Raw genomic sequence first — 57,385 nt, 5'->3', positions numbered from 1 at the left:
CACGGGGTCCTTCTTGGGACGCCGGTGCTGCTTGGGGGGACGCTGACGGGACTGCTCACTCACAAGGTGCTCCGCGTTCGAAGGACTGATCCCTCTCAGCCTACGACCGGTGCGCCGACGCTCTCGCCACGGGCGATCCGCACACCGCGCGCCCAGTCGGCCGCGCGCATCGGCTTCTTGCCCTGCGGCTGCACCCAGACGAGCTCGACGGCGTGCGACCCGGTGCCGACATGGACATGGTTCTTGCCCGCGTCGAGTTCGCCGGGCGCGAGGTCCTTGCGGTCCGGCAGCAGACCGACCTGGACGAGCTTGAGCCGCTCCCCGCGGAAGACCGTCCAGGCGCCCGGCGCCGGTGTGCAGCCCCGGACGACCCGGTCCACACGGAGCGCGGGGGCGGACCAGTCGACGTGGGCGTCCTCGACGTTGATCTTCGGCGCGAGCGTGACGCCGTCGGCCGGCTGCGGTACGGCGTGCAGCGTGCCGTCCTCGATGCCGTCCATGGTCGCCGCGAGCAGTCCGGCGCCGGCGAACGCCAGCCGGGTCAGCAGGTCGCCGCTGGTGTCCGTGGGGCGGACGGGTTCCGTGACCACGCCGTAGACCGGGCCGGAGTCGAGCCCCTCCTCGATCAGGAACGTGGAGGCGCCCGTCATCTCGTCCCCGGCCAGGATCGCGTGCTGCACCGGGGCGGCGCCGCGCCAGGCCGGCAACAGCGAGAAGTGCAGATTCACCCAGCCCCGCGCCGGCACGTCCAGCGCCACCTTCGGCAGCAGCGCGCCGTAGGCGACGACCGGGCAGCAGTCGGGGGCGATCTCGCGCAGCCGGGCCAGGAACTCCTCGTCCCGCGGCTTCGCCGGCTTCAGCACCTCGATCCCGGCGTCGGCCGCGCGCTGGGCGACCGGGCTGGCGACCAGCCGCCGGCCGCGGCCCGCGGGCGCGTCGGGCCGGGTGACGACCGCGGCGACCTCGTGCCGGTCGGAGGCGATCAGAGCGTCCAGGGCGGGGACGGCGACCTCGGGTGTACCTGCGAAGACGAGCTTCATCGGTGGCTGACTGCCTCTCAGGTGGTGCGTGCGGTGACGAGCAGCACACCAGTCTATGAGCCCCGGCGGCAGGGGGCGTACGGGAGACCGTGCGCCCCGCGCACAGGCACATACGCCCCGAAGCGTGACCAGACCGGCCGCCGACGCGTTGGTCAAGAGAGATTGACCCTTTTAATCGCCGGTTCGAGAGGCTTGTCAATGGCCGACCACGCAACCCACGACGCCCAAGCCCGGGCCAGTCTGCACCTGTTGGTGCGGGACATCGAGCGGGTCCGCCGGCAGGTGGACGCGTTGCGCACGCTCACCGCCCAGCTGGGGAACGTCTACCGCCCACGCCGCTCCGGCCCCTCCACGGGGTTCGTCGTCTACGGCAGGGCCCCCGCCCCGACCGTCCGCCTCGCGCAGGAGCTGCGGGACAGCGTCGAAACGCTCGTGACCGCGGCCGTGGACTTCGACCGCTCCCTCGGCTTCTCCTGGGACGCGGTCGGCTCGGCGCTCGGGGTCACGAAGCAGGCGGTGCACCGCCGGTACGGGTCACGGCGGCAGGCCGCTTCTGGGGCGTCCGCCGCTTCCGCCGCTTCCGCCGCGGAGGCGGAGGCGTCCGCCGCGACCCGCACGCTCCCGCCGCCCGGTCTGGCCGCGGTGCCGGCGGCGCGCTCGATGCCACCCCAGCCGACGGAGTCCCGCCCGGGCGCGTTCCCGGGCCCCCGCAACGGCTGACGCGCCCTCGAGCGGGCGGGCCCCACCGGGCCCCACGCTCCCGAGCATCCCCGGGCCCGCTGACGCCCCCTGGACCGGACCCCGTCCCGGAGTCGCTTCCGGCCGGGGCCGGTTCCGGCACGTACCGGACACGGCGGCTCGGCGCCCGTGTGCGGTACCGGGCGGACCCGGTCCTGGCCCGGTCAGGTGTGGTCGGTCTCCCGGCGCCGCGCGTCCGGCGGGGCCCGACGGGGTCCGGTTGCCTGCCTGGTCCTGGCCCGGTCCGGGTCCGGATCCGGCCAGGCGCGACGGCAGTCACTGACGTGCACCGATACGGGGCGGCCATCGGGCCCCACGGGCCGGGGACGCAGCAGGGGGGTGACCGGACGTAAAGCGACGCAACTCGCGCGACGCGCGGTGAGGACAGCAGTCCGGTCTCTCCCTCCGGAGACCCCAGCCCCCGCACCACCACCGGCGCAGCACGCCCCCGGGCATGCCGCGCCCGACGACCGGAACCACTCCGGGCACGCCTCACCCACCGGGGGACGCCGCACCCACCGACCGGCCCACCCCGGGGCACGCCCCACCGCCGACCGGGCCCGCCCGCCCCGGGGGACGCCGCACCAACCGACCGGGCCGGGCCGGCCGCCCGGAAAGCGCCGCCCCCGGCGCGAGTGTCAGCCGATGTCCGGGGGGTCGATGCGGAGGCGGACCTGGTCCGGGCCGCCCCGGGCCAGGCGGGTGGCCTGGGCCGACTTGAGCGCGGTGGCCAGGGCCGCGCCCTTGCCCGGGGGCACCCGGACGAGCGCCCGCTCCCACTGCTCCCCCGCCGGCGGCCGGCCCGCCCGTACCGGCAGGGCCACCGGCCCCAGTACCTCCGCCTCGTCCGGAAGCTCCGCGCCCGCCAGGAAGGCCGTCACGGTGGAGGCCCGCCCCGTAACCTCCGCCATCCGGGAGACCGGCGGGAAGCCGAGCTCGGCGCGCTCGGCGAGCTCCCGCAGGGCGTGCCCGACCGGGTCCCAGCGCACGAGCGCCTGGACGGGACGGAGCGTCGGTTCGGCGACGACGACCACGACGCCCCCTTCCGTCTGCGGCCGTACCAGCGCGCCCGCCGCGATCCAGCGGCGCAACGCTTCCTCGCCGGCCCGCAGGTCGGGCCGGCCGAGCATGGCCCAGCCGTCGAGGAGGAGGGCGGCCGCGTATCCGCCGTCGGCGACGGGCTCGGCGCCGGGCGTGGAGACGACGAGCGCGGGCCGGGAGGGCACGGAGTCGAGGATGTGGTCGCGCCCGGAGGTGCGTACGGGCACGGCGGGGAACGCGCGGCCGAGTTCCTCGGCGGTGCGCCGGGCGCCCACGATCTGGGCGCGCAGCCGGGCGGACCCGCAGGCGGCGCAGTGCCAGGCGGGTTCGTCGCGGCCGCACCAGCCGCACCGCAGGGCGTGTTCGTCGGGTGCTTCGAGCGGGCCGGCGCACTGGCGGCAGCGGGCGGGCGTGCGGCAGCGCTCGCAGGCGAGCCTGGGGGCGTAGCCGCGTCGCGGGACCTGTACGAGCACGGGGCCGTGCGCGAGCCCGTCCCGGACGGCCTGCCAGGCGATGCTGGGCAGGCGCGCGGCGCGGGCGGCCTCGTCGCGGGCCAGGTCGTGGTCGCCGACGGTCCGGACCAGGGGCGCGGCGTCGCGGACCTGGGCCCGGTCGGCGACGAGGGGCGCCGCCCAGCCGCTCTCGACGAGCTGGGCGGCCTCGACGGTGCAGCTGGTGCTGCCGAGCAGGAACGCGCATCTGTCATGGGTGGCCCGCAGTTCGAGGACCTCGCGGACGTGCGGAAAGGGCGCGTTGTCGTCGCTGTGGCTGGAGTCCCCGTCGTCCCAGACGACGACGAGCCCCGGGTCCCGCACGGGTGCGAACATCGCGGCCCGCGTCCCGACCACCGCGCGGACGGAACCGCGGCGCACGGCGAGCCACTGGCGGTACCGCTTCTCGGGCCCGGACTCGGCGGTCAGCAGGGCGTGGTGTCCGTCGCCGAGCAGCGCGGTGAGCGCGGCGTCGACTCGGGCGGCGCGCCGCCCGTCGGGGACGACTACGACCGCGCCCCGCCCAGAGGCGAGGGTGGCGGCGACGGCGCGGGCCAGTTCGTCGGGCCAGTGCGGTCCGGGCAGCGCGGTCCACACGGCACGCGGCGCGCCGCCGGCCGCGAGCGATTCGATGAAGGCCGGGCCCCGCCCGTACCGCTCCCAGGTGCCGGGGTCGGGCGCCGGGGGCGGCGGCAGGGGCTCGGGCGAGGGTTTGGCCTCGGCGCGGCCGTTCCTGGGCGGGACGGCGAGCTGGAGCACGTCGGCGAGGCTGCCCGCGTAGCGGTCGGCGACGGCGCGGGCGAGGCCGAGGATCTCGGGGCTGAGCACCGGTTCCGGAGAGACGACGTAGGCGAGCGCGGCGAGCGCGCCCGAGTAGTCGGACTCGGCGCGGCGCTCGATGAGGAAGCCGTCGACGAGTCCGCCGCCCTCGCGGCGCCCGTCGCGGACCCGGTGCCCCCCGGCTCCGAAGCGCACCCGCACCCGCACCCCGGGGCGGGCGTCGGCGTCGAGCTCCTCGGGGACGGCGTAGTCGAAGAACTGGTCGAGGTGGAGGACGCCCTTGTTGACCATGACCCGCGCGACGGGCAGCTCCTTGGCGAGCGCGGCCCCGCGCCAGGTGCGCGGCTTGGCCTTGGGCACTTTCGCCCTGCGGACGCTCTCGCGGATGAGCGCAAGCTGCTCCGGCCCGTCACCTGCGGGCTCCGGGGGCTGCCGCTCTTCGCTGCTCACAGAAAGATCCTGCCAGAGACCACTGACAGCGTGGCCCGCCGGTCCTGCCCACCGGCACCAGGGCCCCGGACCGATCCCGGTCCGGGGTCCTGAGCGATGTGTGTGCCGTGCGGACCAGGGTCTTTCGTTGAAATCAGGCCGGACCCCGCGAGCCCGGCAAGATCCGAACGAGAGGCCCTAGCTGCCCGCCGCCGCGCGCAGCGCGTCGACGCGGTCGGTGCGCTCCCAGGTGAAGTCGGGGAGCTCCCGGCCGAAGTGGCCGTACGCCGCGGTCTGGGCGTAGATCGGGCGCAGCAGGTCGAGGTCGCGGATGATCGCGGCCGGGCGCAGGTCGAAGACCTGGGCGATGGCCTGCTCGATCTTCTCGACGTCGACGGTCGCGGTGCCGAAGGTCTCGACGAACAGACCCACCGGCTCGGCCTTGCCGATCGCGTACGCGACCTGGACCTCGCAGCGCGCGGCGAGACCGGCGGCCACCACGTTCTTGGCGACCCAGCGCATCGCGTACGCGGCGGAGCGGTCGACCTTGGACGGGTCCTTGCCGGAGAACGCGCCGCCGCCGTGGCGGGCCATGCCGCCGTACGTGTCGATGATGATCTTGCGGCCGGTCAGACCGGCGTCGCCCATGGGGCCGCCGATCTCGAAACGGCCGGTCGGGTTCACCAGGAGGCGGTAGCCGTCGGTGTCCAGCTTGATGCCGTCCTCGACGAGCTGCTTGAGCACGTGCTCGACGACGAACTCGCGGATGTCGGGCGCGAGCAGCGAGTCGAGGTCGATGTCCGAGGCGTGCTGCGAGGAGACGACGACCGTGTCGAGGCGGACGGCCTTGTCGCCGTCGTACTCGATGGTGACCTGCGTCTTGCCGTCCGGGCGCAGGTAGGGGATGGTCCCGTTCTTGCGGACCTCGGACAGCCGGCGGGAGAGCCGGTGCGCGAGGTTGATCGGCAGCGGCATCAGCTCGGGCGTCTCGTCGCACGCGTACCCGAACATCAGGCCCTGGTCGCCGGCGCCCTGCTTGTCGAGTTCGTCCTCGTCGCCCTCGACACGCTTCTCGTAGGCGGTGTCGACGCCCTGCGCGATGTCCGGCGACTGGGCGCCGATGGAGACGGAGACGCCGCAGGAGGCGCCGTCGAAGCCCTTCTTCGAGGAGTCGTAGCCGATCTCGAGGATCTTGTTCCGCACGAGCGTCGGAATGTCGGCGTACGCCTTGGTGGTCACTTCACCGGCGACGTGCACCAGGCCGGTGGTGATCAAGGTCTCCACGGCTACCCGGGACGTCGGGTCCTCCCGCAGAAGGGCGTCGAGAATGGTGTCGCTGATCTGATCGGCGATCTTGTCGGGGTGACCCTCGGTCACGGACTCCGAGGTGAAGAGACGGCGGGACACATCGCTCCCTGGGGGTTGCAGCGGCTGCTGGCTGATCGTTTGCGGACCGGCAGGGGGCTGCGCCCCGCGACGTTCCGCGACCAGTTTATCGGTCGGACTCCGGCAGCGGACAACCCGTCTCGCAGGCTGGGAGTCCGCTGACCTGGGATCAAGGCCGTGGTCGGTACGACGATAGCGGCTGAGGCCGGGCGACCCGTCATATTTCGCGAGTTTCCCACGGTCGGGCCGTCGCCCGCGCCGCCTCCTGCTCCGGGCGAGCTTCTCAGAGCAGACGCGGCGTGACCAGATCCCAGACGATGTCGGCGAGCGCTTCCTTGGGGCCGCGCGGCACCTGGGTCTCGCCGCCGTCGGCGGCCAGCACGACGGCCTCGTTCTCCGCGGAGCCGAAGGTCCTGCGCTCCCCCACCTCGTTGACGACGAGCAGGTCGCAGCCCTTGCGGCGCAGTTTGGCGCGGCCGCCTGCGAGCACGTCGTCGGTCTCCGCGGCGAAGCCGACGATCACCTGGCCGGCGCGGGCCCGTTCCGCCGAGATCTCGGCGAGGATGTCGGGATTGCGGACCAGGGTGACGTCGGGGGCCTCGACGCCGTCCTTCTTCTTGATCTTGCCGGTGGCGTACTCGGCGGGGCGGAAGTCCGCGACGGCGGCCGCCATGACGACGGCGTCGGCGTCCGCGACGGCCTTGAGCACGGCCTCACGGAGCTGTACGGCGGTGCCGACGTGGACGACGTCGACGCCTGCCGGGTCCGGCATCCCGGTGTTCGCCTCGACGAGGGTGACGCGGGCACCGCGGGCGGCCGCCGTGCGCGCCAGTGCGTAGCCCTGCTTGCCGGAGGAGCGGTTGCCCAGGTAGCGGACCGGGTCGAGAGGCTCGCGGGTGCCGCCCGCGCTGACGACGACATGGCGGCCGGCCAGGTCGGGGGCGAGGACGCCGCAGGCGAGGACGCGCCGGCAGATCTCGAAGATCTCGTCCGGGTCCGGCAGCCGGCCCTTGCCGGTGTCGACGCCGGTGAGCCGGCCGACGGCGGGTTCGACCACGACGGCGCCGCGGCGGCGCAGGGTGGCGACGTTCTCCTGGGTGGCGGGGTGCTCCCACATCTCGGTGTGCATCGCCGGGGCGAAGACGACCGGGCAGCGGGCGGTGAGCAGGGTGTTGGTCAGCAGGTCGTCAGCGAGGCCGTGGGCGGCCTTGGCGAGCAGGTCGGCGGTGGCGGGGGCGACGACGACGAGGTCGGCGTGCTGGCCGATGCGTACGTGCGGGACCTCGTGGACGTCCGACCAGACCTCGGTGGAGACGGGGTGGCCGGAGAGGGCCGACCAGGTCGGCGCGCCGACGAAGTTCAGGGCCGACGCGGTCGGCACGACCCGGACGTCATGGCCGGACTCGGTCAGTCTGCGCAGCAGTTCGCACGCCTTGTAGGCGGCGATGCCGCCGCTGACCCCGAGAACGACCTTCGGCCTGTCCGCCGCCCGGCCCACTGCCTGATCCACTGCGTCTCCCCGCACTCGGCCATCCCTTCACGACACATCACTTCATGACACACCACAGGCCCGGCAGCTGCTGCGCCGGGCCTGTGGTGAAGGACTTCTCGCGACTACTGGGCCGGGCCCTCGATGGCCTCGGAGGTCAGCAGACCGGCGTTGATCTCACGCAGGGCGATCGAGAGCGGCTTCTCGTGGACGTGGGTGTCCACGAGGGGCCCGACGTACTCGAGCAGGCCCTCACCGAGCTGCGAGTAGTACGCGTTGATCTGACGCGCGCGCTTGGCGGCGTAGATCACGAGGCTGTACTTCGAGTCGGTCGCCTCGAGCAGCTCGTCGATCGGAGGGTTGATGATGCCCTCGGGCGCGGTGATGGAAGAGGACACGCTATGCCTTCCGAAGAATTGCAGAAAGATCGGACAAAAGATCAAACAACTGCCATCAAGGCTAGCAGCTCACGCGCCACGTCCTCGACGGAGGTGTTGACCAGGGTGGTGTCGAACTCGGACTCGGCCGCCAGCTCGACCCTGGCGACCGTCAGCCGGCGCTCGATGACCTCGGGGGACTCGGTGCCGCGGCCGGTGAGGCGGCGGACCAGCTCCTCCCAGCTCGGCGGGGCGAGGAAGACCAGCTGTGACTCCGGCATGGACTCCTTGACCTGCCGGGCGCCCTGGAGGTCGATCTCCAGCAGTACGGGCTCGCCCGCCTCGATGCGGTCGAGGACCGCGCGGCGGGGCGTGCCGTAGCGATTGCCCGCGAACTCGGCCCACTCCAGCAGCTCGTCGCCCGCGACCAGCTTGTCGAACTCCTCGTCGCTGACGAAGAAATACTGGACACCGTGCTTCTCGCCGGGCCGCGGCTTCCGGGTGGTCGCCGACACCGAGAGCCAGACGTCGGGGTGGACCTTGCGCATATGAGCGACGACCGTGCTCTTGCCGACCCCTGAGGGGCCGGAGAGCACGGTCAGCCGCGGACGTACCTCTGCTGCCATGCAGCGATTATCCAGGTTCTCGGGAGTGCCCGGGAACGTCAGGCGGCGCCACCGCCGAACTCGCGCTCCAGGGAGGCGATCTGGTTGGAGCCGAGACCTCGCACCCGGCGGCTCTCTGAGATGCCGAGCCTCTCCATGATCTGCTTGGCGCGGACCTTGCCCACGCCCGGGAGGGACTCGAGGAGGGCGGAGACCTTCATCTTGCCGATGACGTCGTTCTCCTGGCCCTGCTTGATGACCTCGTGGAGCGAGGCGCCGGAGTGCTTGAGTCGATTCTTGACCTCGGCCCGCTCCCGGCGAGCCGCGGCGGCCTTTTCGAGCGCGGCTGCGCGCTGTTCAGGGGTAAGGGGCGGAAGAGCCACGCCTACGTCACCTCGGATGTCGAACTGTCGGATACGGACCGGTGAGGAACCTAGTCGCCCCACACCAGGCGAGCAACGAGCAACGCAGTGCGTCTGCCCTGCACGTTCTCTCTTCGACGGAGACTAGCGGCCATCACCGCTCCAGTCAGCGAGAACAGACGAAAAGTCCTGGTCAGCATCGACCGACCAGGACATTCCGGGCAAACCGACCGAGTTTTGCGTGAAGAAAATGTCAAGACCCCCTCCGATGAGGTCCCGCCACCCCTCGCCGGGCCGACCCGCACCCCTTCCCGGCAGCCGCTACGCGTCCGCGACGGCCGCGCGGACCTCGTCGGCGAACCGCTCCGCCGCCGACCGCAGCCCCGCCGCGTCCGGTCCGTGCTTCAGGACGCCGCGGCTCACGCTCGGCACCACGTTGCGCACCGCCGCGCCGAAGACCCGCGGGAGGTCGGCCGGCGTCGCACCCTGTGCCCCGATGCCGGGGGCGAGCAGCGGTCCGTTGATGGCGAGGTCCGCCCCGGTGTCGCCGAGCGTCGCGCCCACGACCGCGCCGACAGAGCCGAGGGGCTGCGCGCCGGCGTTCTCCGCGGCCATGTGGTCGAGCATCACCTGCGCCAGCGACCTGCCGCCGGCCGCGGTGGCGCGCTGGACCTCCGCGCCCTCCGGGTTGGAGGTCAGGGCGAGGACGAAGACGCCGCAGCCGCTCAGCACGGCCTGGTCCAGCGCGGGCCGCAGCGAGCCGAAGCCCAGGTACGGGGAGACCGTGACCGCGTCGGAGAAGAGCGGCGAGTCCTTGCGCAGATACGTCTCCGCGTAGGCGCCCATGGTCGAGCCGATGTCGCCACGCTTGGCGTCCATCAGCACCAGGGCGCCGGCCGCGCGGGCCTCTTCCACGGCCTTCTCCAGCACGGCGATGCCGCGCGAGCCGAAGCGCTCGAAGAACGCGGACTGCGGCTTGAGCACGGCGACCCGGTCGGCCAGCGCCTCGACGGTCGTGCGGGTGAACCGCTCGAGGCCGGCCACGTCGTCGTTCAGGCCCCACGCGGTGAGCAGCGAGGCGTGCGGGTCGATGCCGACGCACAGCGGGCCACGGGTGTCCATGGCGTGGCGCAGCCGTGCGCCGAAGGTCTCCGGGAGGGTCATGCGCTGGCCTTTCGCGTCTCGGCGCCGACGGCCTCGGCGAGGGTGGCGTACGGGCTGGCCGCGAGGCGCGCGGCGAGGCCCTTGCGGATGGCGCGGGCGTAGCAGGGGCCCTCGTAGACGAAGGCGCTGTAGCCCTGCACGAGGGTGGCGCCGGCGAGGATGCGCCGCCAGGCGTCCTCCGCGGTCTCGACGCCGCCGACGCCGACGAGCGTGATCCGGTCGCCGACTCGGGCGTACAGGCGGCGCAGGACCTCCAGGGAGCGCTCCTTGACGGGCGCGCCGGACAGGCCGCCGGGCTCCTTCACCAGCGCGGCCGGGGACTTCAGGCCGAGGCCCTCCCGCGCGATCGTGGTGTTGGTGGCGATGATGCCGTCGAGGCCCAGCTCCAGGGCGAGGTCGGCGACGGCGTCGACGTCCTCGTCCGCGAGGTCGGGCGCGATCTTGACGAGCAGCGGGACGCGCCGGTCCGTGACCGTGCGGTCGGCGGCCTCGCGCACGGCGGTCAGCAGCGGCCGCAGCGACTCGGTGGCCTGGAGGTTGCGCAGTCCGGGGGTGTTGGGCGACGAGACGTTGACGACGAGGTAGTCGGCGTGGGCGGCCAGTCGCTCGGTCGAGGTGACGTAGTCGCCGACCGCTTCCTCCTCCGGGACGACCTTGGTCTTGCCGATGTTGACGCCGACGACGGTGCGGAAGATCTCCCGGCGGGCCGCGAGCCGTTCGGCGACGGCGGCCGAGCCCTCGTTGTTGAAGCCCATCCGGTTGATCAGCGCGCGGTCGGGGACGAGCCGGAAGAGGCGCTTCTTGGGGTTGCCCGGCTGGGGCCGCGCGGTGACCGTGCCGATCTCGACATGGTCGAAGCCGAGCATCGACATGCCGTCGACGGCGACGGCGTTCTTGTCGAACCCGGCCGCGAGCCCGAACGGACCGTGCATCCGCAGACCGAACGCCTCGGTGCGCAGCTCCCGGTACCGGGGGGCGAGCGCGGCGGCGACGAAGGTGCGCAGCACGGGGACGCGGACCGCGAACCGGATCCAGCGGAAGGCGAGGTGGTGCGCCTGCTCCGGGTCCATCCGCTTGAAGACCAGATTGAAGAAGAGCTTGTACATGAAGTGGTGTCCTCATGAGGAGGGGGACACCGTTTCCGGTGTCCCCCTCGTCGTTGCTAGTCGCGGGCCGCGGTCAGGTGTTCCGCGTGTTCCTGCAGCGAACGGACGCCGACGTCGCCGCGGTTCAGCGCGTCGATGCCCTGGACGGCGGCGGCGAGCGCCTGGACCGTCGTCAGGCACGGGACGCCGCGGGCGACGGCCGCGGTGCGGATGTCGTAGCCGTCGAGGCGGCCGCCGGTGCCGTAGGGGGTGTTGACGATGAGGTCGACCTCGCCGTCGTGGATCAGCTGGACGATGGTCTTCTCGCCGTTCGGGCCCTCGCCCTCCGACTGCTTGCGCACGACGGTGGCGTTGATGCCGTTGCGCTTGAGGACCTCGGCGGTGCCGGAGGTGGCCATCAGCTCGAAGCCGTGGGCGACCAGCTCGCGGGCCGGGAAGATCATCGAGCGCTTGTCGCGGTTGGCGACGGAGACGAACGCGCGGCCGCTGGTCGGCAGCGGGCCGTACGCGCCGGCCTGCGACTTGGCGTACGCCGTGCCGAAGACCGAGTCGATGCCCATGACCTCGCCGGTGGAGCGCATCTCCGGGCCCAGCACGGTGTCCACACCGCGGCCGTGGACGTCGCGGAAGCGCGACCACGGCATGACGGCCTCCTTGACGGAGATCGGCGCGTCGAGCGGCAGGGTGCCGCCGTCGCCGTTCTTCGGCAGCAGGCCCTCCTCGCGCAGTTCGGCGATGGTGGCGCCCAGCGAGATGCGGGCGGCGGCCTTCGCCAGCGGTACGGCGGTCGCCTTCGAGGTGAAGGGCACGGTGCGCGAGGCGCGCGGGTTGGCCTCGAGCACGTAGAGGATGTCGCCGGCCATCGCGAACTGGATGTTGATCAGGCCGCGGACGCCGACGCCCTTGGCGATGGCCTCGGTGGAGATGCGCAGGCGCTTGATGTCGAAGCCGCCGAGTGTGATCGGAGGCAGGGCACAGGCCGAGTCGCCGGAGTGGATCCCGGCCTCCTCGATGTGCTCCATGACGCCGCCGAGGTAGAGCTCGTGGCCGTCGTAGAGCGCGTCGACGTCGATCTCGATGGCATCGTCGAGGAAGCGGTCCACGAGGACCGGGCGGGTCGGGGAGATCTCGGTCGACTCGGCGATGTACGCCTCGAGGCGCGTCTCGTCGTAGACGATCTCCATGCCGCGGCCGCCGAGCACGTACGACGGGCGGACCAGGACCGGGTAGCCGATCTCGTCGGCGATGGCCTTGGCGCCGGCGAAGGTGGTGGCGGTGCCGTGCTTGGGCGCGGGCAGCCCGGCGTCGGCGAGGACCTGGCCGAAGGCGCCGCGATCCTCCGCGGCGTGGATGGCCTCCGGCGGGGTGCCGACGACCGGGACGCCGTTGTCCTTGAGCGCCTGGGCCAGGCCCAGCGGGGTCTGGCCGCCGAGCTGGACGACGACGCCGGCGATCGGGCCGGCCAGCGACTCGGCGTGCACGATCTCCAGCACGTCCTCGAGCGTCAGCGGCTCGAAGTACAGGCGGTCGGAGGTGTCGTAGTCGGTGGAGACGGTCTCCGGGTTGCAGTTGACCATCACGGTCTCGTACCCGGCGTCGTGCAGCGCGAAGGAGGCGTGGACGCAGGAGTAGTCGAACTCGATGCCCTGGCCGATGCGGTTCGGACCGGAGCCGAGGATGATCACGGCGGGCCTGGAGCGCGGCGCGACCTCCGACTCCTCGTCGTAGGACGAGTAGAAGTACGGGGTGCGGGCGGCGAACTCGGCGGCGCAGGTGTCGACCGTCTTGTAGACCGGGCGGATGCCGAGCGCGTGCCGGACCTCGCGGACGACGTCCTCGCGCAGCCCGCGGATCTCGGCGATCTGGGCGTCGGAGAAGCCGTGGCGCTTGGCCTCGGCGAGCACCTGGGGGTCGAGCTTTTCGACGGCGGCGAGCTCGTCCGCGTGCTCCTTGATCAGGAAGAGCTGGTCGACGAACCAGGGGTCGATCCTGGTGGCGTCGAAGACCTCCTCGGGGCTGGCGCCCGCGCGGATGGCCTGCATGACCGTGTTGATCCGGCCGTCGGTGGGCCGTACGGCCTCCCGCAGCAGCTCGTCCTTGTCGCCCACCTCGCCGGTGAAGCTGAACTGGCTGCCCTTCTTCTCCAGGGAGCGCAGGGCCTTCTGCAGCGCCTCGGTGAAGTTCCGGCCGATCGCCATGGCCTCGCCGACCGACTTCATGGTCGTGGTCAGCGTGGAGTCGGCGGACGGGAACTTCTCGAAGGCGAACCGGGGTGCCTTGACTACGACGTAGTCGAGCGTGGGCTCGAAGGACGCCGGGGTCTTCTCGGTGATGTCGTTCGGAATCTCGTCCAGGGTGTAGCCGACGGCGAGCTTCGCGGCGATCTTGGCGATCGGGAAGCCGGTGGCCTTGGACGCGAGGGCGGAGGACCGGGAGACGCGCGGGTTCATCTCGATGACGATGATCCGGCCGTCCGCGGGGTCGATCGCGAACTGGATGTTGCAGCCGCCCGTGTCGACGCCGACCTCTCGGATGATCGCGATGCCGATGTCGCGCAGCCGCTGGTACTCGCGGTCGGTGAGCGTCATCGCCGGGGCGACGGTGATCGAGTCGCCGGTGTGGACGCCCATCGGGTCGAAGTTCTCGATGGAGCAGACGACCACGACGTTGTCGTTCTTGTCGCGCATCAGCTCCAGCTCGTACTCCTTCCAGCCGAGGATGGACTCCTCGAGGAGCACCTCGGTGGTCGGCGAGAGGGTCAGGCCCTGGCCGGCGATGCGGCGCAGCTCGTCCTCGTCGTGGGCGAAGCCGGAGCCGGCGCCGCCCATGGTGAAGGAGGGGCGGACGACGACGGGGTAGCCGCCGAGCGTCTCGACGCCCTTGAGGACGTCGTCCATGGAGTGGCAGATCACGGACCGGGCGGACTCGCCGTAACCGATCTTGGCCTTGACGGCCTCGACGACGCCCTTGAACAGGTCGCGGTCCTCGCCCTTGTTGATGGCCTCGACGTTGGCGCCGATCAGCTCGACGCCGTACTTCTCCAGCACACCCTGCTCGTGCATGGAGATGGCGGTGTTGAGGGCGGTCTGGCCGCCGAGGGTCGGCAGCAGCGCGTCGGGGCGCTCCTTGGCGATGATCTTCTCGACGAACTCGGGGGTGATCGGCTCGACGTAGGTGGCGTCGGCGATCTCCGGGTCGGTCATGATCGTCGCCGGGTTGGAGTTGACCAGGATGACCCGCAGGCCCTCTGCCTTGAGGACCCGGCAGGCCTGGGTGCCGGAGTAGTCGAACTCGGCGGCCTGGCCGATGACGATCGGGCCGGAGCCGATGACCAGGACGGACTGGATATCGGTGCGCTTAGGCACGCTCGGCCTCCATCTGGGCGGTGCTCATCAAAGTCGTGAAGCGGTCGAAGAGGTATGCGGCGTCGTGCGGGCCGGCGGCCGCCTCCGGGTGGTACTGGACGCTGAAGGCCGGCCGGTCGAGCAGCTGGAGGCCCTCCACCACGTTGTCGTTGAGGCAGACGTGGGAGACCTCGGCGCGGCCGTAGGGGGTCTCGGACACCTTGTCGAGGGGGGCCTCGACGGCGAACCCGTGGTTGTGCGCGGTGACCTCGACCTTGCCGGTGGTGCGGTCCTGCACGGGCTGGTTGATGCCGCGGTGACCGTACTTCAGCTTGTACGTGCCGAAGCCGAGGGCGCGGCCGAGGAGCTGGTTGCCGAAGCAGATGCCGAACAGCGGGGTCTTCCGCTCGAGGACCGCCTTGATGACGGTCAGGTCGGCGGTGGCGGGGTCGCCGGGGCCGTTGGAGAGGAAGACGCCGTCCGGGTTCACCGCGTAGACGTCGTCGGCGGTCGCGGTGGCGGGCAGCACGTGGACCTCTATGCCGCGCTCCGCCATGCGGTGCGGGGTCATGCCCTTGATGCCGAGGTCGAGCGCGGCGACGGTGAACCTCTTGGTCCCGATCGCCGGGACGACGTACGCCTCTGTGGTGGCGACCTCTGCGGAGAGGTCGGCGCCCTTCATCTCGGGCGCCTGCTGGACGCGGGCGAGCAGCGTCGCGTCGTCGGCCAGCGCCTCGCCGGAGAAGATGCCGACGCGCATCGCGCCCCGCTCACGCAGGTGGCGGGTGAGGGCGCGGGTGTCGATGCCGCTGATGCCGACGACGCCCTGGGTCTCCAGTTCGTCGTCGAGGGTACGGCGCGAGCGCCAGTTCGAGGGGATACGGGCGGGGTCGCGCACGACATAGCCGGCGACCCAGATCTTCCTCGACTCGTCGTCCTCGTCGTTGACGCCCGTGTTGCCGACGTGCGGCGCGGTCATCACGACCACCTGGCGGTGGTACGAGGGGTCGGTGAGGGTCTCCTGGTAGCCGGTCATGCCGGTGTTGAACACCGCCTCGCCGAAGGTCTCCCCCACGGCCCCGTAGGCACGGCCGCGGAAGGTGCGGCCGTCCTCCAGGACGAGTACGGCGGGAGCTTTGGCGGCTCCCCGGGTGGAGATCGTCATCGTGCGGTGCCTTCCGTCGTCTTGATCATGTTCGTGAGGGTGTCGACCCACTCGCTCTGCCCGGCCGCGTGGTCGGAGCGGAAGCCGGAGTCGATCAGTTTGTCGCCGTGCGCCCAGGTGACGATCAGCAGACCGCCCTCGGCGAGGACCTTGCCCGCGATGCCCTTGTCGAGCCGGGCCTCGCGCAGCGCCGCCGCCGGTACGAAGAAGTCCTGCGCACCGGGGCGCTCCACGACCAGGCCCTGGTCCGTCAGGGTGAGCTCCGCGCGGCTGCGGGTGCCCAGCCCGTGGGCGACGATCCGGTCCAGCCACTGCCCGGCGGTGGTGGAGCCGTGGTACCGGCCCGTCATCGTCAGTTTCGCCTCGCCGGGCTCCGCGGGCGCGGTGGGCAGCTCCGGCAGGTCCGACTGGAGGCTGCCGCGCCACTTCCAGCCCTGGCGCATCAGCCAGTAGACGAAGACGACGAAGAGCAGCAGGCCGACGACCCAGCCGATGCGGGCGGCCCAGTCGGTCACCTCCGCCGACTTCTGTTCCGCGGCCATGGTGATCAGTACAGGTGTCACGCCAGCTTCCCGTCCACGAGCGTCGCCCGGCCCCGCAGGAAGGTGTGAGTGACGCGTCCCGGCAGCTCACGGCCCTCGTAGGGGGTGTTACGGCTGCGGGAGGCGAAGCCCGCGGGGTCCACCGGGCCACGGTATGCCGGATCGACCAGAGTGAGGTTCGCGGGCTCACCAGCCGAGACGGGCCGGCCGTGGCCCCTGGCCTGTCCGATCCGCGCGGGCTTGAAGGACATCCGGTCGGCGACGCCCGCCCAGTCGAGCAGTCCCGTCTCGACCATCGTCTGCTGGACGACGGAGAGCGCGGTCTCCAGGCCGACCATGCCCATGGCGGCCGCGGCCCACTCGCAGTCCTTGTCCTCGTGCGGGTGCGGGGCGTGGTCGGTGGCGACGATGTCGATCGTGCCGTCGGCCAGGGCCTCACGCAGCGCCATGACGTCCCGCTCGGTGCGCAGCGGCGGGTTGACCTTGTAGACCGGGTTGTAGGAGCGGACCAGCTCGTCGGTCAGCAGCAGGTGGTGCGGGGTGACCTCGGCGGTGACGTCGATGCCGCGGGACTTGGCCCAGCGGACGATCTCGACGGAGCCGGCGGTGGAGAGGTGGCAGATGTGGACGCGCGAGCCGACGTGCTCGGCGAGCAGCACGTCGCGGGCGATGATCGACTCCTCGGCGACGGCGGGCCAGCCGCCGAGTCCCAGCTCGGCGGAGACGACGCCCTCGTTCATCTGGGCGCCCTCGGTGAGCCGCGGCTCCTGCGCGTGCTGGGCGACGACGCCGCCGAACGCCTTCACGTACTCCAGCGCCCGGCGCATCATCACCGCGTCGTCGACGCACTTGCCGTCGTCGGAGAAGACGGTGACGCCGGCCGCGGAGTCGTGCATGGCGCCGAGTTCGGCGAGCTTCTTGCCCTCGAGGCCCACGGTGACGGCGCCGATGGGCTGCACGTCGCAGTAGCCGGACTCCTTGCCGAGCCGGTAGACCTGCTCGACCACGCCGGCGGTGTCGGCGACGGGGAAGGTGTTGGCCATGGCGAACACGGCCGTGAAGCCGCCGCTCGCGGCGGCGCGGGTGCCGGTGAGGACGGTCTCCGAGTCCTCGCGGCCGGGCTCGCGCAGATGGGTGTGCAGGTCCACGAGGCCCGGCAGCAGGATCTGCCCCTCGGCCTCGATGACGCGGATCTCGGACGCGTCTCCGGCACGACGGGCGTCCTCCACGGACAGCCCGGTGCCGGTCTGCGCGATGGTCGCGCCGTCGATCAGGACGTCCTGGACCTCGCCACCGAGCACCTTCGCACCGCGGATCAGGATCTTGCTCATGTTCTTACTTCTCCTCGGTGCGGGTGGTGGTGGGGACGTCGGACACATTCGATGAAGCGAACACAGCGCCGCCGAGCAGCAGGTACAGCACGGCCATGCGGATGGAGACGCCGTTGGCGACCTGCTCGATGACCGTGCAGCGGTCGGAGTCGGCGACGTCCGCGGTGATCTCCATGCCGCGGACCATCGGGCCGGGGTGCATCACGATCGCGTGCTCCGGCATCCTCGCCATCCGCTCGCCGTCCAGGCCGTAGCGCCGCGAGTACTCGCGCTCGGTCGGGAAGAAGGCGGCGTTCATCCGCTCGCGCTGGACGCGCAGCATCATCACGGCGTCGGACTTGGTCAGGGTGGAGTCCAGGTCGTACGAGACGTGGCAGGGCCAGGTCTCCACGCCGACCGGCACCAGGGTCGGCGGGGCGACGAGGGTGACCTCGGCGCCGAGGGTGTGCAGCAGGTCGACGTTGGAGCGGGCGACCCGGCTGTGCAGGATGTCGCCGACGATCGTGATGCGCCGGCCCGCCAGGTCCTGGCCGAGGCCGGCGTCCCTGCCGACGAGGCGGCGGCGCATGGTGAAGGCGTCGAGCAGAGCCTGGGTGGGGTGCTGGTGGGTGCCGTCGCCGGCGTTGATGACGGGGGCGTCGATCCAGCCGGAGTTGGCGAGGCGGTAGGGGGCGCCGGACGCGCCGTGCCGGATGACGACGGCGTCGACGCCCATCGCCTCCAGCGTCTGCGCGGTGTCCTTCAGGGACTCGCCCTTGGAGACGCTCGAGCCCTTGGCCGCGAAGTTGATGACGTCGGCGGAGAGCCGCTTCTCCGCCGCCTCGAAGGAGATCCGGGTCCGGGTGGAGTCCTCGAAGAAGAGGTTGCAGACGGTACGGCCGCGCAGGGCGGGCAGCTTCTTGATCGGCCGGTCGGCGACCCGGGCCATTTCCTCCGCGGTGTCGAGGATGAGGACGGCTTCGTCGCGCGTGAGATCGGCGGCCGAGATGAGGTGGCGCATCATCGGGGGGTTTCTCCAGGTCTGTGGAGGTTTTCGAGACATGCGGGCGCACGGAGGGGCACGCCGTACGAAGGGGTGGGACGTACGGGAGCTACCGCTCGCCGGCCGGAGCGGCCTCTCTCCCCCGGCCTTCGGCCGGGGGGACCCCCATCTCGCGCCGCTCGCCGAGCAGCACGGTGTCGCGACCGTCCTCCTCGTCGAGCAGGACCTTGACCGTCTCGCGCAGGGACGTGGGGAGGTTCTTGCCGACGTAGTCGGCGCGGATGGGCAGCTCGCGGTGGCCCCGGTCGACCAGGACGGCGAGCTGCACGGCCCGGGGGCGGCCGAGGTCGCCGAGGGCGTCGAGGGCGGCCCGGATGGTGCGGCCGGAGAAGAGGACGTCGTCGACGAGGACGACGAGACGGCCGTCGATGCCGTCGCCGGGGATCTCGGTGCGGGCCAGCGCGCGGGCGGGCTTGAGCCGCAGGTCGTCCCGGTACATGGTGATGTCGAGCGAGCCGACCGGGATGTTCCGGCCGGTGATGGTCTCGAGCTTTTCGGCCAGCCGGCGGGCCAGGTAGACGCCGCGGGTGGGGATGCCGAGGAGAACCACGTCGTCGGCGCCCTTGGCGCGCTCGACGATCTCGTGGGCGATACGGGTCAGTACCCGCGCGATGTCGGGGCCCTCGAGAACGGGCCGGGCGGCATCGGAACTGCTGGAAGCGTCCATGAAAAAGGACCTCCTTCTCCGCCTCACGGGACGGACCTTAAAGGACGTCGGAATTGCGCCGTCCACGTTACCAGGGCTTGATGGGTGTACTGATCCGGGTCCACCGGCCGCCGGCCGAAACCGGTCCGGACCATTCGGCTTGACTCATCCAAGTCACGCTGCGTAACCTCACAGTGAGTTACCAGTCGCGCGGCGGAGCCGCACGTTGTCACAGCGTCCGGGGAGCTATATGTCCAGCGAATACGCAAAGCAGCTCGGGGCCAAGCTCCGCGCCATCCGCACCCAGCAGGGACTGTCCCTCCATGGCGTGGAAGAGAAGTCCCAGGGCCGCTGGAAGGCCGTGGTGGTCGGCTCGTACGAGCGCGGCGACCGCGCCGTGACCGTGCAGCGCCTCGCCGAGCTGGCGGACTTCTACGGCGTCCCGGTCCAGGAGCTGCTCCCGGGCACGACGCCGGGCGGGGCCGCAGAGCCGCCGCCGAAGCTCGTCCTGGACCTGGAGCGCCTGGCGCACGTCCCCCAGGAGAAGGCCGGCCCCCTCCAGCGGTACGCGGCGACGATCCAGTCGCAGCGCGGCGACTACAACGGCAAGGTGCTGTCGATCCGCCAGGACGACCTGCGCACGCTCGCCGTGATCTACGACCAGTCGCCGTCGGTCCTGACCGAGCAGCTCATCAGCTGGGGCGTGCTGGACGCGGACGCGCGTCGCGCGGTGGCGCATGACGAGGGCTGACGCCTGGCTGTACGCCTGAACTGAAAAAACGTCACGCCGCGGAGGGCGGGACCGGTTCGCACCGGTCCCGCCCTCCGTCGTGCCACCGGTGCCCGGACATGCCAAGCGCGGGGAGGCGCCGGGATGTGAGCGGGCGAACGCGACGGGCCCGGTCCGGAAGACAGTGCGTCTTCCGGACCGGGCCCGTCGAAACCGGGACGGCGTCGCGTCAGTCGCGGCGCAGGCTCGGCTTGAGGTCCTTGAAACGGCCGAGCATGCCGTTCACGAACGCCGGGGACTCGTCCGTGGAGAACTCCTTGGCGAGCTGTACCGCCTCGTCGATGACGACCGCGTCCGGAGTCTCGTCCATCCAGACGAGCTCGTAGGCCCCGAGCCGGAGGATGTTCCGGTCGACGACCGGCATGCGGTCGATCGTCCAGCCGACGGCGTAGGTGGCGATGAGATCGTCGATACGGTCCGCGTACTGGGCGTACCCCTCGACGAGGTCCATCGTGTACTCGGCGACCGGCGGCTGCCGCTCGTCGGTACGGGCGTGCCGGACCCAGTCCGCGAGGACCCTCTGCACGGTCGCCCCGCGCTGGTCGGCCTCGAAGAGGATCTGGAAGGCACGCTTGCGGGCCTTGTTACGGGCAGCCACGGTTAGCTGTTCACCCTGCCGAGGTAGTCGCCGGAACGGGTGTCGACCTTGATCTTCTCGCCCGTCGTGATGAAGAGCGGGACCTGGATCTCGTAGCCGGTCTCCAGGGTGGCGGGCTTGGAGCCACCGGTGGAACGGTCGCCCTGCACACCGGGGTCGGTGTGCTGGATCGTGAGCTCGACGGCGGCCGGGAGCTCCACGTAGAGCACCTCGCCCTCGTGCTGGGCGACGCTGGCGGTGAAGCCCTCGATGAGGAAGTTCGCGGTGTCTCCGACCTGCTTGCGGTCGACCATCAGCTGGTCGTACGTCTGCATGTCCATGAAGACGAAGTACTCGCCGTCCATGTAGGAGAACTGCATGTCGCGCCGGTCGACGGTGGCCGTCTCGACCTTCACGCCGGCGTTGAAGGTCTTGTCGACGACCTTGCCGGAGAGCACGTTCTTGAGCTTGGTGCGCACGAAGGCCGGGCCCTTGCCGGGCTTGACGTGCTGGAACTCGACGACGGACCAGAGCTGGCCTCCGTCGAGCTTGAGCACCATGCCGTTCTTGAGGTCGTTCGTGGAAGCCACGGTTGCGGAATCTCCTGGACTGACGCTGGGTGGACGACCAAGGCGTTCACACCGCAGCTCCGCTACAGCGCGAGCAGCTCCTTGGTCGTGATGGTGAGTAGCTCGGGTCCGCCGTCCGCCTCCTGGCGCACGACGAGCGTGTCATCGATCCGGACCCCGCCCCGGCCCGGGAGGTGGACCCCCGGTTCGACGGTGACCGGCACACAAGCGTCCAGTTTACCCATGGCCGCAGGGGCGAGCTGCGGGTCCTCGTCGATTTCGAGTCCGACACCGTGGCCGGTGCGCGGCGCGAGGTCCTCCCCGTGGCCCGCGGCGTCCAGGATCTGCCGGGCCGCGTGGTCGACCTCGCGGTACGCGGTACCGGGCAGCAGGGACTCCCGGCCGGCCCGCTGAGCGGCGAAGACGAGATCGTAGAGCTCGATCTGCCAGTCCGCCGGGGAGGTGCCGATCACAAAGGTACGGCCGATCTCGCAGCGGTAGCCGCGGTAGTTCGCGCCGAGGCTCACGGAGAGGAAATCTCCCTCCTCGACCCGGCGGTCGCCCGGGCGGTGACCCACGAGGCCCGAGTTCGGGCCGGTGGCGACGGAGGTCGGGAACGCGGGGCCGTCGGCGCCGTGGTCGACGAGCCGGCGCTCCAGCTCGAGGGCGAGATGCCGCTCGGTGCGGCCCACGAGGATGGACTCGAGCAGCTCGCCCAGCGCCTGGTCGGTGATCTCCGCCGCGATGCGCAGGCAGGCGATCTCGTCCTCGTCCTTGACGATCCGCTGCTGCTCGACCGCGAGCCCGAGATCCGCGAGGCGCAGCCGGGGCGCGACGGAACGGAGCGCTCGGTGTCTGGTGACCGTCAGATGGTGCTCCTCGACGGCGAGGGACTCCACGCCGTCCGTGCGGGCCAGCTCCGCGGCCGCGACGGCGGCGTCGCCGGCGGAGGTCGGCAGGGCGACGAGGCGCAGCCCGTCGTCCGGGCGGCCGTCGGCGCCGGCGGGGGCGGCGGACGTGCGTGGACAGAGCAGCACGTCGTCGCCGGGGGCGAGGAGCAGTACGGCGCCGGGCGGGGCGCCGCCCGCGAGATAGCGGACGTTGGCGGGCCGGGAGATCAGGGCTGCCGTGCTGCCGGTCGCGGCACACCGGTCCCGCAGCCGGCCGCGACGGGCCCCATACACCTCAGACATTCTCCGAGCGTACGAGTGCGGGGGGCCGGGGGCCCGGTGACACGGCCGAGCGGGTCCGTGCGTCGGACTGTTCCACCCGGGGGGCGCCACCCGGGGGTGCCGCCCCCGTGCCCCCGCGCCTCAAACGCCGGCGGGGCTGGATGGCCCAGTCCCGTGCCGGGTCCGGCGGCTCGAGCACCCGGCAGGGCCGGAAGCGTGCCGGTCCTGTCAGGGCGCCGCCCCGAACCCCGCGCCTCAAACGCCGGCGAGGCTGAAGTCGCCTGGCGCATCCAGCCCGGCCGGCGATTGAGGCCACCGCGCGGAGCGCGGTACCGGGTCCGGGGCTTGCCGCGGTTTCGGGGAGGGGCGGGGTGGGGGGACTCCGGCCCGCTACCAGGTCGGGGGGCTGGCGATCGCGCGGGCCAGGACGTCGTCCAGGACACGCGCCGTCGTCTCGACGTCGTACTTGGAGTTGTCGATGATCGGCAGGCCCGACCCGTACCAGCCCGCCATCCGCCCGTGGATCCCGGCGACCTCCTCGTCGGACAGACGCCGGTTGCCGCTCCGCTCCGCGTTGCGTTCGAGGACGATCTCGAGGCCCGGCAGAAGGACCACGGGCAGCAGGCCGGGGCCGACGTGGCGCTTCCAGCCGCCGAGGCCGACGGCGGGGCGGTCGGGGAAGACCGCGTCGTCGAGGATGCAGGAGATGCCGTTCGCCAGGAAGTTCCGGGCGGCGAAGCCGCAGGTGCGGCGGGCGAGACGGTACTGGGCCTCGGAGTTGTCGTTCCAGCCCGACTGGGGGTCGGCGAAGCCGGAACAGACCCATTCCCGTACGTCGTCGAGGCTGATGTGCGCCGTGGGCACCCGGCGGGTGTTGGCCCAGTGGCGGGCCACCGTGGTCTTGCCCGCGCCGGCCGGTCCGATGAGGAGTACGGCCAGCATGGCCGCGCCGGTGCCGCTGTCCGCCGGGGGCGGCGCGGGTATGGGGACGGGCCCGCCGGGTGGGAGCTGGATGTGGCCGGTCGACTCACGGGCGGGCTGCGCCGGCCCCGCCCAGCCCGGCGCGGGCGGTCCCCCGGGGGGCGGCGGGGGCAGTGCCGGGCCGTGGCCCGGGTGCTGTGCGCTGTGCATCCATCCGGCCGGTCCCTGCCCCGGTCCGTGGGGCGGCGGCAGCGGAGCCCCCACTGCGTGCTGCATCCGGTGCCACTCCGTCTCGTGCGACTGACGTTGGATCGAATCGAACGGCCGGAGGCCGTCGTGCTACCGAACGGTACCTTCCTGATGCCGTTCGGACGTGCCGCCGGCCCGGCCGCCGTAGCGTCAACGGCCGGGAACGGCGTGAAGTGCCCTGTGCGCAGGCGGCACGGCACCGGACGGCACCGGACGGCACGTCAGCCGCCGAGTTCCTCCGCGAGCGCGCGCAGCGCGAGCCGGTAGGAGCCGATGCCGAAGCCGGCGACCGTGCCGCTGGCCACCGCCGCGACGACCGAGGTGTGGCGGAAGGCCTCGCGGGTGTACGGGTTGGAGATGTGGACCTCGATGAGCGGGGCCGTCCGCTGGGCGGCGGCGTCGCGCATTCCGTACGAATAGTGCGTGAAGGCGCCGGGGTTGAGAACGACCGGAAGTGAGGCGTCCGCCGCTTCGTGGAGCCAGCGGATCATCTCGCCCTCGTCGTTCGTCTCCCGCACGTCCACGTCGAAGCCGAGCTCCTTGCCGAGGGCCTGGCAGGTGTCGACCAGGCCGGCGTAGGAGGTCGCGCCGTAGACGTCGGGCTCGCGGGAGCCGAGGCGGCCGAGGTTCGGCCCGTTGAGCACCAGGACCCGGCGGCTCACGCCGAGACCTCCCCGTAGGCAGCGAGCAGGACCGCCGGGTCGGGGCCCTCCAGCACGGTCGGCTTGCCGAGGCCGTCGAGGACGATGAAGCGCAGCACGTTGCCGCGGGACTTCTTGTCGACCTTCATGGTCTCCAGCAGCTTGGGCCACTGGTCGCCGCGGTAGGTGAGCGGCAGACCCACGGATTCGAGGACGCTGCGGTGCCGGTCGGCGGTGGCATCGTCCAACCGCCCGGCCAAGCGGCCGAGTTCGGCGGCGAAGACCATGCCGACGGAGACGGCGGCGCCGTGCCGCCACTTGTAGCGCTCGTTCTTCTCGATGGCGTGGGCGAGGGTGTGCCCGTAGTTGAGGATCTCGCGGAGGCCGGCCTCCTTGAGGTCGCTGGAGACGACGTCGGCCTTGACCTGGATGGAGCGCACGATCAGCTCGGCGGTGTGCGGCCCCGCGGGCGTACGCGCGCCCTGCGGGTCGGCCTCGACGAGGTCGAGGATGACCGGGTCGGCGATGAAGCCGGCCTTGATGATCTCCGCCATGCCGCTGACGTAGTCGTTGACGGGCAGCGAGTCCAGCGCGGCCAGGTCGCACAGCACACCGGCCGGCGGGTGGAACGCGCCGACGAGGTTCTTGCCCTCCGCGGTGTTGATGCCGGTCTTGCCGCCGACGGCCGCGTCGACCATGGCGAGCACGGTGGTGGGCACGGCGATCCAGCGCACGCCGCGCAGCCAGGTCGCCGCGACGAAGCCCGCGAGGTCGGTCGTCGCGCCGCCGCCGACGCCGACGATGACGTCGGTGCGGGTGAAACCGGTCTGGCCGAGGGCCTTCCAGCAGTAGGCGGCGACCTCCGCGGTCTTGGCCTCCTCCGCGTTCGGCACCTGGATCGCGACGGCCTCGTATCCCTGGTCCGCGATGTCGGCCCGCAGCGCCTCGCCCGTCTCCGCGAGCGCCTCCGGGTGGATGACGGCCACCCGCCGGGCGCGCGTACCGATCAGGCCCGGCAGTTCGCCGAGCAGCTGCCGGCCGACCAGCACCTCGTACGGGTCGGAGCCGGCCGTGCCGCCGACCTGGATACGGGTCATTGCCTGCTCAGTCATGCGTCCTTCAGCTCCAGTGCGTCGAGGACCGCCTGCGCGACCTCTTGGGGGGTGCGGTCGTCGGTTGCCACGACCACGCGGGCCACTTCGGTGTAGAGGTGGCGGCGTGCGTCCATCAGCTCGCGCCACTGGCGGCGCGGGTTCACGGCGAGCAGCGGCCTGGCGGTGTTGAGGCCGACGCGCTTCACCGCCTCCTCCACGTCCATCGACAGGTAGGCGACGGGCAGGCCGGCGAGCAGTTCGCGCGTCCCGTCGTCGAGGATCGCGCCGCCGCCGAGGGCGAGCACGCCCGTGTGCTCGGCGACGGCCTTGCGCACGGCCGCGCGTTCGAGGGCGCGGAAGTGGTCCTCGCCGTCCTCGACGAAGATGTCCGAGATCTCGCGTCCTTCGGCGGCGACGATGTCGGCGTCGGTGTCCCGGTAGGCCACGCCCAGCCGGTCGGCGAGCAACTCGCCGACCGTGGACTTGCCCGAGCCCATCGGCCCGATCAGGACGATCTGGGGGGCGCTCACCGGATGTGGAGGTTGTCGAGGTACGCGCGGACGTTGCGGCGGGTCTCGGTGACGCTGTCGCCGCCGAACTTCTCGGCGACCGCGTCCGCGAGGACGAGGGCCACCATGGCCTCCGCCACGATGCCCGCGGCGGGCACGGCGCAGACGTCGGAACGCTGGTGGTGGGCCGCCGCGGCCTCGCCCGTCTCGACGTCGATGGTCTTCAACGCGCGCGGCACGGTCGCGATCGGCTTCATCGCGGCGCGGACGCGCAGCAGTTCACCGGTGGACATGCCGCCCTCCGTGCCGCCGGAGCGGCCGGTGGTGCGGCGGATGCCCTCGTCGGTGGAGACGATCTCGTCGTGCGCCTGGGAGCCGGGCACGCGGGCCAGCTCGAAGCCGTCGCCGACCTCGACGCCCTTGATGGCCTGGATGCCCATGAGCGCGGCCGCGAGGCGCGCGTCGAGCCTGCGGTCCCAGTGCACGTGCGAGCCGAGGCCGACGGGCACGTTGTACGCCAGGACCTCGACCACACCGCCGAGGGTGTCGCCGTCCTTGTGGGCCTGGTCGATCTCGGCGACCATCGCCTTGCTGGCGTCGGCGTCGAGGCAGCGCACCGGGTCGGCGTCGAGGCGCTCCTCGTCGGCGGGGACGGGGAGCACCCCGTACGGGGCCCTGGCCTTGGCCAGCTCCACCACGTGGGAGACGATCTCGATGCCCGTCGTCTCCTTCAGGTACGACCGGGCCACCGCGCCGAGCGCGACCCTCGCGGCGGTCTCCCGGGCGCTCGCGCGCTCGAGGATCGGGCGGGCCTCGTCCAGCGCGTACTTCTGCATGCCGGCGAGGTCGGCGTGGCCGGGCCGGGGCCGGGTCAGCGGCGCGTTACGGGCCAGCTGGGCCAGCTCGTCGGGGTCGACGGGGTCGGCCGCCATGACCTTTTCCCACTTCGGCCACTCGGTGTTGCCGACCATGACGGCCACCGGCGAGCCCATGGTCAGTCCGTGGCGCACTCCGCCGATGAAGGTGACCTCGTCACGCTCGAACTTCATCCGGGCCCCGCGCCCGTAGCCGAGGCGCCGTCGGGCGAGATGGTCCGCCACCATGTCGGTCGTGATCGGCACACCGGCGGGAAGACCCTCCAGCGTCGCCACCAGTGCGGGTCCGTGCGACTCGCCCGCGGTCAGCCAACGCAACCTGCTCAACGGTGCTCCTCATGCTCGCGCCTCGAACTGCGACGGCGCGACCGGGTGCGCGGCCCTGGCCCGCCTGATCCGATCCTCCCACGTCCGGGGCCGCCATTCGGCCGCCGGTCCAGCAGGCGGACGGCCTGTGCGATCCGGTCAGTCGCCGTCCCGGCGCTGCTGAGGGGCGTACGCGCCGAGGAAGTCGGCCCCGCTGGGCGTGTGCGGGACGGGCGGGGCGGCGGCGGGAGCGTACGGCCCGAGGTGGTCGGCGCCGCTCCCCCGACCGGCCGGCGGCGGGGGGGACGGGCTGCGGGGACCGGGCGGCACGGCGCCGGGCGATCCTGCCCCGGATCGACTGCACCCAGCCGAACAGGACCACCGCGAGGAGCAGGCACAGCAGCGGGATCTCCAGCCAGTCCGGCAGGAACTGGATGACTCCTTCGAAGACGTTCTTCAGGATCGACGCCTGCGGCTGACCGGTTTCCATGACTGCTCTCCCCCAGTGTTCGGCCGGAACCAGGGGAAGAGCCTAGCGAGAAGCGAGCGCGTGTTCGCCCGCGGCCCGCATCTCGTGCAGCGGCGCGGGAGAGCAACCCGTCATCTGCTCGACCTGGAACACCGCCTGGTGGACGAGGAGGTCGAGTCCGCCCACGACCCCGCCGCCGTTGCCGGACCAGGCGGCGGCCAGGGCCGTCGGCCAGGGGTCGTACAGCACGTCGAAGAGGGTGCCCGGAGTGGCAGGCACGTCGGCCGCGAGGGCGTCCGTCGTGCCGGCGGGCGTCGTGGCGATCACCAGCGGGGCGTGCAGGGCGTGGGCCGCGTCCGACCAGTCCGCGGTGCGCACGTCGACCCCGAGGCGCTCTCCCCAGCCGCGCATCTCGGCGGCCCGGGCCTCGCTGCGCACGTACGCGGTGACGGGACCGGTGCAGACACGGGCGAGAGCGGCGAGTGCGGAGGAGGCGGTCGCGCCGGCTCCAAGAACGGCGGCGGAGTCCACCTTCTCGACGCCGCGCTCGCGCAGCGCCGCCACCATCCCGGGGATGTCGGTGTTGTCACCCAGTCGGCGGCCGTCCTCGGTGAACACCACCGTGTTGACGGCCTCGACGGAGGCCGCGGTGTCGCTGATTCCGTCGAGCAGCGGGATGATCGCCCGCTTCAGCGGCATGGTCAGCGACAGTCCGGCCCAGGTCGCGTCCAGCCCGGCGACGAACCCGGGCAGCGCGGCCTCGTCGACCTCGAACCGGTCGTAGGACCAGTCGGTCAGGCCGAGCGCGGCGTAGGCGGCGCGGTGCAGCACCGGGGAGAGGGAGTGCGCGATGGGCGATCCGAGGACCGCCGCGCGACGACGGGAAGACGACATCAGTTGCCCCGCGAGTCGTTGAACTTGTCCACCAGCTTCTGGTGCTCGGCGAGCGTCTTCGCGAACTCGGTCTTGTTCATGCCGTCCGTCGCCACGAAGTACAGCCAGCCGTCGTCCGTCGGGTTGAGGGCGGCGGTCAGCGCCTCGTTGCCCGGGTTGCTGATCGGTCCCGGTGTCAGGCCCTGCTGGGTGTACGTGTTGTACGGGTCCTGATTGCTGTTGATCTCGTCCTCTGAGATGTCGATCTCGCTCTGGCCCTTGAGGTAGTTGAACGCCGAGTCGAACTGCAGCAGTTGGTTCGTCTCGGTGTTGGAGGGCTTGAGACGGTTGTAGATGACTTCGGACATCTTGCGGAAGTCCTCGTGCGTCTTGCCCTCGACCTGCACCAGGCTGGCGAGGGTGAGCAGTTCCCAGGGGCTCTCGAGGCCGAGGCCCTCGGCCTTGGACTCGAGACCGGCCTTCTCGTACTCCGCGTTGGCGCGGGTGACCATCTTCTTGAGGACCGACTCGGGCTTGTCGGCTTTGGAGACCGGGTACGCGGCGGGGAAGAGGAAGCCTTCGAGGGGGTCCTTGACGTCCTTGTGGTTCTTGGCCCAGTCGGGCAGGCCGAGGCTGTCCGCCTTCTCCTCCGCGACCTTCTCGGTGGTGCCCGCCTTGAGGCCGAGGCGCTTGTCGATCTGCTCGTAGACCTTCGCGTTCCGCCGGCCCTCGGCAATGATCAGGTTGTTGTGGCTGGCCGGGTCCAGCATCGACTCGACCGCGCTCTTCGCGGACTGCTCCTTCTTCAGGAGGTAGACGCCGTCCTGGATGCTGCCACCCTTGGGATTCTTGGTCTGGGCGGACACGAAGGCGTCGACGCTCTTGACCACACCGTTCCTCTTGAGGATGTTGCCGATCTCGCTGCCGGTGGCGCCCTTCGGGATCGTCAGCTCGACGGTGGTGGCGATGCCGGTGCCCTGGAAGTCCTCGGGCTCGCCGAACTGGTCCTGGAGAAACGTGTACCCGTAGTAGCCGACGGCCCCGAGGCCGCCCAGCAGGACCGTGGCGACCACCAGGCAGGCGACGCCGTTGCGGCCGCCCTTCTTCTTGGTCTTCCCCTTGCCGCGGCGGTCACGGCCGCCGCCGCCCCCTCGCGGGTCGCGGGAGTCGTCGTCGTGGTCGTCACGGCCGTCGTCGTCGGCGTCGTCGTCGTTGCCGGTGAAGAAGGGGTGGGTCTCCTCCTTCTGGGCCTCGGCCTCCCAGTCGGTGGCCGGTTCCTGCTCGGCCCGGCGCCGGCCCGGGGGCCGCGGCGGCGGGTACGCCTCGGGCGTGCCGTAGTAGTCGCCCTGCTGCTGCGGGGCGTAGCCGGCCGGCTGGCCGCCGTACGTGGCCGACGGATCGTCGCCGTAGGGCACCGCCTGCTGCTGCCCGGTCTCCCAGCCGCCGTTGTACTGCTGCTGCTGGTACGGGTCCTGGTACTGCTGCTGGCCCCCGGGCTGCTGGTACGGGTCCTGGTACTGCTGCTGGCCGGGCTGCTGCCGGCTTCCGTACTGCCGGCCGCCCTGCTGGTCCCCGTACTGCTGCTGGTCGCCGTACTGCTCCTGCGCGTACTGGTCCTGGGTGTACTGGCCCTGCGCGTACTGCTCCTGCGTGTAGGCGTCCTGCTGCTGCCCCTGTTGCGGGTACTGCTGCTCGTCATGGTCGCCGTACTGAGAGTGACCGGCCGTGGGCTGCTGTCCTCCCCATCCCTGGTCCCCGTAGTAGGGGTCCTCGGGACGCCACGGTTCGGAGCCGGGGCCCCGGCCATACTCAGTCATCGATCCCCTAGGGCCGCGAGACGGCGCGAAACGATCCGCCTCTTCTCTGTGCGGCGGCTGTTCGAACACCGCCGCATCGCGCGGAACGTTACCGTATCGCGATCAGACAATCGGTTCGACGCCCTCTCCCGGGGCAGTGCCTGACGCCCGTTCGGACTCCAGAGCGTTCTGAAGGATCACCACAGCGGCAGCCTGGTCGATGAAGGACCGGCCCTTTTTGGACTTCACGCCCGAAGCGCGCAGCCCCTGAGTGGCCGTCACTGTGGTCATCCTCTCGTCGACCAGTCGCACCGGCACCGGTTTGACGCCCTGGGCGAGCGTACGGGCGAAGCCGCGGATCTTCTTCGCCGCCGGCCCTTCCCGTCCGCTGAGCGAGCGGGGCAGGCCGACCACGATCTCGATCGGCTCGTACTCCTCGACCAGTTGGCGCAGCCGCCGGTGCGCGGCCGGGACATCGCGTCCCGGCACGGTCTCCACCGGGGTGGCGAGGAGCCCGTCGGGGTCGCACGAGGCGACCCCGATCCGGGCGTCCCCGACGTCGATCGCGAGTCGGCGTCCGCGGCGCATCTGCGGCCTGTCCTCGGTCACGCGGTCTCGGTCACGAGGCGCTCGACGGCGGCCACGGCGTCGCCGATGGCGTCCGGGTTCTGGCCGCCGCCCTGGGCGACGTCCGGCTTGCCGCCTCCGCCGCCGCCGAGGGTCTTGGCGGCGGTGCGGACCAGGTCGCCGGCCTTGAGGCCGCGCTCGCGGGCGGCCTCGTTGGTGGCGATGACGGTGAGCGGGCGGCCGTTGGCCGTGGTGAAGACGGCCACCACGGCCGGGCGGTCGCCGGCCCCCGACAATTGATCCAGCCGGCCACGGACGTCGAGGACCAGCTTGCGCAGGTCGTCGGCGGACGTGCCGTCCGGGACGGTGCCCGTGACCAGGGCGACGCCGCGGACGTCCTTGGCGCCCTGGGCGAGACCCGCGGCGGCGCCGAGCACCTTCTCCGCCCGGAACTTCTCGATCTCCTTCTCGGCGTCCTTCAGCTTGCCGAGCATGGCGGCGATCTTCTCCGGCAGCTCCTCCGAGCGGCCCTTGACCAGCTCCTGGAGCTGGGCGACGACCGTGTGCTCCTTGGCGAGGAAGTTGTACGCGTCGACACCGACGAGGGCCTCGACACGGCGGACGCCGGAGCCGATGGACGACTCGCCGAGCAGCTTCACCAGGCCCAGCTGGGCGGTGTTGTGGACGTGCGTGCCGCCGCACAGCTCCTTGGAGAAGTCGCCGATGGTCACGACGCGCACCCGCTCGCCGTACTTCTCGCCGAACTCGGCGATCGCGCCCTGCTTGCGGGCCTCGTCGATCCCCATGACCTCGGCGTGCACGTCGAGTTCGCGGGCGAGGATCTCGTTGATCTGCTGCTCGACATCGGTGAGGACCGTGCCGGGGACGGCGTTCGGCGAACCGAAGTCGAAGCGGAAGCGGCCCGGGGAGTTCTCCGAGCCGGCCTGGGCGGCCGTCGGCCCGAGGGCGTCGCGCAGCGCCTGGTGGGTGAGGTGGGTGGCGCTGTGGGCGCGGGCGATGGCCCGGCGGCGGCGTACGTCGATGGCGGCGTACGCGGAGGCGCCGACGGTGACCTCGCCGACCTGGACGACGCCCTTGTGGACGCTGACGCCCGGGACGGGCTGCTGCACGTCGCGGACCTGGATCACGGCGCCCGAGTGGAGCCTGATCCGGCCCTGGTCGGCGAGCTGGCCGCCGCCCTCGGCGTAGAACGGGGTGCGGTCGAGGACGACCTCGACCTCGTCGCCCTCGGAGGCGGCCGGGGAGGAGACGCCGTCGACCAGCAGGCCGACGACGGTGGACTCGCCCTCGGTGGAGGTGTAGCCGGTGAACTCGGTGTTGCCGGAGGCGTCGGCGACCTCGCGGTAGGCGGAGAGGTTGGCGTGGCCGGTCTTCTTGGCCCTGGCGTCGGCCTTGGCCCGGTCCCGCTGCTCCTTCATCAGGCGGCGGAAGCCGTCCTCGTCCACGGACAGGCCCTGCTCGGCGGCCATCTCGAGGGTGAGGTCGATCGGGAAGCCCCAGGTGTCGTGGAGCAGGAACGCCTTGTCGCCGGAGAGGACGGTGCCGCCCTTGGCCTTGGTCTCGGTGACGGCGGTGTCGAGGATGTTGGTGCCGCCCTTGATGGCCTTGAGGAACGCGGCCTCCTCGGCGAGGGCGACGGTCTCGATCCGCTTGCGGTCGGTGATCAGTTCCGGGTACTGCTGCCCCATGGTGTCGACCACGACGTCGACGAGGTCCTTGACGACCGGGCCGGTGGCGCCCATGAGGCGCATGTTGCGGATGGCGCGGCGCATGATGCGGCGCAGCACATAGCCGCGGCCCTCGTTGCCGGGGGTGACGCCGTCGCCGATGAGCATCGTGGACGTGCGGATGTGGTCGGCGACCACGCGCAGGGAGACGTCGGAGCCGTGGTCGGCGCCGTAGCGGACGCCGGTCAGCTCGGTGGCCTTGTCCATGACGACGCGCAGGGTGTCGGTCTCGTACATGTTCTGCACGCCCTGCAGGATCATGGCGAGGCGCTCGAGACCGAGACCGGTGTCGATGTTCTTGCTGGGCAGGTCGCCGAGGATCGGGAAGTCCTCCTTGCCCTCGCCGGCGCCGCGCTCGTACTGCATGAAGACCAGGTTCCAGATCTCCACGTAGCGCTCGTCGTTGACGGCGGGGCCGCCCTCTTCGCCGAACTCCGGACCGCGGTCGTAGTTGATCTCGGAGCACGGGCCGCAGGGGCCGGGGACGCCCATGGACCAGTAGTTGTCGGCCTTGCCCAGGCGCTGGATGCGCTCGGCCGGGACGCCGACCTCCTCGCGCCAGATCCGCTCCGCCTCGTCGTCGTCCAGGTAGACGGTGATCCAGAGCTTCTCCGGATCGAGGCCGTAACCGCCCTTGTCCTGGGGGCTGGTGAGCAGCTCCCAGGCGTACTTGATGGCGCCTTCCTTGAAGTAGTCGCCGAAGGAGAAGTTGCCGCACATCTGGAAGAACGTGCCGTGCCGGGTGGTCTTGCCGACCTCTTCGATGTCCGGCGTGCGCACGCACTTCTGCACGCTGGTCACGCGCGGGGCGGGCGGCTTGACCTCACCCAGGAAGTACGGCTTGAAGGGGACCATGCCCGCGGGAACGAGGAGCAGAGTCGGGTCGTCCGCGATGACCGACGCCGAAGGGACGACGGTGTGCCCGCGCTCCTCGAAGAAGCTCAGCCAGCGGCGGCGGATTTCAGCCGACTCCATCAGTGGTCCTCATTCCGGTTGTACGTGTGCTCGTCGTACGGCTCTTCGCCGTGCGAGGGCTCGGTGTTCGAGTGCCTGTCGTGCCGACCAGGCTTGTGGTGTGACGTCTTGCTGTGCAGGTAGGTGATCTGCGCGGGCTCGCCCCGCCCGATCGCCGACTTGCCCCGCTGCGCGGGGAGCCCGGGGTCGACGGGCGTGCGCAGCCCCAGTACCTCGGCGAGTTCGTCCTCGCGCCGGACCATTCCCGACCTGACGTCGAGGGCGAAGTCCTTGAGCCGGTGGCCGGCGTCGACCGCCTTGTTCGCGGCCTGCGCGGCGAGGCTCTCCGGGGTCAGCTGCTTGAGCTTGCGGTTGACCTTGGTGGTGGCCCACACACCGGCTGCCGCGCCGGCGGTGAACCAGAACGTGCGGCGGAACATGCCTCAGCCCTTCCGGTCCTTGCGCCGGGCACCCGGCACGGTACGGCCGACGATCACGGCGCGGCGCGACGGCTTGGCCGGCTTGTCGTCGTCCTTGCGGCTCATGGCGCGGCGGACGCCGTATCCGAACGCGGCGACCTTGACCAGCGGGCCGCCGAAGGTGGAGGCGACCGTCGTGGAGAGCGCGGAGGCGTTGGAGGTGACCTCCTGGACGTCCGTCGCGATGGCGTCCACCCGTTCGAGCTGGGTCTGCGCGGAGCGGACCGTCGCCGAGGCGTCGGCCAGCAGGGGCACGGCCTGTTCGGTCACGTCCGCCACGAGTTCGGTGGTCGCCCTGAGCGTCTGGGCCAGCCTCACCAGCACCACGGCGAGGAAGGAGACCAAGATCGCCCAGAAGACGGCCACCAGAATCCCGGCAACCTCTCCACCGGTCACTGCGCACCGCTCTCTGCTCGTCTTCGGGTACTCGGGAAATCGTCCTCCGAGCCTATCGCGCCGTCGACGGCGGGCCGCACCGCATTACCGGTGCACAGGGGCGACTTGCGCCGGACCGATTGTACCCACTGCTTACGCCTGAGTACGCTGCGTGTCCTATGCGACGCCGTCATCCCAGTCTTCCCGCGGAACTGAACCGCTTCGTGGGCCGCAGCCGCGAGTTGGCCGCGCTCTTCGGAGCCCTCGACGACTCCCGGCTGGTCACCGTCGTGGGAGTGGGCGGCGTAGGCAAGTCACGCCTGGTCTCGCACGCCGCGGCGGCCCTGCAGAATCGGTACGCCGACGGGGTCCGGCTCTGCGAGCTGTCGCCGCTGCGCGACCCCGCCCTGCTCACCCACGCCTTGGCCGAGTCCCTCGGCATCACCGACCACACCAGCAGACCGCCCGGCGACGTCCTGCTGGACGAACTCTCCGAGAGCAGCCTGCTCCTCGTGCTGGACGGCTTCGAGCATCTCGTCGAGGAGTGCGCGCAGCTCGCGGGCGACCTGCTGCGCCACGCTCCTGGCGTGCGGGTGCTCGCGGCGGGCCGCAGACGGCTGCGGCTCGACGGGGAGCAGGTCTTCGAGCTGGCCCCGATGTCCGAGGACGATGCCGTGGAGCTCTTCACCGCTCGCGCGGCAGCGGTGGTACCGGGCTTCGAGGACACGGACCACGGCCCGGACTCGGTGCGCGCGCTGTGCCGCCGGCTCGAAGGCATCCCGCTGGCGCTCGAACTCGCCGCCGGACGTGTGCCCGCGCTCTGCGTCGACCAGTTGCTGCGCCGGCTCGACGACCGCTTCGACGTGCTCACCGGCGGCTGCCGGAGCGCGCTGCCGCGCCACCGGGCCCTGCGCACCGCCATCGGCTGGAGCCATGAACTGTGCACTCCCCAGGAGCGGCTGCTGTGGGCGCGGCTGTCCGTCTTCGCCGGGCAGTTCGACCTGGAGGCCGTGGAGTACATCTGCAGCGGCCCCGAACTGCCCGTCGAGAGCATCCTGGACGTCCTGGCGGAGCTGGTCGCCCAGTCCGTGGTCCGCCGTGAGGAGTCGCCCGCCGGGCTGCGCTACCGGCTGCTGGACACGGTCCGCGCGTACGGGGCCCAGTGGCTGGGGGCCATCGGCGACGCGGAGCGGCTGCGCCGGCGTCACCGCGACTGGTACATGGGGCTCGCCACCTGGTGCGAGCTCGAGTGGTTCAGCCCCCGCCAGGCCGAGGTGGCGGCCTGCGCCGACAGCGCGCTCCCGGATCTGCGGGCGGCGCTGGAACTGTGCCTGGACGACCCGCGGGAGGCGCATCTGGGCCGGCATCTGGCGGGCACGCTCTGGTTCTACTGGGTCGGCTGCGGCCGGCTGGCCGAGGGCAGGCACTGGCTGGAGCGGTGCCTGGCCCAGGAGTCGGAGCCGGGCCACGAGGACGCCCGGCTCAAGGCGCTGTGGGTGCTGGGCTATGTGGCCGTCCTCCAGGGCGACTTCGCGGCGGGCGCGGGCGCGCTGCACGAGTGCGCCGAGCGGGCGGACCGCACGGGCAACCGCCTCGCCGCCGCCTACGCGACGCACCGCAAGGGCTGCCTGGCGCTGCTCTCCGGTGAGATGCCCCGCGCCGAGGAGCTGCTGCGCTCGGCGCTGGTCTCGTACGAGGCGGTGGGGGAACTCAACAGCAACGTCCTGATGGGCCGGGTCGAACTGGCCATGGCGCTCGTCTTCCAGGGCCGGCTGGACGATGCGGTGGCCCTGTGCGAGGAGGTCGGCCGGGTCTGCGAGGAGCACGGCGAGCGCTGGACCCGCGCGTACGCGCTGTACGTGCTGGCGTACGCGGCCTGGGCGGCGGGCGAGCACGGGCGGGCGCGGGCGCTGCTGCGCGAGTGCATCACGATCGACCACCGGTTCAACGACCTGGTGGGGCTGGTGCTCGCGCTGGAGCTGCTGGCCCTGGTGACGGCGAGCGACGGGAACCCGGCGGAGGCGGCGGTGCTCCAGGGGGCGGCCGCCCCGATGTGGGCCTCGGTGGGCCTGGCGCTGTTCGGATCGCGCCAGTTCGGCGTACCCCGGGAGTTGTGCGAGGAGCGGGCCGTCGCGCTGCTGGGGGCCGAGCGGTACGCGGCGTGCGTACGGGAAGGGGCCGGCCTCGGTGTCGACGCGGCGGTGCGGCGCGCCCTGGCCGTGCCGGAGCCGTCGCGGCCCCGGCCGGTGGGGCCGCAGCGGGTGCAGCCCCCGGAAACGCGGGAGCCCGCCGGCTCCCCCGCCGGAAACGGCGGGGAGGCGGCGGGCTGACGCGCTGTGAGCGGTACGGCGCCTGATCAGCGGGCGTAGTACTCGACGACCAGCTGCTCGTCGCAGATGACCGGAACTTCCTTGCGCTGCGGGTCACGGTCCAGGCGGAACGCCAGGGCCTTGAGGTTGACCTGCAGGTAGCGCGGGGTCTCACCGTCGGGGGCGAAGCCACCCTCGCGAGCCACCTGGAACAGGGTCTTCTCGCGGGAGCGCTCGCGGACCATCACGACGTCGTCGGGACGGACACGGAACGACGGCTTGTTGACCTTGCCGCCGTTGACCTCGATGTGGCCGTGGACGACCATCTGACGGGCCTGGTAGATGGTGCGGGCGATGCCCGAACGCAGGACCAGGGCGTCGAGGCGACGCTCGAGCTCGATGACCAGGGCCTCGCCCGTCTTGCCCTCGGCCTTGCGGGCGCGGTCGTAGGCGCGGGCCATCTGCTTCTCGCTGATGTCGTACTGCGCGCGCAGGCGCTGCTTCTCGAGCAGACGGACCTTGTAGTCCGAGTTCTGCTTGCGGCCACGGCCGTGCTCGCCCGGCGGGTAGGGGCGGGCTTCGAAGTACTTGACAGCCTTCGGCGTCAGCGCAATACCGAGCGCACGCGACTTCTTGACCTTGGGACGCGACTGGTTAGGCACGTTCTCCAGACCTCCGTTGTAGGTTAGGTTAGGCTCACCTTACTCAAGGAGATCGCATGTCTCGCCCTGGGAACACCAAGCGCATCACGGACAGCACGAAGAACACCGACGCTTCTGCGAGCGTGGAGGTGACGGAGGTCCGATCAGCTCATGGTCAGCCGCGTCCCAGCGGGCTTGAAATCACTCGGATGCCGTCAGCAGCCGAGCGCACACGAACTCTCGTACAGAGTACATGCTCAGCCGTGCTGCTCGTGCCCGGCCTCGAAGGGGCCCGGCCGGAGCAGCTCAGCCCGCGGGCGCGGACCGCCGGCGCCGACGGCGAGGTCTTCCTGCTCTTCCCGGCCGACTCCCCCGCCGTCCGGGCCGCCACCCACGCCCAGGCCGACGAGCTCGCCGCCGTGCTGGAGATCGTCGACGTGGCGCCGGTCGCCGTGCCGGACCGTGTCCGGGGGCGCGCCCTGATATCCGGCTGGCTCACCAGCGCGCCCGGCCTCGCGACCGAACCCGGGTCCATGATGCTGCGCCTGGAGGTCGGGGAGGCGGGCGTGGACGACCTGTGGGGCGCCTCCCCCGTGGAGCCGGAGGCGTTCGCCGACGCCTCGGCCGATCCCCTCGTGGCCCACGAGACCGAGCTTCTGCAGCACTTGACCTCGGCGCACGGCGACCAGGTGCAGGCGCTCGCGGCACTGGCCGGAGAGCGGGAGGCGCGGGCCGTCGCGGAGGGCCGGCGGGCGGTGCCGCTGGCGCTGGACCGGTTCGGGCTGCGGGTGCGGTTCACCGGCGGGCGCTGCTTCGACACCCGCTTCGACTTCCCCTCGCCCGTGGGGGACGTCACGGAGCTGCGCCGCGCGATGCACGCCCTGTTCGAGGCGGCGTCGCCCTGAGGCCGCTCAGTCCGTCTCGCCGCGCAGGCGCTCGCGCACCTTCTCGACCACGTCCGCGTACCGCGCCTCCGCGCCGTAGCGCGTCGGCTCGTAGTAGCGCTTGCCGTGGACGGCGTCCGGCGCGTACTGCTGGGCCGCGATGCCGCCGGGGACGTCGTGCGGATAGACGTAGCCCTGGGCGTGGCCCAGCTTGGCGGCCCCCTTGTAGTGGCCGTCGCGCAGATGGGGCGGGACCGGGCCGGCCAGGCCGCCCCGTACGTCCTGCCGGGCGGCGGAGATCGCCGTCGTCGCCGCGTTCGACTTCGGGGCGAGCGCGAGGGCGATGGTGGCGTGGCTGAGGGTCAGCGCGGCCTCGGGGAAACCGATCATGGCCACGGCCTGGGCCGCCGCCACCGCGGTCGGCAGGGCGGTCGGATCGGCCAGACCGATGTCCTCGCTCGCCGAGATCATCAGCCGCCGGGCGATGAACCGCGGGTCCTCGCCCGCCTCGATCATCCGGGCCAGGTAGTGCAGCGCCGCGTCCACGTCGGAGCCGCGGATCGACTTGATGAGCGCGCTGGCGACGTCGTAGTGCTGGTCGCCGTCCCGGTCGTACTTCACCGCCGCCCGGTCGACGGTCTCCTCCACGGTCTGGAGGCCGATGGCGTCCTCGCCCTTGTCGATGGCCGCGCCCGCGGCGGCCTCCAGAGCGGTCAGCGCCCGGCGGGCGTCGCCGCCCGCGATCCGCAGCAGATGCGCCAGGGCGTCATCGGCCAGCGAGACGGCCCCGCCGAGCCCCCGCTCGTCGGTCAGCGCACGGCTGAGCAGATCCCGGATGTCGTCGTCGGTCAGCGGCTCCAGCGTCAGCAGCAGCGAACGGGAGAGCAGCGGCGAGATCACCGAGAAGTACGGATTCTCCGTGGTGGCGGCGATCAGCGTCACCCAGCGGTTCTCGACCGCGGGGAGCAGCGAGTCCTGCTGGGCCTTGGAGAAGCGGTGAATCTCGTCGAGGAAGAGGACGGTCTCCTTGCCGAAGCCGCCCGCGGCGCGCTTGGCGCCCTCGATGACGGCCCGGACCTCCTTGACTCCCGCGGTGATCGCGGAGAGCTCCACGAAGCGCTTGTTGGTCGCCTTGGAGACCACATACGCCAGCGTCGTCTTGCCGGTGCCGGGCGGGCCCCAGAGGATCACGGACGAGACGCCGGCCGGTCCTCCCCCGCCACCGCTTTCGCCGACCAGGCGGCGCAGCGGCGATCCCGGCTTGAGCAGATGCCGCTGGCCGACCACCTCGTCGAGGGTGCGCGGGCGCATCCGGACCGCCAGCGGGCTGCTGGTCGGGTCCTTCTCCTGGCGTTCTTCCGCCGCGGCGGTAAAGAGGTCGGGCTCCACGCCGTGAAGCCTATGCCAGCCCACTGACAGCGCCGGAGCCCCGGTCGGAGGTCCCGGTCACCGGTCGGTCAGCTGGTCCAGAACTCCCACCAGCGGGTCAGGACCAGCATGCCGATCACCCCGGTGTGCAGGACGGGCAGGACCCAGGTGAACTCGTCCAGGAAGCCGCGCAGCCAGGCCGGCGCGGGCAGCAGTCCCTGGCGGACGTTGTGCGAGGTCACGTACCAGAACATGAAGATCGTGGCGACCCAGGCCAGGCAGCACCACAGGCACAGCGCGTTGATCTCGTACAGCGACTGCTGCATCAGCCAGGTGCAGAAGCCGACGCCGAAGAGGGTGCCCGCGTTGAAGGTCAGCCAGTACCAGCGGGAGAACCGGGCGCCGGCGAGCAGGCTCATGCCGACGCAGACCACGACCGCGTAGGTCACCAGTCCGAGCATCGGGTTGGGGAAGCCGAAGGCCGCGGCCTGGTCGCTCTCCATGACACTGCCGCAGGAGACGACCGGGTTGAGGCTGCACCCCGGAGTGAAGGTGGTGCCCGCGACCTTCGCCTCGAGGATCTTGAACTTGTCGATCGTGATGATCCACGCGGCCAGCACCCCGGCCGCGCCGGTGACGACGAGCAGCCAGGCGAACGCGCGGCTGCCGCCGACGCGGCGCACTCCGGGGTCGCTGTGGCCGCAGGACACGCCGTCAACTGCTGCAGTCGTCATATCCCTGTTCCGTCGCTCGGTGGTCGGTCGGGCAGAGCCATTGTGCCGCAGAGACAGCGGCGTCGGCCGTCGCCTGTGGACAAGGTCCAGAGGTACTGCCGCCGCACTCGGGGCCGGGCCGGACGGCGCACCGTCCGGCCCGGCCCGTCTCAGCCGAGACGCGAGCGCAGTTCGTCCACGATCCCGTCGAGCGCGACGGCCTGCTGCTCACCGGACTCCATGTCCTTGAGCTGCGCCACGCCCTCCGCGAGGTCCCGCTCCCCGACCACGACCGCATAGCGCGCGCCGCTGCGGTTGGCCGCCTTCATCGCGGCCTTGAGGCCCTTCCCGCCGTACGAGAAGTCGGTCGCTACGCCCGCCCTGCGCAGCTCGTTCACGACGCCGAACAGCAGCCGTCGCGCCTCCTCGCCGATCGGCACCGCGTACACGCTGGTGGCGGCGGGGATGTCGAGCGCGACGCCCTCCGCCTCCAGCGCCAGCACCGTACGGTCCACGCCCAGCGCCCAGCCGACGGACGGCAGCGCGGGGCCGCCGATCATCTCGGACAGGCCGTCGTAGCGGCCGCCGCCGCCCACCGCGGACTGCGAGCCGAGGCCGTCGTGGACGAACTCGAACGTCGTGCGCGTGTAGTAGTCGAGGCCGCGGACCAGCTTCTCGTCGTCCTCGAAGGAGACGCCCGCCGCGATCAGCAGGGCCCGCACCTCCTCGTGGTACGCCTTGCACGCGTCACACAGATAGTCGCGGAGCATCGGGGCACCCGTGAGCTGCTTCTGCACGGCGTCGCGCTTGTCGTCGAGGACCCGCAGCGGGTTGATCTCGATACGGCGGCGGGTGTCCTCGTCGAGGTCCAGGTCGCGCAGGAACGACTGGAGCGCCTCGCGGTAGACGGGACGGCAGGTGCTGTCCCCGAGCGAGTTGAGCAGGATGCGGAATTCGCGCAGCCCCAGCGAGCGGTACGCCTGGTCGGCCAGGATGATCAGCTCGGCGTCCAGGGCCGGGTCCTCGGCGCCGATCGCCTCGGCCCCGACCTGGGAGAAGTGCCTGTACCGGCCCTTCTGCGGGCGCTCGTAGCGGTAGTACGAGCCCGAGTACCAGAGCTTCACCGGCAGACCCTGCTTGTGCAGGCTGCCCTCCAGCGCCGCGCGCAGCACGGACGCCGTGCCCTCGGGGCGCAGCGCGAGCTCGGTGCCGCCCTTGGTGGTGAGCGTGTACATCTCCTTCGTCACGATGTCGGTGGACTCACCGACGCCGCGCGAGAAGAGGGCCACATCCTCGAAACCGGGGGTCTCGATGTACCCGTAGCCGGAGATCTTCAGCGGCGCGGCGATGGCCTCGCGCACCGCCAGATACGTCGCGGACGACGGCGGAAGCAGGTCGAAGGTGCCCTTGGGGGCCTTGAAGGTGCTCACGGAATCTCTCGTCACATTCCTCGTCGGGGCGCGTCCACGCTCCCGAGGCCGGCGGCCACTTCCCGCAGATACGGGTTGGTGGCGCGCTCGCGGCCGATGGTCGTCTGGGGGCCGTGGCCGGACAGCACCACGGTCGAGTCGTCGAGCGGCAGGCACACCCGTGCCAGCGACCCGAGCATCTCGTCCATGTCGCCGCCGGGCAGGTCCGTGCGTCCGATGGAGCCGGCGAACAGCAGGTCGCCCGAGAAGAAGACGGACGGGACGTCCGCGGACTCGGGCATCGTGAAGGTCACCGACCCCTTGGTATGGCCGGGCGCATGGGAGACGGAGAAATCGAGACCGGCCAGGCTCAGCGCGGCGCCGTCCGTGAGCTCCTTGACGTCGTCCGGTTCTCCCACGGTGAGCTCGCCCATGAGAGGCATCCCGATGGAGCGCCCGAGGGCCTTCTCCGGGTCGCTCATCATGTAGCGGTCGTCGGGGTGGATCCAGGCCGGCACGTCATGGGCGCCGCACACGGGGACGACGGAGGCCACATGGTCGATGTGGCCGTGGGTGAGGACGACGGCGACGGGCTTCAGCCGATGCTTCCTCAGCGTCTCCTCGACACCCTGAGCGGCCTGGTGGCCGGGGTCGATGATCACGCACTCCTCGCCTGCGGCGGGGGCGACCAGATAGCAGTTGGTCCCCCAGGCCCCGGCGGGGAACCCGGCAATAAGCACGATCGTCCTCAGTTCGGTCGTCGTCGGACAGCGGATGCGGTGGAATGCAGCAGATCAGAGCCTACCGGCGCTGCGTATCGCACAGCCAACCCGTATACGGTACGGGGCAAGCTCGGCGGTTACCGCTACGCGAGTACTACGCGACGTATCCAGACGGACAAGACGCACAAGGAGAAGACCCGGTGGTCAGCAGCGATCAGCGGCGGCGGCAGCTCGCCCGGGAGAAGTTCGAGCGCCAGCAGCAGCGTCGGGAGCAGGCGCGGAGGAAGGCCAAGGTGCGCAACTCGGCCATCGCGGCAGCGGTGGCGGTGGTGCTCTGCGCCGCCGGCGGCGTCTACGCCATGGGCCTCACCGGGGACGACAAGAAGGACGACGCCGCGTCGGCCGACCCCTCGCCGACCCCCTCCGCCTCGGAAAGCACCAACCCCGAGCCCGCGATGTCGATCGACAAGAAGGCGAAGTACTCGTTCTCCGTCAAGACCGGCCAGGGCGACATCACGATCGCCATGGACGCCGCGAAGACGCCGCACACGGTGAACTCGTTCAAGTCGCTGGCGGACAAGGGCTACTTCGACGGTACGAAGTGTCACCGGCTGACCACGGAGAACATCTTCGTGCTGCAGTGCGGCGACCCGAAGGGCGACGGCACCGGCGGTCCCGGCTACACGATCCCCGACGAGAACCTCGACGCTCTCGGCAAGCCGGGCGCGGACGGCAGCGTCACGTTCCCGGCGGGCACGGTCGCGATGGCGAACACCAGCCAGCCGAACACCGGCGGCAGCCAGTTCTTCCTCGTCTACAAGGACACCAAACTCCCGCCGGCCTACACGCCCTTCGGGACCATGGACGACAAGGGCCTGAAGGCCGTGAAGGACGTGGCGAAGGCCGGAGTCGAGGGCGGCGGCGCCGACGGTCCCCCGAAGAAGGCCGTCTCGGTCGAGAAGGCCACGGTCACGAAGGTGTGAGCGAGACGATTTCGGTCGCGCTGAGTGCGGACAGCCGGGCGGCCGGTCGCCTAGATTGGGCGTTGTGCGGCGTGTGCTGACGCGCGCTGTGGTGGGCGGGCGAGGCCCGTCCGGGAAACTGTGGACGATGCCCGGGGGGATGGACCCTCGTCGGCATCAGGTTGAGGAGGCGCTGTGAGCAGCGACCCGTGGGGCCGCGTCGACGAGACGGGCACCGTGTACGTGCGTACTGCCGAGGGCGAGCAGGTCGTCGGATCGTGGCAGGCCGGGACTCCCGAGGAGGCGCTGGCCTATTTCGAGCGCAAGTACGAGGGCCTGGTGGTCGAGATCGGCCTCCTCGAGCGGCGGGTGAAGACGACCGATCTGTCGGCCAAGGACGCCCGGGCCGCCATCGACCATCTGCGTCAGCAGGTGGACGAGCACCACGCGGTGGGCGACCTCCAGGCGCTCCGGGTGCGGCTCGACGCGCTGGTGGAGACGGTCGAGAAGCGCCGCGAGGAGCGCAAGGCCCAGAGGGCGAAGCAGACCGACGAGGCGCGCAAGGCCAAGGAGGCCCTGGTCGCCGAGGCGGAGGAGCTGGCGCAGAGCGAGCAGTGGCGGTCGGCCGGCGAGCGGCTGCGTGCGCTGGTGGACACCTGGAAGGGCCTGCCGAGGCTCGACCGGAAGTCCGACGACGAACTGTGGCACCGCTTCTCGCACGCGCGGTCCGCCTTCTCCAAGCGCCGCAAGGCGCACTTCGCGTCGCTGGACGCGCAGCGCGAGGAGGCCCGCCGGCTCAAGGAGCGGCTGGTCACGGAGGCCGAGGCGCTCTCCGGTTCGACGGACTGGGGTCCCACCGCGGCCCGGTACCGGGACCTGATGGCGCAGTGGAAGGCCGCGGGCCGTGCGCAGCGCGAGGCGGAGGACGACCTGTGGAACCGTTTCCGCGGCGCCCAGGACGTCTTCTTCGCGGCGCGCAGCGGTGTGTTCGCCGAGCGTGACGCGGAGCAGGCGGAGAACCTCAAGCTGAAGGAGGAGCTCGCCGCCGAGGCCGAGAAGCTGGTGCCGGTGACCGATCTGAAGGCCGCCCGTGCCGCCTTCCGTTCGATCAACGAGCGCTGGGAGGCCATCGGCCATGTGCCGCGCGACGCCCGGCCCAAGGTCGAGGGCCGGATGCACGCGGTGGAGCGGGCTCTGCAGGAGTCCGAGGAGAACGAGTGGCGCCGGACGAACCCGGAGGCGCGTGCGCGTGCCGAGGGGCTGACCGGTCAGCTGCAGGCGGCCGTCGACAAGCTGCGGGGCCAGATCGACGCGGCCCGCGCCTCGGGCAACAACGCCAGGGCGGACAAGCTCGCCAAGGAGCTCGAGGGCCGTCAGGCGCTGCTGGACCAGGCGCTGAAGGGTCTCCAGGAGTTCGGCGGCTGAGACAGGCCGTACGAGAGGGGCCCGGTACGCGATCGCTCGCGTACCGGGCCCCTCTCCGTGCTCCGCGTACGGCTACGGCCTGCGGGCCGAGGTCACGCGGTAGACGTCGTACACGCCCTCGACGCCCCTGACCGCCTTGAGGACGTGGCCCAGGTGCTTGGGGTCGCCCATCTCGAAGGTGAAGCGCGAGGTGGCCACCCGGTCGCGGGAGGTCTGCACGGCCGCCGAGAGGATGTTGACGTGCTGGTCGGACAGGACCCGGGTGACGTCGGAGAGCAGCCGGGAGCGGTCCAGTGCCTCGACCTGGATGGCGACCAGGAAGACCGACGACTGGGTCGGGGCCCATTCGACGTCGAGGATCCGTTCGGGCTGCTGCGAGAGCGAGTCGACGTTGACGCAGTCCGCCCGGTGCACCGACACACCGCTGCCGCGGGTGACGAAGCCGATGATCGGGTCGCCCGGCACCGGCGTACAGCAGCGGGCGAGCTTGACCCACACGTCCTCGACGCCCTTGACCACCACACCGGGGTCGGCGCTCGTGCGGCGCTTGCCGCGGCCGTGGGTCGGCGGGGTGGACTCGGCGATGTCCTCGTTGGCGGCCTCCTCGCCGCCGAGGGCCTGCACCAGCTTCTGCACGACGCCCTGCGCGGCGACATGGCCCTCGCCGATCGCCGCGTACAGCGACGAGATGTCGGGGTAGCGCATCTCGTGCGCGAGGGTGACCAGGGAGTCGCCGGTGAGGATGCGCTGGATCGGCAGGTTCTGCTTGCGCATGGCCCGCGCGATGGAGTCCTTGCCCTGCTCGATGGCCTCGTCCCGGCGCTCCTTGGAGAACCAGGCGCGGATCTTGTTGCGGGCCCGCGGCGACTTGACGAAGCCGAGCCAGTCGCGGGACGGTCCCGCGCCCTCGGCCTTGGAGGTGAAGACCTCCACCAGGTCGCCGTTGTCGAGGGTGGACTCGAGCGGCACGAGCCGCCCGTTGACGCGTGCGCCTATCGTGCGGTGGCCCACCTCGGTGTGCACCGCGTAGGCGAAGTCGACGGGGGTGGCGCCCGCGGGCAGCGCTATGACGTCGCCCTTGGGCGTGAAGACGAAGACCTCGTTGCGCGAGAGGTCGAAGCGCAGCGACTCCAGGAACTCGCCCGGGTCCTCCGTCTCCTTCTGCCAGTCGAGGAGCTGCCGCAGCCAGGCCATGTCGTTGACGGTGTCCTGGCCGGCGGTGCCCTTGCCGGCCCTGGGGACATCGGTGCGGATCTTGGAGGCGCCGGCGACGGTCTCCTGCTTGTACTTCCAGTGCGCGGCGATGCCGTACTCGGCGCGGCGATGCATGTCGAAGGTGCGGATCTGCAGTTCGACGGGCTTGCCGTTGGGGCCGATGACCGTCGTGTGCAGCGACTGGTACATGTTGAACTTCGGCATCGCGATGTAGTCCTTGAACCGGCCGGGGACCGGGTTCCATCGCGCGTGCACGGTGCCGAGGGCGGCGTAGCAGTCGCGGACCGTGTCGACGAGGACGCGGATGCCCACCAGGTCGTAGATCTCCGCGAAGTCCCGGCCGCGGACGATCATCTTCTGGTAGACGCTGTAGTAGTGCTTCGGCCGGCCGGTGACGGTGGCCTTGATGCGCGCGGCGCGCAGGTCGGACTGGACCTCGTCGGTCACTATGGCGAGGTACTCGTCGCGCTTGGGCGCGCGCTCGGCGACGAGGCGGACGATCTCGTCGTACATCTTGGGGTAGAGGATCGCGAAGGCGAGGTCCTCCAGCTCCCACTTGATGGTGTTCATGCCCAGCCGGTGGGCCAGCGGCGCGTAGATCTCGAGGGTCTCGCGGGCCTTCTTCTCCTGCTTCTCCCGCTTGAGATAGCGCATGGTGCGCATGTTGTGCAGCCGGTCGGCGAGCTTGATGACCAGGACGCGCGGGTCCTTGGCCATGGCGACGACCATCTTGCGCACGGTCTCTGCCTGCGCGGCCTCGCCGAACTTGACCTTGTCGAGCTTGGTGACGCCGTCGACGAGGAGCGCCACGGAGTCGCCGAAGTCTCGGCGCAGCTGGTCGAGGCCGTACTCGGTGTCCTCGACCGTGTCGTGCAGCAGCCCGGCCATCAGGGTCGCCGGGTCCATGCCGAGCTCGGCGAGGATGGTGGTGACGGCGAGCGGATGGGTGATGTACGGGTCGCCGCTCTTGCGCTTCTGGCCGCGGTGCCAGCGCTCCGCGACCTGGTAGGCCTTCTCGACCTGGCGGAGCGTGGACGTCTCGATCTTGGGGTCGTTGCTGCGCACGATCCGCAGCAGCGGTTCGAGGACCGGGTTGTACGGCGAGGAGCGCTGCACGCCCAGGCGCGCGAGGCGGGCGCGCACACGGTTCGAGGAGCCGCCGGTGCGTGCCGGGCCGGCCGGGAGCGGCTTCGGAGCGGTGACGGGGACCTGGCTCACTCGCTCGGGCTCGGCGGGGGCCGACCCCTCGGTCCGCTTCGGCTCGGGCGTGACAGGGGATGCCGCGGCCTTGTCGGCCTGCTGGTCGGGCTGCGCGGCGGCGGGCTGGGCCTCGTCTGGCAAGGGCGCTCCTCTGGGGTCCCCCCGGACGGAGTCTGGGGGAGGTTCCGGGTCCCCAGGTCAGGCCCGGAAAGGCCATGATATCGACCCCGGCGTCCGCGATCGCGCGGGGACGGGGGCCTCTCACGACGCGAGACGGGCGCCCGGGTGTTCCCGGGCGCCCGTCCGTGGCGCGACGATCTGCGAGTACGGCGGTGAATCCGCAGCTCACAGCGGTGTCACAGGGTGATCAGGGCCTCCAGCGGCGCGCCGTCCAGCGCGGGGGCGAGCCGGGCCCGGCCGCCGAGGAATCCCAGTTCCATCAGGACCACGACGCCGACGACGTCGGCCCCGGCCCGGCGGATGAGCTCCAGCGACGCCTCCGCGGTGCCGCCGGTGGCGAGCACGTCGTCGATGACCACGACGCGGTCGCCCGCGTTGAGGTCCTCGGCGTGCACCTCGATCTCGGCGGTGCCGTACTCCAGCTCGTACGCCTGGGAGAGCGTCGCTCCGGGGAGCTTGCCCGCCTTGCGCACCGGGATGAAGCCGACGCCGGCCTTCACGGCGACCGGGGCGGCGAGGATGAAGCCGCGCGCCTCGAGGCCGACGATCTTCGTCGCGCCGTGGCGGACGCAGAACTCGCTCAGCGCGTCCGTCAGCGCCGTGAACGCGACCGGGTCCGCGAGCAGCGGCGTGATGTCCTTGAACACCACGCCCTGCTTCGGATGGTCCGCGACGTCCCGGATGCGGCTGAGCAGCAGCTCCTGGGTGGTGTTGACGGTCATCGACGCCTGCCCGTGGGACGGCCCCGGCCGCGGCCGCGCGGTCCGACGACGGCTCCGGCGGCGGCCGCCGCCGGCGTCCCGTCGGCGGGCCCGTCCTGGTCGTCCGCCGCGTCCTGCCCGTCGTCGCCCTTGGCTCCCGCGGCCGCGCGCTTGGCGAGCACCCGCTTCTTCAGGGCCTTCATCCGCGGGTCGAGTTCCTTGAGGTCGGCGACGAGCGGAGTGGCGATGAAGATCGAGGAGTAGGCGCCGGCCGCGAGACCGACGAACAGCGACAGCGAGATGTCGTTGAGCATGCCCGCGCCGAGGAAGCCGCCGCCGATGAACAGCAGACCGGCGACCGGCAGCAGCGCCACGACGGTGGTGTTGATCGAGCGCACCAGGGTGCTGTTGATGGAGCGGTTGGCGATCTCGCTGTAGGTGAAGCGGGTCTGCTTGGTGATGTCCTTCTGGCCCTCCTTGAGGCTGTCGAAGACGACCACCGTGTCGTACAGCGAGTAACCGAGGATCGTCAGCAGACCGATGACCGTGCCGACGGTGACCTCGAACCCGACGAGGGCATAGATGCCGACCGTGATGGTGATGTCGTGGATCAGCGCGACCAGGGCCGCGACGGCCATGCGCCATTCGAAGGCGATGGCCAGGTAGACCACGACGAGCAGCATGAAGACGCCGAGGCCGGTCCATGCCTTGTTGGCGATCTGTTCACCCCAACTGGGGCCCACCAGGTCGGCGTTGATCTGCCCGGCGGGGATGTCCAGTGCCTGGGCGAGCTCCTTCTGGACACGGTCGGCCTCGGCCGTGTCGACACCGCTGATCTGGATGCGCAGACCGCCGGTGCCCAGCTCCTGGACGATCGGGATGTGCTCGGAGATCTCCTCCGCCGCCTCCGTGGCCTGGCTGACGCTGACGTCCGCCTTCGGCGTCGTGAAGACGGCACCGCCCTTGAACTCGATGCCCATGTTCAGGCCCTGGACGGCGAGGGCGACGATCGCGGTGATCGTGATCAGGATGGAGACGCCGTACCAGACCTTGCGCTTGCCGACGAAGTCGTACCCGACCTCGCCCTGGTAGAGCCTGGCGCCGAGATTGCCGAGTCGGGACATCTCACGCCTCCTTCGGGTCGGTCGTCGGGGCGGTCATGCGGCGCGAACGCCGCAGCGGCGGCTTGGCGCCGAGTCGCTTCGGGTCGAGGCCGGACCACGGGTGGCCGCCTGCGAAGAACGGACGGCGGGCCAGCAGCGTCATCACCGGCTTGGTGAAGAAGAACACCACGACCACGTCGAGGAGGGTGGTGAGGCCCAGCGTGAACGCGAAGCCCTGGACCTTGCCGACGGTGACCACGAAGAGCACCGCGGCGGCGAGGAAGGAGACGAAGTCGGAGACCAGGACGGTGCGGCGCGCGCGCGGCCAGGCGCGCTCGACCGCGGGACGCAGGGTGCGGCCTTCCCGGATCTCGTCCCGGATGCGTTCGAAGTAGACGATGAACGAGTCCGCCGTGATACCGATGGCGACGATCGCACCGCAGACGGCCGGCAGGTTCAGCGCGAAGCCGATGGCCGGGCCGAGCAGGGTCATGATCGTGTACGTCAGGACCGCGGAGACGCCGAGGCTGAGCAGGGCGATGAGCGACAGGCCGCGGTAGTAGACGACCAGATAGATCACGACGAGGGCGAGACCGATCGCACCGGCGATCAGACCGGCCCTGAGCTGCTCGCCACCGAGGGCGGCGGTGACGGTGGTGACGCTGTCCTCCTCGAAGGACAGCGGCAGCGCGCCGTACGACAGGATGTTGCCCAGGTTCTGGGCGGACTCCTGGTCGAAGTTGCCGGTGATCTCGGCGCTGGCGCTCAGCGTCTGGTTGACCTGCGGGGCGGAGACCACTTCACCGTCGAGGACGATGGCGAACTGGTTCATCGGGGGCTGCTGCTGCGACAGCCGGCCGGTGATCTTCTGGAACTTCTTGGCGCCGGCGTCGGTGAACTCCATCGTGACGATCCACATGCCGCGCTGCTGGTCCAGCTGGCCCTGGGCGTCGTCGACGTCCCGGCCGCCCACCTCGGCGGGGCCGAGGATGTACTTCTCCCACTGGTCGGCGCTGTTCAGGCCGCAGGCGACGATCGTGTCGGAGGGCTTGACGTTGTCGCCGAGCTTGCCGCGGGCCTTGGGGTCGGTGCAGTCCAGAGCGGTGAACTGCTTCTCGAGCGCGCCGGTGGCGGGGTCGGCGGACGGCTCCGGGCTCGCGTCCGGCTTGGGGCTCTCGGAAGCCTTGGGCTCCTCGGAACCGGAGGGGCTCGGGCTCGCGGCGGGGGCCTTGATGCCGTCGGTGACGGCGCGGCCCTGGGTGGTCGCGTCGGGCGAGGGGCTGCCGGACGGGGAACCCGACGGCGGGGTGGCCGTCTCCTTGTCGTCCTTGGCCTTGTCTTCCTTCGCCTTGTCGCCCGGGGAGGCGCTCGGGGCGGGCTCCGGGGCGGCGGGACCGCCGGCGGCGACCGTCAGAACGGGTCGGAAGAACAGCTGTGCGGTGGTGCCGACCTGCTGACGGGCCTGCTCCGAGTCCGTGCCCTTGGGGATGTTCACAATGATGTGACTCTCACCCTGGGTCTGAACCTCGGCCTCGGAGACACCGAGACCGTTGACACGGCGCTCGATGATGCCGACGGCCGTGTTCATGTTGGTCTCGTTGACCGCGTCCTTCTGGCCGGGCAGGCTCTTGGCCTGGAGCGTGATGGACGTACCGCCCGCCAGGTCGATGCCCAGGCGTGGCGTGTACTCGCCCGCCGCGAACATCCCGCCCGTGAGCGCGACCATGGCGATCAGGATCAGAGCCAGGGCGCGCCCCGGCTTGCCCTGAGCCCCCGCGGGCCTTCGGCCCCTGTTCGGTGCTGCCACCTTCTCGTTTCTCCCTGTCCAACCGCCCACGGCGCCGGGTGAGCGCCCGCAACGGCCACGAAGTGATGTGGGGACCTGCCCCCGCGATCAGTCGACACGCCACGGGACCGCCCGGCGCCTGCCCGGCGCCACCGCGGTCCCCGTCGTGACTACTTCGCGTCGGCCTCGCCGTCGGCCTTGCCGTCCTCGGCCGCGTCGGCCTTCTTCGGCGCCTCGGCCTCGGACTTCTTGCCGAAGTCGACCTTGGCGTCGGAGTCGGCGTCGGCCTCGGCGACCTCGGCGTCGGCGTCACCGTCGGTCAGCGAGGAGGCGTCGTCCGGAACGACATGGGTGTCGTCGTCGCCGTGGACGATGCGGTTGTACTCCGCGTCGGAGAGCACGGCGCCGATCGAGTTCTTCGCGAACATCAGGTGGACGCCGGGAGCAGCCTCAAGGAGGACCGTGTCGTCTGTGACCTCCTTGACGGTGGCGTACAGGCCACCGATGGTCCGCACGCCGGTTCCGGGCTGCATCTGGTCGCGCATATTGGCGGCCGCCTGCTGCTTCTTCTTGGCGGAGCGGGTCATCAGGAACATGGCCCCGATGAGCACGATGAAGGGGAGGAGGGTCAAGATATCCACGGGGGAATTCCTTCGCATGACCGCGCTGAGTGAGCGGCCGATCTACGGGGGTGGGCACGCCGACCTGTAAGGGCGGCATCGGCGGAGTCTAAGCGAGTCCGCATCGATGGAACAACGCCCAGCATCGCACCGTGGTTCCTCGGCGTGCGAGTCTCCTCGCCGTCACGTCCCGAACAGACCCTGTTGTCCGCTTGCGCCCTGCGCCTGCTGGGGCGGCGTGAGCCCGAGGTGTGCCCAGGCCGCGGGGGTGGCGACCCGGCCGCGGGGCGTACGGGCCAGCAGCCCCTCCCGTACGAGGAACGGCTCCGCCACCTCCTCGACGGTCTCCCGCTCCTCCCCCACGGCCACGGCGAGCGTCGACAGGCCGACGGGGCCGCCGCCGAAGAGCTTGAGCAGCGCCTGGAGCACGGCGCGGTCGAGACGGTCGAGACCGCGGACGTCCACCTCGTAGACCTGCAGCGCCGCGGCGGCCACCGCGCGGTCGACCCGGCCGTCGCCCTCCACCTGCGCGTAGTCGCGGACCCGGCGCAGCAGCCGGTTGGCGATTCTGGGCGTGCCGCGGGAGCGGCCGGCGATCTCGGCGGCGCCCTCGGCGTCGATCTCGACGTCGAGGAGCTGCGCGGAGCGGTGCAGGACCCGTTCGAGCTCGGTCGGCTCGTAGAACTCCATGTGGCCGGTGAAGCCGAAGCGGTCGCGCAGCGGGGGCGGCAGCAGACCGGCCCGTGTCGTCGCGCCGACCAGCGTGAACGGCGGCAGCTCCAGCGGGATGGCGGTGGCGCCGGGGCCCTTGCCGACGATGACGTCGACCCGGAAGTCCTCCATCGCCATGTACAGCATCTCCTCGGCGGGGCGGGACATCCGGTGGATCTCGTCGAGGAAGAGGACCTCGCCCTCCTGGAGGGAGGAGAGGATCGCCGCGAGGTCGCCGGCGTGCTGGATGGCGGGGCCGGAGGTGATGCGGATCGGCGCGTTCATCTCCGACGCGATGATCATGGAGAGGGTGGTCTTGCCGAGGCCGGGGGCGCCGGACAGCAGGACGTGATCCGCGGTGGCGCCGCGCTGGCGGGCCGCCCTGAGCACGAGGTCCAGCTGCTGGCGGACCCGCTCCTGGCCGACGAACTCGTCGAGGCTCTTGGGGCGCAGGGCCGCCTCGACGGCGCTGTCCTCACCGTCGGCGGCGGGCGCGACCAGGCGCGGGTCCGCGGCGGTGGGGGTCTCGTCTTCCCAGTTCACGTGTGTCTGCCTTCTCGGGGGTGGTGGTTGCGGCTGCGGTCCGCTGCGCGGGCAGCGGGCGTTTTCTCCACCCCGCCCCACCCGAACCGGGGGCTCCGCCCACGGACCCCCGCGCCTCGAACTCCCCCTACGCCTGGCGGCCGTGGGTGGGGGTACCTCCCACGCCGCCAGGCGTAGGGGGAGTGCCCCCGGCGAGGGTGATGTCGCGGAGCGAAATCCAGCCCGCCCGGCGATTGAGGGCACGGCCGGAGGCCGTACGGGGTCCGGGGCCTGCCCCGGTTCGGGTGGGGCGGGGTGGAGAGAACGCCCGCCGCGGCGGACAGTGTCATCGCGCGCGGTTCAGGGACTGCAGTGCCGCCCGCAGCAACGGTCCCACCTGCGGCGACTCGCCCATCGCCGCCGCCTGCGGCACCACCGCCGTCACCGCCTCGTCCGCCTCACGTGTCGCATAGCCGAGGCCGATCAGCGCCGCGTGCAGCTGATCGCGCCAGGACCCGGTGACCGGGGAGCCGACGGCGGGGGCCGAGCCCAGCGGCTCGCCCAGCCGGTCCTTCAGCTCGAGCAGCAGCTTCTGCGCGCCCTTCTTCCCGATGCCGGGCACCGCCATCAGCGCCTTCTCGTCCCCGCCGGCGACGGCGACCCGCAGCGCGTCGGGGCTGTGCACGGCGAGCATCGCCTGCGCGAGCCGCGGCCCGACGCCGCTCGCGGTCTGGAGCAGCTCGAAGACCTGGCGCTCGTCGTCGTCGGCGAAGCCGTACAGCGTGAGCGAGTCCTCACGGACGACGAGCGAGGTCGCGATCTTCGCCTCCTGTCCGATCCGCAGCGTGGAGAGCGTGTTCGGCGTGCACTGGACGGCCATGCCGATGCCGCCGACCTCGATCACGGCGGTGGTCGGTGCGAGCGCGGCGACGGGGCCGCTGAGATACGCGATCATGCGGTACGGCCTTTCGATGCGTACGCCGTGCGGTGCGCGGCGACGGCTTGCTGGAGACGGTTCTGGGCGGGCGCGCGCCAGAGGTGGCAGATGGCGAGGGCGAGGGCGTCCGCGGCGTCGGCCGGCTTGGGCGGGGCGTCGAGCCGCAGCAGTCTCGTGACCATCGCGCCGACCTGCGCCTTGTCGGCACGGCCGCTGCCGGTGACGGCGGCCTTCACCTCGCTGGGGGTGTGCAGGGCCACGGGGATGCCGCGCCGGGCCGCGCACAGCATGGCGACGGCACTGGCCTGGGCGGTGCCCATGACCGTACGCACGTTGTGCTGGCTGAAGACCCGCTCCACGGCGACCAATCCGGGGCGGTGCTCGTCGAGCCACTCCTCGATGCCCTGCTCGATCGCGACCAGCCGGCTGCCCAGCTCGGCGTCGGCCGGTGTCCGGACGACACCGACGCCGATCATCGTCAACGGACGGCCGGCGACGCCCTCGACGACGCCGACACCGCACCGGGTGAGCCCCGGGTCCACCCCCAGCACGCGCACGCCGCCGCCTCCTTCGCTCAACTGTTTGTGCAGGCTATCGGTCGGCACCGACAACGCGCCGACGGGCCGACGGGAGCGTGTCCCGTCGGCCCGTCCGCGCACGCGGCCATGAGCGTGCGTCAGGCGTCGACCTTCTCCATGACCTCGTCGGACACGTCGAAGTTGGCGAAGACGTTCTGCACGTCGTCGCTGTCCTCGAGCGCGTCGATGAGCTTGAAGATCTTGCGCGCGCCCTCCTCGTCCAGTTCGACCTGCATGGTCGGGACGAAGTTGGCCTCGGCGGAGTCGTAGTCGATGCCGTTGTCCTGCAGCGCCGAGCGGACCGCGACCAGGTCGGTGGCCTCGCTGAGCACCTCGAAGGACTCACCGAGGTCGTTGACCTCCTCGGCGCCCGCGTCGAGCACCGCGCCCAGGACGTCGTCCTCGGTCAGCTCGCCCTTGGGGACGATCACGACGCCCTTGCGGTTGAAGAGGTACGACACCGAACCAGGGTCCGCCATCGAGCCGCCGTTGCGGGTCATGGCGACACGGACGTCGGACGCGGCGCGGTTGCGGTTGTCGGTCAGGCACTCGATGAGCACCGCGACGCCGTTCGGACCGTAGCCCTCGTACATGATCGTCTCGTAGTCGACGCCGCCGGCCTCGAGGCCGCCGCCGCGCTTGATCGCCGAGTCGATGTTCTTGTTCGGCACCGAGCTCTTCTTGGCCTTCTGCACGGCGTCGAAGAGGGTCGGGTTACCCTCCAGGTCGGCGCCGCCGGTACGGGCCGCGACCTCGATGTTCTTGATGAGCTTCGCGAAGAGTTTGCCGCGCTTGGCGTCGATCACGGCCTTCTTGTGCTTCGTCGTAGCCCATTTAGAGTGGCCGGACATCTGCCTGTCTCCTTCGCGTAACCCTTTACTGAACGAACCCGAGAGATCCTACCGGGATCGTGTCACCCGCCCGCGCGCACCATGTCCACGAACAAGCCGTGGACCCGGTGGTCGCCCGTCAGTTCGGGGTGGAAGGAGGTGGCCAGTGCGTTGCCCTGCCGGACGGCGACGATGTGGCCGTCGTGCTCGGCGAGCACCTCGGCCTCCGCGCCGACGGACTCCACCCACGGCGCGCGGATGAAGACGCCCTCGACCGGATCACCGTCGATGCCCTTCACGTCGACCGCCGCCTCGAACGACTCGTTCTGCCGGCCGAAGGCGTTGCGGCGGACGATCATGTCGATGCCGCCGAACGTCTCCTGGCCCGACCTCGGGTCGAGGATCTTGTCGGCGAGCATGATCAGACCGGCGCAGGTGCCGTAGACGGGCATGCCCGCGCGCAGCCGCTCACGCAGCGGCTCCATCAGGCCGAACAGGACGGCCAGTTTGGAGATCGTGGTGGACTCGCCGCCCGGGATCACCAGGGCGTCGATGTCGTCCAGCTCCTCGGGGCGCCGGACCGGCCTGGCCACGGCGTCGGCCGCGGCCAGGGCGATCAGGTGCTCCCGTACGTCGCCCTGGAGAGCCAGGACACCGATCACGGGAGTGGTCATCACCAGCCCCGGTTGGCGTAGCGCTCGGTCTCGGGCAGGGTGTCGCAGTTGATGCCGACCATGGCCTCGCCGAGATTGCGGGAGGCGTCCGCGATGATCTTCGGGTCGTCGTAGAAGGTGGTGGCCTTCACGATGGCCGCGGCGCGCTTGGCGGGGTCGCCCGACTTGAAGATGCCGGAGCCGACGAAGACGCCCTCGGCGCCGAGCTGGCGCATCAGCGCGGCGTCCGCGGGGGTGGCCACACCGCCGGCGGAGAACAGCACGACCGGCAGCTTGCCGAGCTCGGAGACCTCCTTGACCAGCTCGTACGGGGCGCGGAGCTCCTTGGCGGCGGCGAACAGCTCGTTGTTGTCGTAGCCGCGCAGCCTGGCGATCTCGTTCTTGATCTGGCGCAGGTGGCGGACGGCCTCGACGACGTTGCCCGTGCCGGCCTCGCCCTTCGAGCGGATCATGGCCGCGCCCTCGGCGATACGGCGCAGGGCCTCGCCCAGGTTGGTGGCGCCGCACACGAACGGGGTGGTGAAGGCCCACTTGTCGGAGTGGTTGACCTCGTCGGCCGGGGTGAGGACCTCGGACTCGTCGATGTAGTCGACGCCCAGGGACTGGAGCACCTGGGCCTCGACGAAGTGGCCGATACGCGACTTGGCCATCACCGGGATGGAGACCGCGTCGATGATCTCCTCGATCATGTTCGGGTCGGACATCCGGGCGACGCCGCCGTCCTTGCGGATGTCGGCGGGCACGCGCTCCAGCGCCATGACGGCAACGGCGCCCGCGTCCTCCGCGATCTTCGCCTGCTCGGCGTTGACCACGTCCATGATCACACCGCCCTTGAGCTGCTCGGCCATGCCGCGCTTGACGCGCGCGGTGCCGGTCTCGGGGGTCTGCGGGGTGGGGGTGACGGACACGGGAACCTCACTAGATGACGACGTTGTGGTGCGTCATCGATGGAACACGGGCCGACCAGTCCACTGCAAGGGCCAATGAACAGCCGGTGGATTGTTTTCGCCGTACGGTGCAGGTCATGCGCTGCCGGTCACGGGGCGGTCCGCGAGGGCGACGGGCGGCTCGTCGTCCATCTCGAAGGCCAGCGGGAACGGGGCGTGGCCCGCGAGCCGGAACCAGCGGACCGTACGGTGCCGCCGCAGGGCGCGGGCGGCGCGCACGGCGTCGTTGTGGAACCGGCGCGCCATGGGCACTCGGCGCACCGCCTGCGCGAGCTCCCCGGCGGCCTCCTCGCCGCCCGGCACCTCCCGTACCGCCTCCACCTGCTCCACCGCGCCGAACACGGCCCGCAGCGCCGCGCTCAGCTCGCTCTCCGCGACCTCGCGGTGCTCCTCCTCGGCCTGGCGGGCCTCGTGCGCCGCCTCGTACAGCACGATCGACGCGGCGGGATCGAGCACGCCGGCGGTCGCGAGCTCCTGAGCGACGGAGGCGCGCCGCAGCAGTTGCGCGTCGAGCGCGGCGCGGGCGGCGTCGATGCGGGCGTGCAGCCGGTCGAGGCGGCCGGCGGTCCAGGAGAGGTACATGCCGATGGCGACGAGCGCGACGACGATCCAGATCAGGGTGCTCACGGGCGGCAAGGCTACCGCTGCGTGCGCTGCGCGGACGTTTCCCCTCCCCCGCCCCTTCCCGAACCGGGGCAAGCCCCGGACCCCCTACCGCGCTCCGCGCGGTGGCCTCACTCTCTCCCTACGGCCTGGCGGCCGTGGACGGGGGCGCCTCCCACGCCGCCAGGCGTAGGGGGAGCACCCCCCAGGCTTCCTAATGTTGTTGTCAAGCGGTCGCCGTCACCGGCGGTGTCACTTCGTAGCGTCGTCGGTCACGGATCAGAGCCCATATGACGTTGACGC

General features: G+C 71.4%; 53 protein-coding genes (1 of these 53 cut by a window edge). 6 read left to right on the top strand and 47 right to left on the bottom strand.

The features are described from left to right. A protein-coding gene (locus ACFYOP_RS30480) for a transcription antitermination factor NusB (protein ID WP_356898302.1) crosses the window boundary here: on the bottom strand, positions 1–63 show its start. 1,371 nt of this gene lie to the left of the window's left edge; only the first 63 of its 1,434 coding nucleotides appear in the window; the start codon lies at positions 61–63; the stop codon falls past the left edge of the window. Between the two features lie 32 nt (positions 64–95). After that, the gene (gene fmt / locus ACFYOP_RS30475; protein ID WP_356898301.1) at positions 96–1,040 is read right to left on the bottom strand and encodes a methionyl-tRNA formyltransferase; all 945 of its coding nucleotides are present in this window, start codon (positions 1,038–1,040) and stop codon (positions 96–98) included. Between the two features lie 198 nt (positions 1,041–1,238). Between fmt and ACFYOP_RS30470 the strand changes: the two genes are divergently transcribed. Beyond that, positions 1,239–1,760 carry a hypothetical protein gene (locus ACFYOP_RS30470; RefSeq protein WP_356898300.1) on the top strand — a complete coding sequence of 174 codons (522 nt, stop codon included), beginning with the start codon at positions 1,239–1,241 and terminating at the stop codon, positions 1,758–1,760. 656 nt (positions 1,761–2,416) lie between these two features. On the opposite strand, the gene ACFYOP_RS30465 is transcribed toward ACFYOP_RS30470, so the two are convergent. From ACFYOP_RS30465 to pyrR, 14 genes are all read right to left on the bottom strand, one after another. Then, positions 2,417–4,540: a primosomal protein N' gene (locus ACFYOP_RS30465; RefSeq protein ID WP_356898299.1), complete on the bottom strand. Its 2,124-nt coding sequence runs from the start codon at positions 4,538–4,540 to the stop codon at positions 2,417–2,419. Positions 4,541–4,717: 177 nt separating this feature from the next. Beyond that, the gene (metK, locus tag ACFYOP_RS30460; RefSeq protein WP_356898298.1) at positions 4,718–5,926 is read right to left on the bottom strand and encodes a methionine adenosyltransferase; all 1,209 of its coding nucleotides are present in this window, start codon (positions 5,924–5,926) and stop codon (positions 4,718–4,720) included. Positions 5,927–6,188: 262 nt separating this feature from the next. Then, positions 6,189–7,430: a bifunctional phosphopantothenoylcysteine decarboxylase/phosphopantothenate--cysteine ligase CoaBC gene (coaBC, locus tag ACFYOP_RS30455; protein ID WP_388453523.1), complete on the bottom strand. Its 1,242-nt coding sequence runs from the start codon at positions 7,428–7,430 to the stop codon at positions 6,189–6,191. 89 nt (positions 7,431–7,519) lie between these two features. Next, the gene (gene rpoZ, locus ACFYOP_RS30450) at positions 7,520–7,792 is read right to left on the bottom strand and encodes a DNA-directed RNA polymerase subunit omega (protein ID WP_005319902.1); all 273 of its coding nucleotides are present in this window, start codon (positions 7,790–7,792) and stop codon (positions 7,520–7,522) included. A gap of 41 nt (positions 7,793–7,833) precedes the next feature. Beyond that, positions 7,834–8,397 (bottom strand): guanylate kinase, encoded by a 564-nt coding sequence (gene gmk, locus ACFYOP_RS30445; RefSeq protein ID WP_356898296.1) that lies wholly within the window; start codon positions 8,395–8,397, stop codon positions 7,834–7,836. Positions 8,398–8,435: 38 nt separating this feature from the next. Continuing rightward, positions 8,436–8,759: an integration host factor gene (locus tag ACFYOP_RS30440; RefSeq protein ID WP_005319887.1), complete on the bottom strand. Its 324-nt coding sequence runs from the start codon at positions 8,757–8,759 to the stop codon at positions 8,436–8,438. 300 nt (positions 8,760–9,059) lie between these two features. After that, complete coding sequence (gene pyrF, locus ACFYOP_RS30435) at positions 9,060–9,902, bottom strand: orotidine-5'-phosphate decarboxylase (protein ID WP_356898295.1); 843 nt, start codon at positions 9,900–9,902, stop codon at positions 9,060–9,062. Further along, positions 9,899–11,008 (bottom strand): quinone-dependent dihydroorotate dehydrogenase, encoded by a 1,110-nt coding sequence (locus ACFYOP_RS30430; protein ID WP_356898294.1) that lies wholly within the window; start codon positions 11,006–11,008, stop codon positions 9,899–9,901. Before ACFYOP_RS30430 ends, pyrF begins: the two co-directional genes overlap by 4 nt. Before the next feature lie 56 nt (positions 11,009–11,064). Continuing rightward, positions 11,065–14,373: a carbamoyl-phosphate synthase large subunit gene (gene carB / locus ACFYOP_RS30425; RefSeq protein WP_356898293.1), complete on the bottom strand. Its 3,309-nt coding sequence runs from the start codon at positions 14,371–14,373 to the stop codon at positions 11,065–11,067. Then, on the bottom strand, positions 14,366–15,517 hold the full coding sequence (gene carA / locus ACFYOP_RS30420; protein WP_356898292.1) for a glutamine-hydrolyzing carbamoyl-phosphate synthase small subunit: 1,152 nt from the start codon (positions 15,515–15,517) through the stop codon (positions 14,366–14,368). Before carA ends, carB begins: the two co-directional genes overlap by 8 nt. Continuing rightward, entirely contained in the window at positions 15,514–16,059 is a 546-nt protein-coding gene (locus ACFYOP_RS30415) for a hypothetical protein (RefSeq protein ID WP_388453566.1), read from the bottom strand. The genes carA and ACFYOP_RS30415 overlap by 4 nt, the downstream gene beginning before the upstream one ends. A gap of 17 nt (positions 16,060–16,076) precedes the next feature. Continuing rightward, on the bottom strand, positions 16,077–17,390 hold the full coding sequence (locus tag ACFYOP_RS30410; RefSeq protein ID WP_356898290.1) for a dihydroorotase: 1,314 nt from the start codon (positions 17,388–17,390) through the stop codon (positions 16,077–16,079). A gap of 4 nt (positions 17,391–17,394) precedes the next feature. Continuing rightward, a complete protein-coding gene (locus ACFYOP_RS30405) occupies positions 17,395–18,393 on the bottom strand; it encodes an aspartate carbamoyltransferase catalytic subunit (protein ID WP_356898289.1) in 999 nt (332 codons plus the stop codon). 88 nt (positions 18,394–18,481) lie between these two features. Continuing rightward, on the bottom strand, positions 18,482–19,099 hold the full coding sequence (gene pyrR / locus ACFYOP_RS30400) for a bifunctional pyr operon transcriptional regulator/uracil phosphoribosyltransferase PyrR (protein WP_356898288.1): 618 nt from the start codon (positions 19,097–19,099) through the stop codon (positions 18,482–18,484). Between the two features lie 229 nt (positions 19,100–19,328). Here pyrR and bldD point away from each other — a divergent pair, with 229 nt between their 5' ends. Beyond that, a complete protein-coding gene (gene bldD, locus ACFYOP_RS30395; RefSeq protein WP_023542978.1) occupies positions 19,329–19,829 on the top strand; it encodes a transcriptional regulator BldD in 501 nt (166 codons plus the stop codon). A gap of 208 nt (positions 19,830–20,037) precedes the next feature. Here bldD and nusB read toward each other — a convergent pair whose 3' ends face one another. From nusB to ACFYOP_RS30325, 14 genes are all read right to left on the bottom strand, one after another. Next, on the bottom strand, positions 20,038–20,466 hold the full coding sequence (gene nusB, locus ACFYOP_RS30390) for a transcription antitermination factor NusB (RefSeq protein ID WP_356898287.1): 429 nt from the start codon (positions 20,464–20,466) through the stop codon (positions 20,038–20,040). Positions 20,467–20,468: 2 nt separating this feature from the next. After that, positions 20,469–21,035: an elongation factor P gene (gene efp / locus ACFYOP_RS30385; RefSeq protein ID WP_356898286.1), complete on the bottom strand. Its 567-nt coding sequence runs from the start codon at positions 21,033–21,035 to the stop codon at positions 20,469–20,471. Between the two features lie 62 nt (positions 21,036–21,097). Continuing rightward, entirely contained in the window at positions 21,098–22,207 is a 1,110-nt protein-coding gene (locus tag ACFYOP_RS30380) for an aminopeptidase P family protein (RefSeq protein ID WP_356898285.1), read from the bottom strand. A 369-nt stretch (positions 22,208–22,576) separates the two neighbouring features. Continuing rightward, entirely contained in the window at positions 22,577–23,383 is an 807-nt protein-coding gene (locus ACFYOP_RS30375) for a Pro-rich N-terminal domain-containing protein (RefSeq protein ID WP_356898284.1), read from the bottom strand. A gap of 194 nt (positions 23,384–23,577) precedes the next feature. Continuing rightward, positions 23,578–24,018 carry a type II 3-dehydroquinate dehydratase gene (locus ACFYOP_RS30370; protein WP_356898283.1) on the bottom strand — a complete coding sequence of 147 codons (441 nt, stop codon included), beginning with the start codon at positions 24,016–24,018 and terminating at the stop codon, positions 23,578–23,580. Continuing rightward, on the bottom strand, positions 24,015–25,109 hold the full coding sequence (gene aroB, locus ACFYOP_RS30365) for a 3-dehydroquinate synthase (RefSeq protein WP_356898282.1): 1,095 nt from the start codon (positions 25,107–25,109) through the stop codon (positions 24,015–24,017). The genes ACFYOP_RS30370 and aroB overlap by 4 nt, the downstream gene beginning before the upstream one ends. Then, entirely contained in the window at positions 25,106–25,588 is a 483-nt protein-coding gene (locus tag ACFYOP_RS30360) for a shikimate kinase (protein WP_356898337.1), read from the bottom strand. The genes aroB and ACFYOP_RS30360 overlap by 4 nt, the downstream gene beginning before the upstream one ends. 29 nt (positions 25,589–25,617) lie before the next feature. Next, complete coding sequence (gene aroC, locus ACFYOP_RS30355; RefSeq protein ID WP_356898281.1) at positions 25,618–26,802, bottom strand: chorismate synthase; 1,185 nt, start codon at positions 26,800–26,802, stop codon at positions 25,618–25,620. 511 nt (positions 26,803–27,313) lie between these two features. After that, positions 27,314–28,144, bottom strand: coding sequence for a shikimate dehydrogenase (locus ACFYOP_RS30350; protein ID WP_356898280.1), 831 nt, complete (start codon positions 28,142–28,144; stop codon positions 27,314–27,316). Beyond that, positions 28,144–29,940, bottom strand: a complete 1,797-nt coding sequence (gene mltG, locus ACFYOP_RS30345) for an endolytic transglycosylase MltG (protein WP_356898279.1) — start codon at positions 29,938–29,940, stop codon at positions 28,144–28,146. Before mltG ends, ACFYOP_RS30350 begins: the two co-directional genes overlap by 1 nt. Positions 29,941–30,042: 102 nt before the next feature. Next, positions 30,043–30,507 carry a Holliday junction resolvase RuvX gene (gene ruvX, locus ACFYOP_RS30340; RefSeq protein ID WP_356898336.1) on the bottom strand — a complete coding sequence of 155 codons (465 nt, stop codon included), beginning with the start codon at positions 30,505–30,507 and terminating at the stop codon, positions 30,043–30,045. A 17-nt stretch (positions 30,508–30,524) separates the two neighbouring features. Beyond that, positions 30,525–33,209 (bottom strand): alanine--tRNA ligase, encoded by a 2,685-nt coding sequence (gene alaS, locus ACFYOP_RS30335; RefSeq protein ID WP_356898278.1) that lies wholly within the window; start codon positions 33,207–33,209, stop codon positions 30,525–30,527. Next, a complete protein-coding gene (locus tag ACFYOP_RS30330) occupies positions 33,209–33,628 on the bottom strand; it encodes a hypothetical protein (protein ID WP_356898277.1) in 420 nt (139 codons plus the stop codon). Before ACFYOP_RS30330 ends, alaS begins: the two co-directional genes overlap by 1 nt. 3 nt (positions 33,629–33,631) lie before the next feature. Continuing rightward, positions 33,632–34,063: a DUF948 domain-containing protein gene (locus ACFYOP_RS30325; protein ID WP_356898276.1), complete on the bottom strand. Its 432-nt coding sequence runs from the start codon at positions 34,061–34,063 to the stop codon at positions 33,632–33,634. Between the two features lie 158 nt (positions 34,064–34,221). Between ACFYOP_RS30325 and ACFYOP_RS30320 the strand changes: the two genes are divergently transcribed. Beyond that, entirely contained in the window at positions 34,222–36,372 is a 2,151-nt protein-coding gene (locus ACFYOP_RS30320) for an AAA family ATPase (RefSeq protein ID WP_356898275.1), read from the top strand. 26 nt (positions 36,373–36,398) lie between these two features. Here ACFYOP_RS30320 and rpsD read toward each other — a convergent pair whose 3' ends face one another. Beyond that, positions 36,399–37,013 carry a 30S ribosomal protein S4 gene (gene rpsD, locus ACFYOP_RS30315; RefSeq protein WP_356898274.1) on the bottom strand — a complete coding sequence of 205 codons (615 nt, stop codon included), beginning with the start codon at positions 37,011–37,013 and terminating at the stop codon, positions 36,399–36,401. A gap of 188 nt (positions 37,014–37,201) precedes the next feature. Between rpsD and ACFYOP_RS30310 the strand changes: the two genes are divergently transcribed. Continuing rightward, positions 37,202–37,897: a DUF2470 domain-containing protein gene (locus ACFYOP_RS30310; RefSeq protein WP_356898273.1), complete on the top strand. Its 696-nt coding sequence runs from the start codon at positions 37,202–37,204 to the stop codon at positions 37,895–37,897. Between the two features lie 6 nt (positions 37,898–37,903). On the opposite strand, the gene ACFYOP_RS30305 is transcribed toward ACFYOP_RS30310, so the two are convergent. The 4 genes from ACFYOP_RS30305 to ACFYOP_RS30290 all read right to left on the bottom strand — a co-directional run bounded on the left by ACFYOP_RS30305 (position 37,904) and on the right by ACFYOP_RS30290 (position 42,106). Beyond that, complete coding sequence (locus tag ACFYOP_RS30305; RefSeq protein ID WP_356898272.1) at positions 37,904–39,265, bottom strand: replication-associated recombination protein A; 1,362 nt, start codon at positions 39,263–39,265, stop codon at positions 37,904–37,906. A 68-nt stretch (positions 39,266–39,333) separates the two neighbouring features. Further along, positions 39,334–39,978: a vitamin K epoxide reductase family protein gene (locus ACFYOP_RS30300; protein WP_356898271.1), complete on the bottom strand. Its 645-nt coding sequence runs from the start codon at positions 39,976–39,978 to the stop codon at positions 39,334–39,336. Positions 39,979–40,127: 149 nt separating this feature from the next. Next, a complete protein-coding gene (gene hisS / locus ACFYOP_RS30295) occupies positions 40,128–41,387 on the bottom strand; it encodes a histidine--tRNA ligase (RefSeq protein WP_356898270.1) in 1,260 nt (419 codons plus the stop codon). Positions 41,388–41,398: 11 nt separating this feature from the next. Continuing rightward, the gene (locus tag ACFYOP_RS30290; RefSeq protein WP_356898269.1) at positions 41,399–42,106 is read right to left on the bottom strand and encodes an MBL fold metallo-hydrolase; all 708 of its coding nucleotides are present in this window, start codon (positions 42,104–42,106) and stop codon (positions 41,399–41,401) included. Between the two features lie 182 nt (positions 42,107–42,288). Between ACFYOP_RS30290 and ACFYOP_RS30285 the strand changes: the two genes are divergently transcribed. Both ACFYOP_RS30285 and ACFYOP_RS30280 read left to right on the top strand, forming a co-directional pair. Then, positions 42,289–43,071 carry a peptidylprolyl isomerase gene (locus ACFYOP_RS30285; RefSeq protein WP_356898268.1) on the top strand — a complete coding sequence of 261 codons (783 nt, stop codon included), beginning with the start codon at positions 42,289–42,291 and terminating at the stop codon, positions 43,069–43,071. Positions 43,072–43,245: 174 nt separating this feature from the next. Further along, positions 43,246–44,475 (top strand): DUF349 domain-containing protein, encoded by a 1,230-nt coding sequence (locus ACFYOP_RS30280; RefSeq protein WP_356898267.1) that lies wholly within the window; start codon positions 43,246–43,248, stop codon positions 44,473–44,475. A 72-nt stretch (positions 44,476–44,547) separates the two neighbouring features. Here ACFYOP_RS30280 and ACFYOP_RS30275 read toward each other — a convergent pair whose 3' ends face one another. The 12 genes from ACFYOP_RS30275 to ACFYOP_RS30220 form a co-directional block, all read right to left on the bottom strand. Next, entirely contained in the window at positions 44,548–47,031 is a 2,484-nt protein-coding gene (locus ACFYOP_RS30275) for a RelA/SpoT family protein (RefSeq protein WP_388453502.1), read from the bottom strand. 215 nt (positions 47,032–47,246) lie between these two features. Next, positions 47,247–47,792 (bottom strand): adenine phosphoribosyltransferase, encoded by a 546-nt coding sequence (locus ACFYOP_RS30270; RefSeq protein WP_356898266.1) that lies wholly within the window; start codon positions 47,790–47,792, stop codon positions 47,247–47,249. Next, the gene (gene secF, locus ACFYOP_RS30265; protein WP_356898265.1) at positions 47,789–48,895 is read right to left on the bottom strand and encodes a protein translocase subunit SecF; all 1,107 of its coding nucleotides are present in this window, start codon (positions 48,893–48,895) and stop codon (positions 47,789–47,791) included. Before secF ends, ACFYOP_RS30270 begins: the two co-directional genes overlap by 4 nt. 1 nt (position 48,896) lies before the next feature. Then, positions 48,897–50,681, bottom strand: a complete 1,785-nt coding sequence (gene secD, locus ACFYOP_RS30260) for a protein translocase subunit SecD (RefSeq protein ID WP_356898264.1) — start codon at positions 50,679–50,681, stop codon at positions 48,897–48,899. 149 nt (positions 50,682–50,830) lie between these two features. Next, positions 50,831–51,301: a preprotein translocase subunit YajC gene (gene yajC, locus ACFYOP_RS30255; protein ID WP_356898263.1), complete on the bottom strand. Its 471-nt coding sequence runs from the start codon at positions 51,299–51,301 to the stop codon at positions 50,831–50,833. A gap of 162 nt (positions 51,302–51,463) precedes the next feature. Beyond that, positions 51,464–52,534 (bottom strand): Holliday junction branch migration DNA helicase RuvB, encoded by a 1,071-nt coding sequence (gene ruvB, locus ACFYOP_RS30250; RefSeq protein WP_356898262.1) that lies wholly within the window; start codon positions 52,532–52,534, stop codon positions 51,464–51,466. A gap of 325 nt (positions 52,535–52,859) precedes the next feature. Beyond that, on the bottom strand, positions 52,860–53,468 hold the full coding sequence (gene ruvA, locus ACFYOP_RS30245; protein WP_356898261.1) for a Holliday junction branch migration protein RuvA: 609 nt from the start codon (positions 53,466–53,468) through the stop codon (positions 52,860–52,862). After that, positions 53,465–54,007 (bottom strand): crossover junction endodeoxyribonuclease RuvC, encoded by a 543-nt coding sequence (ruvC, locus tag ACFYOP_RS30240; protein ID WP_356898260.1) that lies wholly within the window; start codon positions 54,005–54,007, stop codon positions 53,465–53,467. Before ruvC ends, ruvA begins: the two co-directional genes overlap by 4 nt. 119 nt (positions 54,008–54,126) lie before the next feature. Beyond that, a complete protein-coding gene (locus ACFYOP_RS30235) occupies positions 54,127–54,879 on the bottom strand; it encodes a YebC/PmpR family DNA-binding transcriptional regulator (protein ID WP_356898259.1) in 753 nt (250 codons plus the stop codon). A gap of 62 nt (positions 54,880–54,941) precedes the next feature. Next, a complete protein-coding gene (gene pdxT, locus ACFYOP_RS30230) occupies positions 54,942–55,532 on the bottom strand; it encodes a pyridoxal 5'-phosphate synthase glutaminase subunit PdxT (RefSeq protein ID WP_356898258.1) in 591 nt (196 codons plus the stop codon). Next, entirely contained in the window at positions 55,532–56,440 is a 909-nt protein-coding gene (gene pdxS, locus ACFYOP_RS30225) for a pyridoxal 5'-phosphate synthase lyase subunit PdxS (protein ID WP_356898257.1), read from the bottom strand. The genes pdxT and pdxS overlap by 1 nt, the downstream gene beginning before the upstream one ends. Before the next feature lie 114 nt (positions 56,441–56,554). Then, positions 56,555–57,061 carry a hypothetical protein gene (locus ACFYOP_RS30220; RefSeq protein ID WP_356898334.1) on the bottom strand — a complete coding sequence of 169 codons (507 nt, stop codon included), beginning with the start codon at positions 57,059–57,061 and terminating at the stop codon, positions 56,555–56,557. Positions 57,062–57,385: the final 324 nt, after the last annotated feature.

This window comes from Streptomyces sp. NPDC006294 (genome assembly GCF_042870895.1).
Taxonomy (GTDB): Bacteria; Actinomycetota; Actinomycetes; order Streptomycetales; family Streptomycetaceae; genus Streptomyces.
The sequence above is the reverse complement of the archived record's forward strand: the minus strand, read 5'-3'. Positions and strand labels throughout refer to the sequence as shown.

Bases quoted from the DNA above. Each gene is read 5' to 3' on its own strand.
- ACFYOP_RS30350 (WP_356898280.1), bottom strand. From the start codon at position 28,144: ATGTCGTCTTCCCGTCGTCGCGCGGCGGTCCTCGGATCGCCCATCGCG.
- ruvA (WP_356898261.1), bottom strand. From the start codon at position 53,468: ATGATCGCGTATCTCAGCGGCCCCGTCGCCGCGCTCGCACCGACCACC.
- ACFYOP_RS30430 (WP_356898294.1), bottom strand. From the start codon at position 11,008: ATGTACAAGCTCTTCTTCAATCTGGTCTTCAAGCGGATGGACCCGGAG.
- ACFYOP_RS30310 (WP_356898273.1), top strand. From the start codon at position 37,202: ATGCCGTCAGCAGCCGAGCGCACACGAACTCTCGTACAGAGTACATGC.
- ACFYOP_RS30330 (WP_356898277.1), bottom strand. From the start codon at position 33,628: ATGTTCCGCCGCACGTTCTGGTTCACCGCCGGCGCGGCAGCCGGTGTG.
- ACFYOP_RS30235 (WP_356898259.1), bottom strand. From the start codon at position 54,879: ATGTCCGGCCACTCTAAATGGGCTACGACGAAGCACAAGAAGGCCGTG.
- fmt (WP_356898301.1), bottom strand. From the start codon at position 1,040: ATGAAGCTCGTCTTCGCAGGTACACCCGAGGTCGCCGTCCCCGCCCTG.
- ACFYOP_RS30375 (WP_356898284.1), bottom strand. From the start codon at position 23,383: ATGCAGCACGCAGTGGGGGCTCCGCTGCCGCCGCCCCACGGACCGGGG.
- ACFYOP_RS30320 (WP_356898275.1), top strand. From the start codon at position 34,222: ATGCGACGCCGTCATCCCAGTCTTCCCGCGGAACTGAACCGCTTCGTG.
- ACFYOP_RS30380 (WP_356898285.1), bottom strand. From the start codon at position 22,207: ATGTCTGAGGTGTATGGGGCCCGTCGCGGCCGGCTGCGGGACCGGTGT.
- ACFYOP_RS30470 (WP_356898300.1), top strand. From the start codon at position 1,239: ATGGCCGACCACGCAACCCACGACGCCCAAGCCCGGGCCAGTCTGCAC.
- secF (WP_356898265.1), bottom strand. From the start codon at position 48,895: ATGTCCCGACTCGGCAATCTCGGCGCCAGGCTCTACCAGGGCGAGGTC.
- ruvX (WP_356898336.1), bottom strand. From the start codon at position 30,507: ATGCGCCGCGGACGCCGACTCGCGATCGACGTCGGGGACGCCCGGATC.
- ACFYOP_RS30220 (WP_356898334.1), bottom strand. From the start codon at position 57,061: ATGTACCTCTCCTGGACCGCCGGCCGCCTCGACCGGCTGCACGCCCGC.
- carA (WP_356898292.1), bottom strand. From the start codon at position 15,517: ATGACGATCTCCACCCGGGGAGCCGCCAAAGCTCCCGCCGTACTCGTC.
- ACFYOP_RS30300 (WP_356898271.1), bottom strand. From the start codon at position 39,978: ATGACGACTGCAGCAGTTGACGGCGTGTCCTGCGGCCACAGCGACCCC.
- aroB (WP_356898282.1), bottom strand. From the start codon at position 25,109: ATGACTGAGCAGGCAATGACCCGTATCCAGGTCGGCGGCACGGCCGGC.
- ACFYOP_RS30405 (WP_356898289.1), bottom strand. From the start codon at position 18,393: ATGATGCGCCACCTCATCTCGGCCGCCGATCTCACGCGCGACGAAGCC.
- ACFYOP_RS30270 (WP_356898266.1), bottom strand. From the start codon at position 47,792: ATGACCGTCAACACCACCCAGGAGCTGCTGCTCAGCCGCATCCGGGAC.
- pyrR (WP_356898288.1), bottom strand. From the start codon at position 19,099: ATGGACGCTTCCAGCAGTTCCGATGCCGCCCGGCCCGTTCTCGAGGGC.
- mltG (WP_356898279.1), bottom strand. From the start codon at position 29,940: ATGACTGAGTATGGCCGGGGCCCCGGCTCCGAACCGTGGCGTCCCGAG.
- pyrF (WP_356898295.1), bottom strand. From the start codon at position 9,902: ATGACCCTCCCGGAGACCTTCGGCGCACGGCTGCGCCACGCCATGGAC.
- ACFYOP_RS30415 (WP_388453566.1), bottom strand. From the start codon at position 16,059: ATGGCCGCGGAACAGAAGTCGGCGGAGGTGACCGACTGGGCCGCCCGC.
- pdxT (WP_356898258.1), bottom strand. From the start codon at position 55,532: ATGACCACTCCCGTGATCGGTGTCCTGGCTCTCCAGGGCGACGTACGG.
- ACFYOP_RS30410 (WP_356898290.1), bottom strand. From the start codon at position 17,390: ATGAGCAAGATCCTGATCCGCGGTGCGAAGGTGCTCGGTGGCGAGGTC.
- bldD (WP_023542978.1), top strand. From the start codon at position 19,329: ATGTCCAGCGAATACGCAAAGCAGCTCGGGGCCAAGCTCCGCGCCATC.
- gmk (WP_356898296.1), bottom strand. From the start codon at position 8,397: ATGGCAGCAGAGGTACGTCCGCGGCTGACCGTGCTCTCCGGCCCCTCA.
- alaS (WP_356898278.1), bottom strand. From the start codon at position 33,209: ATGGAGTCGGCTGAAATCCGCCGCCGCTGGCTGAGCTTCTTCGAGGAG.
- ACFYOP_RS30360 (WP_356898337.1), bottom strand. From the start codon at position 25,588: ATGGGCTCGGGCAAGTCCACGGTCGGCGAGTTGCTCGCCGACCGGCTG.